Annotated in this window: 32 protein-coding genes and 2 pseudogenes; 17 read left to right on the top strand and 17 right to left on the bottom strand. The window is 68.3% G+C overall.

What is annotated here, in order from left to right; all coding sequences use genetic code 11:
* Positions 1-595 (bottom strand): IPT/TIG domain-containing protein (locus tag ACFQ87_RS32520; RefSeq protein WP_380614431.1); only part of this gene is annotated, 595 nt, incomplete at its 3' end.
* 2,372 nt (positions 596-2,967) lie between these two features.
* Positions 2,968-3,720 carry an IPT/TIG domain-containing protein gene (locus tag ACFQ87_RS32515; protein ID WP_380614432.1) on the bottom strand — a complete coding sequence of 251 codons (753 nt, stop codon included), beginning with the start codon at positions 3,718-3,720 and terminating at the stop codon, positions 2,968-2,970.
* Positions 3,721-5,400: 1,680 nt separating this feature from the next.
* Between ACFQ87_RS32515 and ACFQ87_RS32510 the strand changes: the two genes are divergently transcribed.
* The 3 genes from ACFQ87_RS32510 (at position 5,401) to ACFQ87_RS32500 (ending at position 8,367) form a co-directional block, all read left to right on the top strand.
* Positions 5,401-6,786, top strand: a complete 1,386-nt coding sequence (locus tag ACFQ87_RS32510; protein ID WP_380614433.1) for an IS21 family transposase — start codon at positions 5,401-5,403, stop codon at positions 6,784-6,786.
* Positions 6,787-7,124: 338 nt separating this feature from the next.
* Positions 7,125-7,595, top strand: a complete 471-nt coding sequence (locus tag ACFQ87_RS32505) for a hypothetical protein (protein WP_380614434.1) — start codon at positions 7,125-7,127, stop codon at positions 7,593-7,595.
* Positions 7,596-8,235: 640 nt separating this feature from the next.
* Positions 8,236-8,367: a hypothetical protein gene (locus ACFQ87_RS32500; RefSeq protein ID WP_380614435.1), complete on the top strand. Its 132-nt coding sequence runs from the start codon at positions 8,236-8,238 to the stop codon at positions 8,365-8,367.
* A 156-nt stretch (positions 8,368-8,523) separates the two neighbouring features.
* Here the strand turns inward: ACFQ87_RS32500 and ACFQ87_RS32495 are convergent, their stop codons facing one another.
* Entirely contained in the window at positions 8,524-8,835 is a 312-nt protein-coding gene (locus ACFQ87_RS32495) for a hypothetical protein (RefSeq protein ID WP_380614436.1), read from the bottom strand.
* Positions 8,836-9,041: 206 nt separating this feature from the next.
* Positions 9,042-9,716: an ATP-binding protein gene (locus ACFQ87_RS32490; RefSeq protein WP_380614437.1), complete on the bottom strand. Its 675-nt coding sequence runs from the start codon at positions 9,714-9,716 to the stop codon at positions 9,042-9,044.
* A gap of 5,261 nt (positions 9,717-14,977) precedes the next feature.
* On the opposite strand from ACFQ87_RS32490, the gene ACFQ87_RS32485 reads away from it, so the two are divergent.
* Both ACFQ87_RS32485 and ACFQ87_RS32480 read left to right on the top strand, forming a co-directional pair.
* The gene (locus tag ACFQ87_RS32485; RefSeq protein ID WP_380614438.1) at positions 14,978-15,127 is read left to right on the top strand and encodes a hypothetical protein; all 150 of its coding nucleotides are present in this window, start codon (positions 14,978-14,980) and stop codon (positions 15,125-15,127) included.
* Positions 15,128-15,175: 48 nt separating this feature from the next.
* Positions 15,176-15,886 carry a DUF2637 domain-containing protein gene (locus tag ACFQ87_RS32480; RefSeq protein WP_380614439.1) on the top strand — a complete coding sequence of 237 codons (711 nt, stop codon included), beginning with the start codon at positions 15,176-15,178 and terminating at the stop codon, positions 15,884-15,886.
* A gap of 110 nt (positions 15,887-15,996) precedes the next feature.
* Here ACFQ87_RS32480 and ACFQ87_RS32475 read toward each other — a convergent pair whose 3' ends face one another.
* Positions 15,997-16,299 carry a hypothetical protein gene (locus tag ACFQ87_RS32475; RefSeq protein WP_380614440.1) on the bottom strand — a complete coding sequence of 101 codons (303 nt, stop codon included), beginning with the start codon at positions 16,297-16,299 and terminating at the stop codon, positions 15,997-15,999.
* Positions 16,296-17,087, bottom strand: coding sequence for a hypothetical protein (locus ACFQ87_RS32470; RefSeq protein WP_380614441.1), 792 nt, complete (start codon positions 17,085-17,087; stop codon positions 16,296-16,298). The genes ACFQ87_RS32475 and ACFQ87_RS32470 overlap by 4 nt, the downstream gene beginning before the upstream one ends.
* Before the next feature lie 130 nt (positions 17,088-17,217).
* On the opposite strand from ACFQ87_RS32470, the gene ACFQ87_RS32465 reads away from it, so the two are divergent.
* The 3 genes and pseudogenes from ACFQ87_RS32465 to ACFQ87_RS32455 all read left to right on the top strand — a co-directional run bounded on the left by ACFQ87_RS32465 (position 17,218) and on the right by ACFQ87_RS32455 (position 19,881).
* Positions 17,218-17,655, top strand: coding sequence for a hypothetical protein (locus ACFQ87_RS32465; protein ID WP_380614442.1), 438 nt, complete (start codon positions 17,218-17,220; stop codon positions 17,653-17,655).
* Between the two features lie 766 nt (positions 17,656-18,421).
* A pseudogene (locus ACFQ87_RS32460) lies at positions 18,422-19,030 on the top strand (alpha/beta hydrolase); the annotation flags it as partial.
* A gap of 38 nt (positions 19,031-19,068) precedes the next feature.
* Positions 19,069-19,881, top strand: a complete 813-nt coding sequence (locus ACFQ87_RS32455; RefSeq protein ID WP_380614443.1) for a spermidine synthase — start codon at positions 19,069-19,071, stop codon at positions 19,879-19,881.
* A 108-nt stretch (positions 19,882-19,989) separates the two neighbouring features.
* On the opposite strand, the gene ACFQ87_RS32450 is transcribed toward ACFQ87_RS32455, so the two are convergent.
* The 3 genes from ACFQ87_RS32450 to ACFQ87_RS32440 form a co-directional block, all read right to left on the bottom strand.
* Positions 19,990-20,394: a hypothetical protein gene (locus tag ACFQ87_RS32450; RefSeq protein WP_380614444.1), complete on the bottom strand. Its 405-nt coding sequence runs from the start codon at positions 20,392-20,394 to the stop codon at positions 19,990-19,992.
* Positions 20,395-20,678: 284 nt separating this feature from the next.
* Complete coding sequence (locus ACFQ87_RS32445) at positions 20,679-20,924, bottom strand: ArsR/SmtB family transcription factor (protein ID WP_380614449.1); 246 nt, start codon at positions 20,922-20,924, stop codon at positions 20,679-20,681.
* A 250-nt stretch (positions 20,925-21,174) separates the two neighbouring features.
* The gene (locus ACFQ87_RS32440) at positions 21,175-21,591 is read right to left on the bottom strand and encodes a hypothetical protein (protein WP_380614445.1); all 417 of its coding nucleotides are present in this window, start codon (positions 21,589-21,591) and stop codon (positions 21,175-21,177) included.
* 138 nt (positions 21,592-21,729) lie between these two features.
* On the opposite strand from ACFQ87_RS32440, the gene ACFQ87_RS32435 reads away from it, so the two are divergent.
* From ACFQ87_RS32435 to ACFQ87_RS32425, 3 genes are all read left to right on the top strand, one after another.
* A complete protein-coding gene (locus ACFQ87_RS32435; protein ID WP_380614445.1) occupies positions 21,730-22,146 on the top strand; it encodes a hypothetical protein in 417 nt (138 codons plus the stop codon).
* A 118-nt stretch (positions 22,147-22,264) separates the two neighbouring features.
* The gene (locus ACFQ87_RS32430) at positions 22,265-22,642 is read left to right on the top strand and encodes an ArsR/SmtB family transcription factor (protein ID WP_380614447.1); all 378 of its coding nucleotides are present in this window, start codon (positions 22,265-22,267) and stop codon (positions 22,640-22,642) included.
* 284 nt (positions 22,643-22,926) lie between these two features.
* Positions 22,927-23,331 carry a hypothetical protein gene (locus ACFQ87_RS32425; protein ID WP_380614444.1) on the top strand — a complete coding sequence of 135 codons (405 nt, stop codon included), beginning with the start codon at positions 22,927-22,929 and terminating at the stop codon, positions 23,329-23,331.
* Positions 23,332-23,439: 108 nt separating this feature from the next.
* On the opposite strand, the gene ACFQ87_RS32420 is transcribed toward ACFQ87_RS32425, so the two are convergent.
* The 3 genes and pseudogenes from ACFQ87_RS32420 to ACFQ87_RS32410 all read right to left on the bottom strand — a co-directional run bounded on the left by ACFQ87_RS32420 (position 23,440) and on the right by ACFQ87_RS32410 (position 26,103).
* Positions 23,440-24,252, bottom strand: a complete 813-nt coding sequence (locus ACFQ87_RS32420; RefSeq protein WP_380614443.1) for a spermidine synthase — start codon at positions 24,250-24,252, stop codon at positions 23,440-23,442.
* Positions 24,253-24,290: 38 nt separating this feature from the next.
* A pseudogene (locus ACFQ87_RS32415) lies at positions 24,291-24,878 on the bottom strand (alpha/beta hydrolase); the annotation flags it as partial.
* Between the two features lie 787 nt (positions 24,879-25,665).
* Positions 25,666-26,103 (bottom strand): hypothetical protein, encoded by a 438-nt coding sequence (locus tag ACFQ87_RS32410; RefSeq protein ID WP_380614442.1) that lies wholly within the window; start codon positions 26,101-26,103, stop codon positions 25,666-25,668.
* A gap of 130 nt (positions 26,104-26,233) precedes the next feature.
* Here ACFQ87_RS32410 and ACFQ87_RS32405 point away from each other — a divergent pair, with 130 nt between their 5' ends.
* Together ACFQ87_RS32405 and ACFQ87_RS32400 are read left to right on the top strand one after the other, a co-directional pair.
* Positions 26,234-27,025: a hypothetical protein gene (locus ACFQ87_RS32405; RefSeq protein ID WP_380614441.1), complete on the top strand. Its 792-nt coding sequence runs from the start codon at positions 26,234-26,236 to the stop codon at positions 27,023-27,025.
* The gene (locus ACFQ87_RS32400) at positions 27,022-27,324 is read left to right on the top strand and encodes a hypothetical protein (protein WP_380614440.1); all 303 of its coding nucleotides are present in this window, start codon (positions 27,022-27,024) and stop codon (positions 27,322-27,324) included. Before ACFQ87_RS32405 ends, ACFQ87_RS32400 begins: the two co-directional genes overlap by 4 nt.
* Positions 27,325-27,434: 110 nt before the next feature.
* Here the strand turns inward: ACFQ87_RS32400 and ACFQ87_RS32395 are convergent, their stop codons facing one another.
* A complete protein-coding gene (locus ACFQ87_RS32395) occupies positions 27,435-28,145 on the bottom strand; it encodes a DUF2637 domain-containing protein (protein ID WP_380614439.1) in 711 nt (236 codons plus the stop codon).
* A gap of 48 nt (positions 28,146-28,193) precedes the next feature.
* Positions 28,194-28,343, bottom strand: a complete 150-nt coding sequence (locus ACFQ87_RS32390) for a hypothetical protein (RefSeq protein ID WP_380614438.1) — start codon at positions 28,341-28,343, stop codon at positions 28,194-28,196.
* Positions 28,344-33,604: 5,261 nt separating this feature from the next.
* Here ACFQ87_RS32390 and ACFQ87_RS32385 point away from each other — a divergent pair.
* The gene (locus ACFQ87_RS32385; protein ID WP_380614437.1) at positions 33,605-34,279 is read left to right on the top strand and encodes an ATP-binding protein; all 675 of its coding nucleotides are present in this window, start codon (positions 33,605-33,607) and stop codon (positions 34,277-34,279) included.
* A 206-nt stretch (positions 34,280-34,485) separates the two neighbouring features.
* Positions 34,486-34,797: a hypothetical protein gene (locus tag ACFQ87_RS32380; RefSeq protein WP_380614436.1), complete on the top strand. Its 312-nt coding sequence runs from the start codon at positions 34,486-34,488 to the stop codon at positions 34,795-34,797.
* A 156-nt stretch (positions 34,798-34,953) separates the two neighbouring features.
* Here the strand turns inward: ACFQ87_RS32380 and ACFQ87_RS32375 are convergent, their stop codons facing one another.
* The 3 genes from ACFQ87_RS32375 to ACFQ87_RS32365 all read right to left on the bottom strand — a co-directional run bounded on the left by ACFQ87_RS32375 (position 34,954) and on the right by ACFQ87_RS32365 (position 37,920).
* Positions 34,954-35,085, bottom strand: a complete 132-nt coding sequence (locus tag ACFQ87_RS32375; RefSeq protein WP_380614435.1) for a hypothetical protein — start codon at positions 35,083-35,085, stop codon at positions 34,954-34,956.
* Positions 35,086-35,725: 640 nt separating this feature from the next.
* On the bottom strand, positions 35,726-36,196 hold the full coding sequence (locus ACFQ87_RS32370) for a hypothetical protein (protein ID WP_380614434.1): 471 nt from the start codon (positions 36,194-36,196) through the stop codon (positions 35,726-35,728).
* Between the two features lie 338 nt (positions 36,197-36,534).
* On the bottom strand, positions 36,535-37,920 hold the full coding sequence (locus ACFQ87_RS32365; RefSeq protein ID WP_380614433.1) for an IS21 family transposase: 1,386 nt from the start codon (positions 37,918-37,920) through the stop codon (positions 36,535-36,537).
* 1,680 nt (positions 37,921-39,600) lie between these two features.
* Between ACFQ87_RS32365 and ACFQ87_RS32360 the strand changes: the two genes are divergently transcribed.
* Positions 39,601-40,353: an IPT/TIG domain-containing protein gene (locus ACFQ87_RS32360; RefSeq protein WP_380614432.1), complete on the top strand. Its 753-nt coding sequence runs from the start codon at positions 39,601-39,603 to the stop codon at positions 40,351-40,353.
* 2,372 nt (positions 40,354-42,725) lie between these two features.
* The coding region (locus ACFQ87_RS32355; RefSeq protein WP_380614431.1) for an IPT/TIG domain-containing protein at positions 42,726-43,320 on the top strand (595 nt) is incomplete at its 3' end.

Here is a 43,320-nt window from a genome sequence, read left to right as displayed (position 1 = left end):
CCGTCGCCCCCGTGAACCCGCTGCCCGTCAGCGTCACCACCGACCCCGCCGCCCCCGACACCGGACTGACCGAAGCAATCACCGGAGCGGCGACCATGTACGTGAACGCGACACCGTTGCTGGTGCCGCCGGGGGTGGTCACCGTCACCTGCACCGTGCCCGAGCCCACCGGCACCGTCGCAGTGATCCGCGTGTCCGACAGCACCAAGAACGCCGTAACGGCGACGGCACCGAACCGCACCGCCGTCGCCCCCGTGAACCCGCTGCCCGTCAGCGTCACCACCGACCCCGCCGCCCCCGACACCGGACTGACCGAGGCAATCACCGGAGCGGCGACCATGTACGTGAACGCGACACCGTTACTGGTCGCCCCCCACCACGACGCCACCACGGTCACCTGCACCGTGCCCGAGCCCGCCGGTACCGTCGCGGTGATCTGTGAGTCCGAGACCACCGTGAACGACGAGGCGGCGACGGCATCGAACTGCACCGCCGTCGCCCCCGTGAACCCGCTGCCCGTCAGCGTCACCACCGACCCCGCCGCCCCCGACACCGGACTGACCGAAGCAAGCACCGGAATGTTGTGATCAACCATGACTTACCCCCATGGGTTGTACAGTCTCCGAGTCGAAGGATGTCGTGCGTGTGCAAGGCGCCTGCAGCGTCGGCTATTTGCGCAGGGACGCGACGGGCGCCGAGACGGGGAGCCCCGGTCGACGGAGGGAACATCGACCGGGGCTCGTCAGGGGTGGTGAGCCGCTGGGCTGTGGGACAGCCCCGCCCGAACCGGGGCTTGTGTCGACTCCCGACCGCCGTGTCGAGCGCGAGCGTGGGCCGTCGGTCATCGGAGTCCGGGCGGCGAGACGCAGGTGAGTGCGCTCGCTGGGTCCTACCAGTGGTGGGTGTGCTGGGCATCGGCGGTCCCGGGTACGGTGACGACCATCGGCCCGGCGTCCGAGACGTCCGCGAGCGACGCGGGCGCATCCCGGTCAGATTCGGAGAGGTCGCCGGATTCATTCCGGGAAACCTCACCGGCGGGCCTCGGAATCGGGCCCGAGCGGCCGGCCCGACAGCGCCTGTCCGACCGACGCTTTCGTTGTCCGGCCCGTAGGCGGTCTAGGTACGACATGGTCTGACGCCATGACATGTAGCCGGCAATGTCGTTGATCGACGTGGGCTGACACGAAAGGGCCTGTTCGTTCCTGTGAAGGAGTTCACGGCCGTTTGCCCGGGTCGCTGGAGCCGGGAGGCCCGTCTGTGCGGCCGAAACGCCGTCCTCGGCCGATCCGCCCTCGGCGCCGCCTGTGTTTACCACGGACGGACTCGCTCGAGCGCATCCTGCAGGAGTCCCGCTCGGAAACCTGGTCGTAGGCGGCTGCGGTCACGCTTTCCGTCGTCGACGGTTCGCGCACGGATTGACTCCCTGCCAACACCGTGGGTACGTACCACCCCAGCAGAAGCCCCCAGCAGCACAGCGCTGAGGTCGTCGTTCGACGGTACGAGGGAGAGGAGCCGGCAGACCACCCGGTCGCCGCACGGGCCAGCACGCTTCGGAACCTTTGGATTGCTTGCATGACGCCTCCTGGCGTATGTAAGCCGCCGCATCTGCCGGCACCGCTGAGACGGCGCCGGCAGATGGATCCAGATCCTCCACGGGGGTGCCCATCGCGAGCCGCACGTCACCGCCGCCTGATGCACAGCGGGCGCCGGCTGCACGTTCCCCCGGGAGGGATGGGCGGCCCGCCGGTTGGATACAGAAAAGTAATCCAGAGCAGTGAAATCGGTGACAAGCCTTCCGACCAGATTTTCACCCGCTTGGCGCAGTGTCCGGCCATCTCCCGCAATCCGGAAAAATGGCCTGTGCCATAGCGTGCGACCGACGCTGATCAGCGAAAACAGACCTTTCTGCGCGGGATTTGCGTGCTTATTCCTCACCCGGCAAGATCGCGACTTCCCTGCCCGCGGTCCAAGAGACGGAGCGGCCACGGATGGACGAATTCCCCACCTTCTGCCGTTCGGAATTGCTCATCCCGGCCGGGACGCACCGCGCGAAGCGTCCAGCCGGGGCCCGGCGGCTGGGCACGATCGAGGCCTCCCACCGGAGTGGACGCCCTCTCCGCTCTCGGGGAAGTGAAGTTCTGGAGTCGCGCCCCACGTGGCGCACGGCGATCCGCGGCCTGGGCGGTCCGCGCGCTGTTTCACGGTCCGGCCGGGTCGATCAGTCTCACGGCCCTGTCAGAGTCCTCAGCAGCCCGGTACCGGCCGAGTCACCGACCTACGCGTGCGACCACGGCGAGCAGCGGTCTCCGGGCCGTTGACGTGGCTGTACCCGGCTTTCGCCGCAGTCTCCGCAGGCCGACCCAGGACAGCCCCTCGGTCCCATCCAAGTCGCGACCGCCATAAGCCGGTTCACCGACGGGCCCTGCCACACCAACGGTGGTCGCTGCCGCAGTGAGGACCCGCAGCCCTGTCGCCCGGCGGTGCGGGCCTAAGCCGGCGGCCTTGTGCGCGTCCCCGTCCCCGCTCTCCTTCACCCGCACGGCACGGACCGTCTTGACGCTCTGGGAATCCAGCGCGCGGGCGCCCGGCTCGGGGATCACGCCCGATCTCGCGCCAAGCGCCTCGGAGGGCCGTTGAGCTTGGCGAACGTCCCCGTCCTTCGGCCAGGCGGCGAAGTATCCGTAGACGCTCTCCCACGGAGCGACGTCGTGCGGGAGGTAGCACCGGGGACGCCGGTGCGGTCGTCGTACCGGATCGCTTCCATGATGCGACGAAGGTCGTACCCGGCGATCGCGTCGCTCGTGTCGCGCGATCAGGCGGCCACCCCGTTCTTCCGGGCCGGCCGAGGAATCGGGCGCCGGGTGCGGTGGGACGGGATCTGCCCGGACGAGACCGATTGACGGTCCCGCCCGGGCAGACGGCCTCGTCGGCCACGCGGTTCAGGTGGTCAGTCGCCTGACTCCTGACTCAGATCCCCGGGCTCGCGAGGTACTGGAACGGGGTCGCGGCGGTCACGCTGCCGGCCGTGTTGGTGACCGTGATGTTGGCGGGCCCGGGGGCACCGTCGAGGGTGGGCGGCGCGACGGCGGTGATGGTGGTGTCGCTGATGACCACGAACGGGGCCGACTGGCCGCCGAAGGTGACCGACTGGGTGCTGCTCAGGGAGGTGCCGGTGATGGTCACCGCGGTGCCGCCGGAGGCCGGGCCCGAGCCGGGGGTGAACGCAGTCACGGTGGGCACGTCCACGTAGGTGTAGGTGAAGCCGTTGTTGGTTCCGCCCGCGGTGGTCACGCTCACCCCGACCGATCCGACCGCCGCGCCCGCGGGCACGGTGACGGTGATCACACCGTCGCTGACGACGGTCGGCGTGGCGGTGTTGGTACCGAAGTGCACGGCGGTAGCGGTCGACAGCCCCGAGCCGGTGATGGTGATGACGTTGCCACCCGCCAGCGGCCCGGAGGTGTCGCTGAGCGCGGCCTTGAACGGCGCGCCGACGTAGTAGAAGTTCAGCGGGTTGCTGCTACCGCCCGGGGTGGTCACGACCACCTGGACCACTCCGCTGCCGGAGGGCGAGGTGACGGTGACCGAGGTGGCCGTGTTGGCGGTGATGGTGGCCAGCTTGGCGCCGAAGTGCACGGCCGTGGCTCCAGCGAGGTTGCTGCCGGTGATGGTCACCGTGGTTCCGCCGCCGGTCGATCCCTGGTTGGGGGAGATGGGCACGACTGCCTCCTTGAACGAGGTGAGGTGAACCGCGCACCGTGCGTGCTCAGGAAGGGTCACAGGCCACGCACGGTGCGGGTCGGACCAGGCCCCGGCGAGGGCGAAAAGACGGCCGAGGCGGTGAACCGGGCGCCGGCGGCCGGTCCACGGGTGTGGCCGGGCCGCTTTCCGGGCGTGAGGGCGAGACGGTCCTGGATGACTGTCGCCGGTCGCGGTGGCGGGCGGATCGTTCACGCCCCTGCCAGGAGAGCCCACGGCGCCACCGGTAGTGACCGGCCATACGGCAGGCCGACGCCCCACTCCCCCGGAGAGGATGGGCGACCCACCGGATTGGACGCTCCCAGTAACCCATTAAGGTGACAAGCGGGCAAGGTACTTGACGTCACATCACCCGATTGGCGGCACGTGTCGGCTGGCAGTGTGGCCCGTCTCCGGCGACCGCTCTCACCTCTCTCCGGTGGAGCCAGGGCACCCTCCCGGTCGGTTGAACAAGGCCCGGGCCGCCGTCCGCGGCGACGACCAGGTCCCGGCCGCCCGCCGCCCGTACTTCACCGCCACCCCGCGCACGGCCTCGGAGCTGCTGCCCGGCGCCGAGCGCCCGGAGCGGCTGTGGGCGCAGGCTGGCCGGCACCGACCGGCTGCGCGAGCGCCGAGCCGCGTTCGCCGAGGCCGTCGGCCGCGCCCGCCGATAGCGGACCTCGCCCGAATACAGCTGCGCGAGAGTGTGGTCGAGCCGTACGCGGGCGATGCGCAGCCGGCGACCAGGACACTGACCGTCGTGCGCGTGATGCGAGATGACCGCGCGGCAGGACCTCCGCTCCGAGGGTGCGGACGCCCACCTGCTGAAGGACGTCCTGGTGGCTGTGCCGTCGGCGGCGGGGTCCCCAGTCGAGTTGGAAATCTCGCGCAGCCGACGTTCCGAGCCTCCGGCTCCTGGCTCCTCGTCCGCGTACGTGGCCGCGATCGCCGCCGGCATGGACACGGGTGGTTCGGGTCCCGTCGGCACGGGCGGCGCTGGTGCCCGAGCACGCGGATCTCCACCCGGGAGCGCAGGGCGCGCTCCTCCTGGCCGGACCGGCGGGGCTGTCCGAGGGTTGCCCCCTGGCGGCCGCGTGCGCTTCTGGTGTGCGGCGCGGAACCGTACGAAGTGTCAACCGTCGCTGACACCGGGCGTGGTCAGCGCCGAGCATGGGAGCAGACGGGGGGCGCGCGGGTGAGCATGCACACCGGCATATGCCAGCGACATTCACTGAGCGGCGGTACCGGCAGGGCGGCCGTCGGGGATCCGTGCCCATGCGAACCCCGGCACGCTGAGCACAGTTTTGTGACGTGCGGCCTGACGCATGTTTGGCCTGAAATTCCGGGGAGAACCGCGATTGCTCTCGCGCCCACAGAGGTCTATGCCAGTCGTCTTCCATTGCATACTTGTGAAAATTGTTAAGAACTCAACGGCTGAGATCCGGCCACTGTTTGGCCGATCTCCGCGTGCGACTTGACATGGGGCGCATGGGGTCTTTGCCAATTGATGGCCGGGTGATTCGCTCACTCAAATTGCACAGCAATCGGTGATGTCTTGCAGAAACCTTTCTTCTCCCACTCGCGGGATTCGTGTATATTTCCTGGCTTCCCATGGGCCCCACGAGGGGGCTGTAAGTCATATCGAAGCTAGCTAGGAGTGGAATGCTGACCGGAGAGGAATACATCAACATCTGCGCCCTCCGATCCCGAGGGTTGTCGATCGCCGCAATCGCCCGTCTCCTCGGCCGCGACCGCAAGACCGTTAGCTCCTATCTGAGCGGGAAGCGCACAGTCGGAGTCCGCAGCTCCGGCAGGGACGAGTTCGAGCGGTTCATCCCCTACTGCCGCCGGCGGTTGCAGGACGATGCCCACTTTCAGGCATCCATGCTGTTCGCCGAACTCATCGATCTCGGCTACACCGGCGGCTACTCGACCTTCACCCGCGCTCTGCGGACCCATCAGCTGCGTCCCCGGTGCCCGCTGTGCCGGCGCCCCCCTCGCACCCGTCCCGGCCGGCCGGACAACGGGGAGGAAGTGCACTTCCGCTGGTTCGTCCTCTCCGACCCCCCGACGGACTGGGGCAGCACTCATGCGTGCATCCTGGTGGGACGCCTGACCCACTCCCAGCGCTGGAGCGCGGTGCTCGCAGAGCAGATCGATCTCGGCCATCTGGTCGACTCCGTCGACCGGATCCTGCGCCAGTTCGGCGGAACCGGCTGGCGTTGGTGCTTCGACCGGACGCAGCCGATCCCCTGCCCGGGAGGCGGCAAATTGACCACGGCGCTGGGCAAGGTTGCGAAGCACTACGGTGTTGTCGCGGATCTCAGTCCGGCGCGGCAGGACGCCGGCGACCAGGCGATCGGGCAAGCACTCGTCCTGTGGTGGCAGACCATCGGTGCGGACACCAGCCTGCTGGAGGCGCAGGAGAGCCTCGGCAGGCTGGCCAGGCTCATGGACGCTCGCCGGGCCGCGGCGAGCAGCGGCCACGACGGGTACACCGTGCCCGCCGCGCCGGTCCTGCTCGACCTTCCCCACGACCCGTACCCTGCCAAGGTCAGCGTGGCTCGCGAGGTCTCGGCCAACAGCATGGTGTCCTACCGGGGCAACCTCTACGCGGTTCCACGGCATCTGCACGGTCACACCGTGGAAGTGCGCCGAAGGCTCGGTGATCCCCTTCTGGCGATCGCGACTCCTCGTGGAAGGGTGATCGTTCATCATTCATTGGCGCCCGACGGTGCCAGCCTGTCGGTCATCGGCCACCGGCACGGGATCGGCCTCGAACGCCCGCTCCCGGTATCGAGGCCGGCCTGCCACAGCAAGATGTACAGCCCGCCGTCCGCCGAAGCGCTCGCGGCGGCCGAAGCGCTCCGGCAGGACGCCTGTCAGGAGGACGGATTAGAGTCCGGTCAACAGGCTGACGGTTCGCCGGGGCGCCCCGGCCGATCCTGGTGGTGGACGGGGGTTCTCGATCGGATCCTGAAAGAACCGACCGAGGGCAACGGACCCGTCGGTTCAGAGACCGTGATCCACCTCGCAATGCATCGATAACATGATCCGATGCCCTACCGGCGAAGCCACACCAACCTGGCGAGGCACCTGAACCGGACATCACCCCGTCCTGCGTGTGGTCGGCGGCGGCTGACCCGAGCCGGGTAATTTCACAGACCAGCGACAAGTGAAACGCCGGAAATCGCTAACCGAATTCCCCATCCCGCCCTTCCAGGCCATGGATGCCGGTCTTCCCTATAGTGACTCGGATGGAGTAGCGCCAACTTGTATGAAGACTACTGAATTCGCCTTCGATTGCCGGAACGTCAATTCTTCGCATCGCTCTGCCGGTCTGAGCGCCCTGCCGCCCGCCCTTGGCGGTGAATTACGTTCCGTTCATGCTGGCGTCCCACCAGCATGAACGCTTCTTCTCGGAGGGGATTCGGATGACCCGTTCTCGCCTTGCCGCCGGCGTCGTCGTCGTAGCCGTCGCATCCGGCGTCGCCCTCGCCATCGCCCCCGCGGCGCGGGCCGCGGAAGCTCCCAGGCTCCAGGTGTCGACGTGTGCCGCCGATCTCACGGCCGCGCTCGACAGCAACGCGGCCGCCATCGACGCCGACTCCGTCGGCGACCCCGCCGACGCTCGCACCTACAACCTCCGCACCCTCGTCATCCTGGCCGGAGCGGGGCTCACCTGCTTCTGCCAGCCGGCCCAGGTCCACGCGGACATCATCGCCGCAGCGACCGACGGCATCCATGCGGCGATGTCCAACGCGATCGGCGATTCCGCCGCTGCGCTGAACAGTGAGGACGCCGTGGCGGCCGAGTTGACGGACGCCCTGGAGGTTGTCCGGTATGCCGAGGTGTGAGGTCTCACGGTACGCGGTGCTCGTTGTCGACCTGCTCGGGTGTGGGCCCGCACCACCGGATCCGACGGCAACCCCTGGTTCACCGAGAACTCCGCGAGCCGGATCGGAACGGTAACGCCCTGACAGAGCCGGCAGTGTGAGCAGACACCCAGTGGACGGGCGCCGATCGATCGGTGCGGGCGCCAGCGGCGCCCGCAGCCGGGCTGGTGCCGGGGCCAACGCGAGGGCGTCGGCACCAAGCCACCCGTCCCGCCAGGCGCGTAGTGCCTACCGGGGAACCGGCCTACGAGGCAGGCCCGCGCTGACCCGCACGGTGTTCTCCCCAAATCCCCGGGTACGCCGAGCGCGTTCTCCAGGTGGCACGCCAAGACGCCGACATCCTGCTCGCCTCCCAGGGCGTCGCACCCCTGGGCAGCCTCCCGTGGAACCGCTCGCGTTCCTCGAGACCGGGCCGCCACCGGTGTTCGTCGGCTTCGGCGGCAGCGTGCTCGACGACGCCGAGTGACTCATCAAGATCACCACCGCGGCACTGCGCCGGGTCCACCGCTGGGCCGGCACACCGCCGCAGGAGCGCGATCAGGAGTCCCGGCGGTCCCGGTGTCCTTCGTGCGCTTCAGTTCCACAGCCACGTTCGGGCCGGATGACTCGTCTCATCGGGGTCAGCCCCGCGGTCGTCGCCCTGCGCGGGCTGTCGGCCCGCTCCCCGGCGGACGCCGTCACCAGCGCACTCGCCAACCCCGCGTACCGCCGCAACGCGCACATGGCACAGTGACCGGCAAGGAAGGACGGCGCGAGAGCGGTGACCTCCGCGGTCGCGCGTGGTCGAGGAGGCGCGATGACACCCCCGAAGCAGTCGGGCCGGACGACCAGCCACGGACGGCAACACCCTCCGGGCGAAGCCCCTCACACCTGATTCCGGACAAGCCTGTCACCGCTGGAGCAAATGGTGCAGATCCCGCTGTTTCGCGCAGTCTGCGAACATGGCATTTTCGCTCAGACCCGTGAGCAGATCGAGGACAGCGGCAAGCGGCTGATATTCCGCGCGGATGGCCGGGCGCTCACCACTGGCCTTCAAATGCTCCCAAAGCGCGTGGAAGTAGTCCTCGAGCTCCAGACGCGCGTCGAACTGCGCGCTGAGCCGTTCGGGATCGAGGCGACGCAGGGCGTCGCGGTCGAGCTGCGTCACGGAGTTGATGATGCTGTTGAGGACTTCACGGCTCTCGGTGCTTGAGCTGGGCATGGGTTCTCCTCACGATGTGCGCGGTGGATGATTGAAGTTCGACGCTCGATCTGCCGTCCGGCCTGGTCGGATCGCGGGCGCCCGCACGCCGGTGGACGCAACCGGTGGCGGGTGGTGTCAGGGAGCACCGCGTCGCGCCCCGGAGCACCGCCTGCCGGCCGGGCACCGGCAACTGCGGCGCGTGGCCGGCGACCGCCCCTGAACAGTCACCACGCGGCAGTGCTCCGACCGGACAGCGGGACGGCAGCCCACACCGAGCAGCCGCCGTCCGTGTTCAGCCGCATCCCCCACTCCTGCGAGTAGCCCGCAACGAGCGCCAGGCCTCTGCCGTGGTCCTCGTCCGGCGTGGCGCGGTGCAGCCGCGGCACCGTGGAAGTCCTTCCCTGATCACGGACCTCCAGCAGGAGCCGGTCCGCGGTCCGGCGCAACCAACCGGTGATGTGTGCACTGTTGGAGTGCTCGAGGGCATTGGTGACCAGTTCGGAGATCACGAGCAAGGCCGCGTCCCGGGCATGGCCGGCCCGAACGTCCTCGGCGTCCAGCCACAGCCCTGCCAGCCGCCGGGAGATCGGTACCGCGCGACCGAGAGATGGCAGCCTGAAGGTCAGCGGACGGCCCCTGACCCAGTGGCTCAGGACATCCTCGGTGAGAACTCCCGTCGGCCGTCCATTGATCTCTGCGGTGGTCAGTGGAATCTCCTCCTCGGTGAGCGGCGGGGTCGCTTCTCGGCTCACGAGCCGAAGCGGCTGCCGGTACGACTGCTCGCGGCTTCGCGGCTCAGGCCGCGCCCGGTGCATGAGGACCATTCCCTCCGGCGAGCAGGCGCCGGGCTGGTCGAAGTAAATCAGAAATAGATTATCCGCGGGGAGCGACTGTTCCAAAAAAAGGGGGCGTGTTTACGTAATGCAGGCGCCTAGTGTGAAGGTAAGAAGAGTTGTTCGTGCCACTGGGCATCCGGCGGAATGAACTTGGCTTGTATCGTTCACTCGAGTCCGGGTTTCGCTGCGAATGGCGGACGGCCAGGGCCATTGATCCTGGTCTTCGATGGACTATTCGGGCAAGTTTTCTTGCAGGTGTCCGAGGGTGGCCGGCGACTCGCTCATGGAATTCCGCACCGACCTGGCCGAAATCAGCCGTTCCGCTTGTGCGCGTTATGGCCGGGACGGCGTCCGGCCCGCGACCGCCTTCCGGGCCGGTCCCTCCCAAACGGCTGGCCGACGAGGAGGAGCCGGGGGCCGTGCGGCCAGTCGGCCGGACGTTGCGTCGACGGGGCGCCCAGCGGACTGCTCGCGCCGTGGGCTTCGACCAGCCCGATTGCGGGATCGACCGTCCTGATTCACCGCCGAGCTCCGGATGACCGCGTGAACCACGGTCACCGTTGAGAATCGCCTCGCTCAGGCGCCTCAGGATGACGACTCCGCGGCCTTCGCCGCGGACGACGTCGTCCGCTGCGGCATCGAAGGTCCTCAGCGACCGGTCGGGGACGGCATGTGCATCCTCGAGAACGATTTCGCCGTCCGGTCGCTGACTGTCAGTGTGATCCCGGAGCGCCGGCGCGGCGCCTTACTCGCGTCCGCCGCGTGCCTGACAGGCAGCCGGATGCCGAGGGCGGAACCCGGCCAGCAGCCTACGCATGCCCGCGTCTGCCCGCCCGGAGAGAGAGCCGCTGCCGGCTGTTGCGGAGGCGGCATGTGAGCCGCTGTGGGCCGGTGCGAAAAGAATCGCACCGGCCCGCGGATCCAATTCCTCAACCGGGGGATGGCGACACGCCTCTTCAATGATGAGACGCTAGCCAGAAGCGCTGGTAGACACGGCAGCTGCTTATCCCCGGAGAGGATGGGTGACCCCACCCGGTTCGGATGCATCTAGTTACCCATCGAGCCGGAATAGCCGCAATCCCCTGACCGGTCGATTCACCCGTATGGTCGAGCGTACCGGAAATACAAACGCCTGTGTGACCGGACCGGAAGCCCCTCCTGCCAGGCAATTTTCATATCCTGGACTGCTCGCTCGGAAAATTGGACGGCATGTTCGATGCGGCTTGGTAGATGGTTGCCGATAGGCGGTGATCGGCATCGTGGCCGATGGCTCGCAGGGTTCTCACTGCGCGGTTCGTCGATCAATCACGATGTCGGCTCTCGGCCCGCCGGCCGATCTGCCCGCGACGACTTCGGAGTCGCTCCTCGACGCGATCCTCCGGGTCGAGCGCACCGGACCTTTCCTGATGCCCCGGGGAAATTCTCGGGCACGAGCTGACATAGCCCGGGTCGGGTCGCGGACTCTTCTGGTCACAAGTGGGTTCCGTAATATTAACACTGACGTGAACAGCCGAGTCTTTGATCGCCCTGGAAACCGCGACCTCAAGCTCGGACAGCACCGGAGCGGGCAGCGGATGTGCAGGAGGATTTCATCCTCAGTAAGTGCTGCCAATACCCCTTCCGGGCGCCAATGGATCGGCGCAGCGATGCCCGTTGGCGGTGAACGGACTGAGTTCCAGACAAACGCGGGCGGCCTACCATTCGTGGCACACCCGGGACGGCGCCCGCGACGGGCCTGCAATCGGCGATGTCCAGGGCGGACTCCCACGGCAGGCTCCGGCCTCCGGTCCGGTCGCGGGGACGCCCGCGCGGGTCCCCGCGCCCGGTCGGCCCTTGGCACCAGGGGGGCAGCCGGCGGACCACCGGGAAGGCAGACATGACGAGGGGTGCCACGGTGGCGTCTCGCAGGTCCCGATCTCGCAGGTTCCGGTCGCGCTGGGGCGACCACGCGGGTCTTCCCCGCATCAGGTCGGCCCTCCCGCCGTGGAGCAGGAACAGACGCCGCGACGGCCTCCAGCGGCACGTCGCGGAGCCCGGTGCCGTGCCCGCGCGCCTGGTCGGCTCTTCCTCGACCGGTGCCCTCCTGACGGGCGGCCTCGGTGATGCCCTGGCGAGGCTGACCGGCAAAGGCGGTGCGGGCCGCCGCCAGATCCTCGCCGGCCCGGGCGCGGGCTTGTTCCCGCTCAAGTCGGCGAGCGGCAAGCCGCCGGCGAAGGACGGTTCCCTCCGACTCTTCGCCCTCTGTCGCCATCCGGTCCGAGAGTCCGCTCGGGGCGGCTGTTGGCGTACTCCGTCGGTGAACGGGCACGGGCCGCGCCGCGGGCGGGTCTCCCGGGGGCGGCGCGTCCCGCTGGTGACCGGATAGCTCCCACTGCTCCCGAAGCCGACGGCAGGCGGCAGCGGCGGCGGCGGGACCGCAGGATCGGCAGGTTTCCGGGTCCTCGGCGTCGCGGACGACCAGCGGCCCGCGGCAGAGTGCGCACTCGGGGCTTCGGACCGGCCTGCTCCCTGTGACCGTCTCGCTTGCCCGGTCGACGACCCTGATCAGCCAGGGAAGCGGGGAGACCACCGAAGACCACGGCACAGCGCCGACCGGCTCCCTGCGGCGCGCGAACTCCCACGCCGACTCGAGAGCTTCGAGAATCACGGCGCCATGGACCTCAGGGGATGCGCTGTAGTCGGCGAATGTTGCGACAATGTGCTGAGCGAGGAGGTCGAGCTGTCGCTCGGTCAGCCGGTCCACCAGCTGCCTCGGCAGGCGCCCAAGAGCCGACGACGCGGCTTGCTGTCCCCATCGCCTCTGCTCGTTGGTCATCGACTGGATCATCTTCTGGTCGGTTCGCCGTCTGCCGTGCCCTGCCGGGCCTGCTTCGCCCCCCGTGGCTCCCACCGCGCGTCCTCGCGCGCGCGGGCGCACGGTTTCCGGTTCGCGCGACGAACAACCACCCACGACGGCCGGCATGTTCAGCACGTCATGTTGGGGGGATCGTGTTTCTGTCACCGGACCGGGGGGGCTCAGTGTCACCGAACCGGGGGGGCCGGCTGTCACCGAACCGGGGGCCTCCCGGCACACGCCGGGCGAGGCGCCGCGATGGGAGTCCGGTCCGGAGCCGAAGACCTCGACACCGCCGCCTGCGGGCCCGTCCGCGGACTGCAGCGCGGGAACGGGCCCGCTCGGGAGAGACTCGCTCTGCCCGCTCGGTACGCGGACGGGCATGGGGTGGACGACGTATCTGTATCCCCTCTTCTCGCCCTGTCTTCTGCTCACCCAGCCCTGGACCAGGAGTTCGGCCACCGCTTCGCGGGCCGTGTCCTCCTTTATCCTGCACTCGCGTGCGATTCGCGCGACGGGAGTCGACTCGGTGAACCGCTGCCGCAGGGAGAGCAACGCATAAACCTTGAACCGAGTACCGGCCAGATGCGCCCGGGCATATGAGCCGACGCACACGGCCAGCTCATCGTCGGCCAGTGGGCGAACACACCGGTTCATGGTTCGGGTCGCAGGATTTCGAGACACGCGAACCAGATTCTTGGCCTTCGCCTTGGCGATTAGGCGGTTCACACCACCCCGGGACAGCCCCAGCTGTCTCCCGATCGTCTCGTCAGCGGCGAAGCACAATCCTGACTTCCAGCCGTAGTCCTGAACTAGCGTCACTACCCGGATCAGGTCACCGGTCAAGTCCCTGTCACTGAGCCACGCCGCCGGGAACCGGGTAGCGGGCAGGCGAGCCTGCCCGGCCGCACGCGCCTGCCCGGGAACCCAGGAGGGTTCCGTGTGCACGGCGCCCGAGAATCGCGGACTCACGGAGCACCGCCGAAAGTGCGACGCTCGCTCACTTCCCTGGCCGGTCCGGCCGGCCGCCCCAAAGCCGTCGAGGCGACTTTTCCTGCGGTCGGCTCCATTTGAGCGGTGACCACTCGTGCTCGAGAGCCCGTTTGGGGAGGTCCTTGGAGGTTTCGCTCATTGCGGACTCCGTGCCCTCCTCCTAGACGGATGGAGCGACGACCCGGGACACGGGCAGGGGCTAGTTGGCAGATTTTGATTCTGTGATGCAAAATGGCATTGCCTACTTACGGACGTGTGAGGAGGCAACAGCCCGTCAGGACACCGGTTCTCGCAGGATCCCAGGTGTGCAGACGGGCCGAGGCAGCGGTGGATTCCGTCGTCGACTCGGGCATGTGCTCAGTGACGGCGGAAGCAAAGCGTTCAGACGCCGAGGCATGTGCTTGGCGCAAAGACGGTGAAGGTCCGGTGGTGCGGACCGAGCCGTCTCGTTGCTGCTAGGTCATGTCAAGACCTCCCCGTAGGGGAGCAGGGGTGGTTGAAGAAGGCCGAACGAACAATGAGAAGCGATCATGAGCGGTCGCTTCTGCCAAGCGCGGTTTCGCGTCCAGATGCCTGAGGGGTGATCTGGAACAGCGATGTCGCGTCGACTGCCCCTGGAGCCGTCCGGACCTGCCAGAGTCCGGGCGGCTGATCCATGACTGGGCCATGGCTTGACCAAGAGTACCCGGTCCATCACAGAGTGTGAATACTCTCGTACACGACTCATCTTTGGAGCCCACTGCAACTGCTTGCGGGAAAGTTCGTTCGAATCGGCCGACGGGCGGCTCGAACGCTCCCGTTCCCGTCGCCGGGGAAGGTTTCGGGCGGGACGGTCGAAACCCGCGGTCAGCCGAGGATTCCGCGGTCGCGATGGGGCGCGGCCACCAGTCGTCCACGGGCTGGCCCGGAGGCTGCCGGTTGATCACCAAGTGGGCGCAGCCGCGTCGATCGCCACCACGGCTCAAGCCGACGGCCATGGTGCGGTATCAAACGGTCCTGTCATTGGTCATCCAAATGAGACACACGACTGACCTGCCGCTCAGACAACCTGAGCTTCCGTAAATCGGCCGGCTGAAGGACAGAGGTCGCAACGGGTGCATCCGCCCGGAGCCTGGCGACCTGCGGCTCCGCGCGCCGGCGCGCCGTGCTGGGGAGAATCGCAGAGTATCTGGCACTCTTCGCGGCCACCACGCCTGGAAAGTGGGGAAGCCGAGCGAGCGGAGATGGTAGCGCTCGCTTCGATCGCTCCCCTTCAAAGCCAGCCGCAGGACTGCCGCCCGCCTGAACGAGGAGCTCGGTGACCTGCGTAAAAGCTCTGAGCGCGGGCGACATGAGCATATTTCAGGACACCCGGATGCCGTACATTTCTCGGTGATTAGCCCATCGTTGTCGGGGCATGAGTCCAACAGCCAAGCCGCCTCTTCCATTGCTGCTGGAGCGAGACAGGATCTGTAGTGCCGGTGATAACTGGCTATTCGTTCCGGGTCGGAGGAATGCCGTGGGTGATCTGGAAGTTGGTTATCTCGTAAAGAATGGCGAACGCGTGGCGCTGACGCATTGCTCACGCCAGCTGGCCGAACTCTTCCGCGTCCTGCGTCGGCTCGAGTTTGAATTCTCGATGCGGCTGTACCGATCAGAGAAAGACTGATTGAGGCCGCCAGCCGAGAGCCGCAATAACGCGAACAGGAGGGATGCTTTGTACGAGTCAACGAACACCGCGTTCAACCCCTACTGCACAGCCGGATTCATCCCCGATGACGGAGTGATACACAACCACGCCCTCTGGCCGCCCGCCGGGCAGCTGTCCGCCGACCTGTCTTACCCGGTCGTCGATGGCTGGGCCGATCCAGGCCTGCAGTCGTACCCTTCGGATGGGGAAGCGCTCGAAGGGGGAGCCGGCCTGCAGGCCATGGGCTTCCGCCCCCAGCTAATCGCTGACCGCCGGGAGCGTCACGCACGCCCGGCGCGCCGCCGGTCCGACATCGTGGGATCCGTCATCGGATTCCTGACTGCAACGATCGTCACCGCGGTGTGCATCCTCGGATGGATAATCTCCTATCACCCTCTGCAGGACGTGGCCCTTTCCCAGCTGCCGAGGGATCTGTCCCGGTACTGGCCGGTCGTCGTCTACGGGCCGTGGATAGCCGCTTCCCTCTCCGTTCTGCGGGCCGCTCTGGGAGGACACAAGGTGGCGAATTCCTGGACGGTCATCCTGGTGTTCGCAGGTATCGCCAGTCTCCTGTGTATCGTCGACACGCCCAGCACAATGCCTGAGGCCGTGGTCGCGGGCCTTCCGCCGGTGACAGCTGTGGTGTCCTTGCAGCAGATGGTGCGCCAGCTGCTTGTAACCCGACAAATGCGCCAGGAACATCCTCGGCAGAAACCCTCACACCGGGCATCTCGCTAGCGCGTCAACATCACAGCTTGCTCGCTTCCGGCGGTCAGGCCCCCACCTGACAACCACACGGAAACCTCAGTAGTCGGTGGCAGTAGTTACTGTAAGCAGTCCTCACCGTCCTACACAGTGGAACCAGTGGGATTGGGCGGTGGCTGGACCACCAGCGCATCGAGGGCCTGTTGGGCGCGGCCCAGTTTGTCCTTACCTGCGCGGCGTAGACCCGCCTTGGCGTACTTCTCGACCATGGTGGTGGACTTCCAATCCTCGGTGATGACCATGATCTCGGCTGGGCTGTAGCCTTGGGCCGCGAGGTCGGCCGGAACGCTGGCGCGCAGACCGTGGCTGGTGGCCTCTTTCGCGTCGAAGGCGGGGGTTCGCGAGACCATCCGCTTGAAGGCGCGGTTCACCGCGTGGCCGGTCATGTCGGTTCCGGAGGCGGGGACAGACATGAGCTGGCCCCATCGGGTGATGCCACGAAGTAGTGGCAACTGCGTTTCCCCTTGGTCGAGTTCGGCGAGCAGTGAATGTAGGTGCGCACGACGATGATCGCTACCGGGTCGCGGATGACGTACTCGCGGCCGGTGGACCAGTGGTCGTTTTTGCTGGTGCGCTTGCCGATGACCATCTGCTCGGTGCCGTCCCCGAGGTGTTCGAAGGCGATGGAGTCGATGCGGTAGGCGGCCTGTTCGGAGCGGCGGGCCCGGGTGCGGTAGCCGAGGTGCAGGATCGTCAGGTCGCGCCACCGGGCGAGCGGGCCGCCGGCGGTCGTGCCCTGCTGGAAATGAGCGATGCGGGCGGCGTCGACGGGCGGGCTCGACTTCGGGGTGCGCCGGGCACGGGCGTGCTCGCCGGCCTGCTTGCGGATCAGTTCGGCGGTCGCCTTCTTCGGCGGCCAGTTCTTGTACCCCGCACGGGCGTTGGCATCGCGGATCGCGGCCATCGCCAGCCGAAGGGAGCTCACCGGCGCACCTGTGCCGTCGCGCCCGTCGCGCCCGTCGCGGCGCCGTAGGTGGGAGATGTAGGACACCATGTTCGCCTCGCTGGTGCGCGGTCCCGGATGGCGGCTGTTGTCGGCGCACCAGCGGGCGAAGTAGCGCCACTGTTCGGCGTAGGTCTGGCTGGTGCGGGCCGGCCGGGCGGAAGCCAGGTCGTCGGCCGCGTCCTCAGTCAACGTCTCGTTCGGGTCGACCCGGTCGAGCTCGAACGGCACGAGTACCTGACTGTCGTCGATGCAACACAGAGACTGATGCAGAATTGGCGCCTGTAGCGCTTCTCCTTGTCTTCAACGCGTCTGCTGTGGTTATTTGTGTTCAGGCGACTGAGCTGCAAAGGTGTGCGCCATGAAGATCACGATCACCGTGGAGAACCCGACCCCCGAGGCGCTCGAGAAGCTGCTCGCTCTCGCTGCCATGCCCGCCGCCGTCGTAACCGCGGAGCCCGACGACCACTGGACGCCGAAGCGGGCCCGCTCGTACTACGACCGCCTGCCGCCCCGCGCACAGCAGATCCTGCTCCAGGTCGTCCACGGCGAAGGCGAGTGCGCCGCAGAGGAGTTGAAGGCAAATGGCCGAAACCTTCGGGGATCTACCGGCGCGTTCCGCCGGGTGCTCTCGGAGGGCAAGCGGACCGGCCTCTGGCCCGACGCGCTTCCGGTGCCGCTGGTCTCCCACATTGTCGGAGGGCAGCTCAAGAAGCTCGAGATGCCAGGGCGCGGCACAGGGCAGTACGCACTCACGGCCTTCGAAGAGGGCCTGCGTGATCTGCGGACTGGCGGCTGACCAGGCGATCCGCGCGACTTCTGCGGGTGGGGTGCGACGACCGGGCGACTGACGCATATCCGAGAGCTCGGTCAGTACGGCAAACTGCCCGCCGGCCCGGCCGCCGGGCAGGCGAGAGTGTGTGGGTAAGACCCTTTCCAAGAGGCCGAGTTGGGGCAAGGGGGTCAGGAAACGCGTACCGCCACGCCGTACAAGCCGAGCCCGTTCTCGGCCGCGGCGCGCCACAGCCGCAGCGTGCCGCCAAGGACAGACTCCTCTCGGGGTGGGGGTAGTGCAGGAGGAGGAGGTTGCCGCACCAGCCCGGGAGGAGGGCGCGGGCCGGGCCGATGGCAGGGAAGAACGATGCGACCGCGTATTCCTTCGATTTGCCGAGGCGAAGATGCCCTCGTCCGGCTGATCCCTCCACACGTCGTCGATCACGCAGAAGTTCGGATCGACGATGCCGTCGCACATGTCGTCAACGTTGATCCCTGGTGCAGTGAGTTGCCGGAACAACTCAAACGCCGCCTCGTCGGCCACTGCGTTCCATGAACCTCTTTACCAGGTGCGGTAGTTGGGCGACCGATCCTGCTGCTACTGATCCCATCGCTGCTGGGCAAATGGCTTGGACCGATCCGTCTCCATCGCGGGCAGCAACCGGGAGCCAGATCGGAGATGACGGATTCGGCGTGGCTGTTGATTGTCCAAGCACTGGTGAAGCCCATGTACTGGACGCCAGTACCCGCCGCCGCGGCCGGATGACGAGGGCGCGGTCTGCGCGACCCTGGTGCCGGGGGCCGAGCGGGCCGTGTTGTACATCCACGGGTACAACGACTACTTCTTCCAGACCAATCTGGCCGACCACTACGCCGCGCTCGGGTTCTCGTTCTACGCCCTGGACCTGCGCAGTTACGGGCGTTCCCTCCGCTCGCACCAGTCGCCGAACTTCGTTCGCGACCTGGCCGAGTACGATGAGGAGATCGACGAGGCGGTCCGGATCATCCGGAAGGTGGACGGGCACCGGCAGCTGCTGCTGAACGGGCACTCCGCCGGTGGTCTGGTCGGCGCGCTGTGGGCGGGGCGTCGGGCCGGGCAGGGGGTGGTGGACGGGGTGTTCCTGAACAGTCCGTTCCTGTCGATGCCCGCCGGGGCCGCCGTGCGCACCGCGGGCGGGCCGGTGGTGACGGCGCTCGGGCGGCTGACGCCGACCCGGGTCCTGCCGTCCTCGCTGAACCCGCACTACACCCACAGCCTGCACAAGGACCACAAGGGCGAGTGGGACTTCGACCTCCGGCTCAAGCCCGCCGAGGGCTTCCCGCTGTACGCAGGCTGGCTGGCCGCGATCCACCAGGGGCACCGGCAGGTGCGGCAGGGGCTGGGGATCGATGTGCCGGTGCTGCTGATGGCCTCGACGAGGTCGATCTCCACCACCAAGTGGCACAACGCCCTGCACCACGCCGACGCCGTGCTGCGCGCCGACGACATCGCCGCGCAGGCGCCGCGGCTGGGCCGGCACGCGACCTCGCCGACCCGACGCACCTGGAGTTCGAGTACACCCGCAGGCTCGGCCACCTCGCCGACGCCCTCGCCCCCACCGGCCGTCCGCTGGACGTGCTGCACCTGGGCGGCGGAGCGCTCACCATGCCGCGCTACCTGGCCACCACCCGGCCGGGCTCGCGGAAGCGGGTGGTGGAGGTGGACGGGCCGCTGCTCGAGCTGGTCGCGGAACACCTGCCCTGGCAGGGCCCCGGCGTGGACATCACCGCGACGGTCGGCGACGCCCGGGCGGCCCTGGCCGCCGTCCCGGCCGCATCGCAGGACCTGGTGATCGCGGACGTGTTCCACGGCTCCCGCACCCCGGCGCACCTGACCTCGGTGGAGTTCCTGTGGCTGGCCGCGAGCGCGCTGCGCCCCGGCGGCTGCTACGCCGCCAACCTGGCGGACGGCCCGCCGCTGGCCTTCGCCAAGGCCCAGGCGGCGACGGTGCGGGCGGTGTTCCCGTACGTCTGCCTGGTGGCGGAGGCCCCGGTGCCGCGCGGGCGCCGGTACGGCAACATCCTGCTGGCCGGTTCGACGGCGCCGCTGCCGGTGGCGGAGCTGACCCGCCTGCTGGCGGGTGACATCTTCCCGGCCCGGCTCACCGAGGGCGAGGAGCTGGCGGCCCTGGTCGGCCGGAGCGCCCCGGTCACGGACGCGTCCGCCGCCGACTCCCCGCCGCCACCGGACGGCGCCTTCAGCGTCGGTTGAGGCCCCGCCGCCGACGTGGTGGTGCAGCCGGGGAGCCGGCCCGGACAGCTCGTCCGAGCCGGCTCCCCACTGTCGTGCGACCTGTCACCTGTGACGGCAGGCCTGGCGTCAGAGCCAGGCGCCGTTCTGCACCGTCTTCACGTACGCGCCGTTCTTCATGGCGATGGCCATCCCGCCCCACATGCCGGGGGTGTAGGCGGACGAGGCGCCCCAGGTGTTGTCGTACTGGCCTACTGGCCGACACTGGATGTCCTGGGTGTAGACGTTGCCCAGGGAGTTGTACTGGAGCCAGACACAGATCTGGTCGACGGCGCCGCCACAGTTGTTACCGCCGCCCTGGACCCATACCTTGCCGTCGAGGCTGTGGTAGGGCTGGCCGACGTAGAGGTCGCACGACGCCAGGGACGGCGACTGGGACGCGGCCGGGGCGGCGACGGCCGTACCGGCCGTGCCGAGCCCCGCGATGACGACTGCGGCCGCGCCAGCAGCGGCGAACTTCCGCATACCGAACATGGTTTTCTCCCCGAGTTTGGCGGGGGCCACGTGAGCCCCACGAGATGCCTCATTGATCGTGCTTCTCGCGAGTTCTCGTCGTCAACGTCGGTAAAAGGAACGTGAGTTGTCGGTTCCAGCTGAAAGGGAATCGGACCCGCCGCTTCCATGGCCGTGGGCCGGAGAATCCGGCACCGCGCGGGCACGAACATGCCAGGATCGCGGCGACGGGGTCGAAAGTTCGATCCGAATCGGCCAAACAATTGGCCGACGCGCGGTGGCCGCCGCGGCCTCGTTCTCCCGGCTCAGGCCGCGCTGTCGACGTTGTCCAGCACCGCGCGGAGGAGCCCCGGGAACCGCTCGTCGAACTCGTCGCTGCGCAGCCGGGCGCTCTGCTGCTGCCCCTGGTGGGTGCGGAGGATCAGGCCGCACTCGCGCAGCACCCGGAAGTGGTGCGAGGCGTTCGACTTGCTGATTCCCAGGGCGTTGTAGATCACCGAGCACTCGGTCTCGCCCTGGCGGGCCAGCAGGTCGACGATCCGCAGTCGCAGCGGATCGCTGAGAGGACGTTCGGCTGGCTCATGCGCTCTCGCCGCCTCGCCCGCGACTTCGAGACCCGCGCCGACAGGGCCCAGGCCGTGTCCGCGATCGTACCGGCGCAGTCCGCCAGCACGTCGTCGCAGTCATGGTGCCCGGCCGCGCGGTCGAGGATTTGCCTTGCCAGGCCGCGCGCGTGAGTGGTCTCACCTGACGGCTGACCCCCGCAGGCGCGGGGAGCCGTCCTGCCGGGTGGGTGCGCGGTCAGCCGTTGGCGGAGGTGCCGGGGCTGTCGCCGCGTTTGACACAGGGGGCCAGGACAGTCAGGTCCAGGGTGTCTGGCGCCGTTTCGCGGTCACCGACCACGAGCGAGGCGGTGAACTTGTTCGCGTCGTTGGACAGGTCCAGTCGCTTGTCGTCGCTTCGTTCGACGGAGAAGCCGTCCTGCTTCAGCCGCTGCTGCACCGCCTCGAAGACGCCCTGGACCTTCGGCCCGGGGATCCCGCGCAGTTTGTAGGAGATGTACGGCATGTACCGCGATGGCGAGTTGGCCGGCCCGGACTCGCACTCGTCCTTGTCTACCAGTGGGTCGGGGATCTTCACGGTGTCCTTGTCCGGGAGCACCGCGAGCGCGGCGGAATCGTAGGCCTTGACCTTCTCCTCGGCCTGTCCGAGGTTCATCGACGGGGGGAGAGGGCGAGGATGCCCGCGGGCAGCAGGCCCAGGACGGCGGCGCGAACGGACCGGCCGCGGCCGGTCCGTTCGCGCCGCCGTCCTGGGCCTGCTGCCCGCGGGCATCCTCGCCCTCTCCCCCCGTCGATGAACCTCGGACAGGCCGAGGAGAAGGTCAAGGCCTACGATTCCGCCGCGCTCGCGGTGCTCCCGGACAAGGACACCGTGAAGATCCCCGACCCACTGGTAGACAAGGACGAGTGCGAGTCCGGGCCGGCCAACTCGCCATCGCGGTACATGCCGTACATCTCCTACAAACTGCGCGGGATCCCCGGGCCGAAGGTCCAGGGCGTCTTCGAGGCGGTGCAGCAGCGGCTGAAGCAGGACGGCTTCTCCGTCGAACGAAGCGACGACAAGCGACTGGACCTGTCCAACGACGCGAACAAGTTCACCGCCTCGCTCGTGGTCGGTGACCGCGAAACGGCGCCAGACACCCTGGACCTGACTGTCCTGGCCCCCTGTGTCAAACGCGGCGACAGCCCCGGCACCTCCGCCAACGGCTGACCGCGCACCCACCCGGCAGGACGGCTCCCCGCGCCTGCGGGGGTCAGCCGTCAGGTGAGACCACTCACGCGCGCGGCCTGGCAAGGCAAATCCTCGACCGCGCGGCCGGGCACCATGACTGCGACGACGTGCTGGCGGACTGCGCCGGTACGATCGCGGACACGGCCTGGGCCCTGTCGGCGCGGGTCTCGAAGTCGCGGGCGAGGCGGCGAGAGCGCATGAGCCAGCCGAACGTCCTCTCAGCGATCCGCTGCGACTGCGGATCGTCGACCTGCTGGCCCGCCAGGGCGAGACCGAGTGCTCGGTGATCTACAACGCCCTGGGAATCAGCAAGTCGAACGCCTCGCACCACTTCCGGGTGCTGCGCGAGTGCGGCCTGATCCTCCGCACCCACCAGGGGCAGCAGCAGAGCGCCCGGCTGCGCAGCGACGAGTTCGACGAGCGGTTCCCGGGGCTCCTCCGCGCGGTGCTGGACAACGTCGACAGCGCGGCCTGAGCCGGGAGAACGAGGCCGCGGCGGCCACCGCGCGTCGGCCAATTGTTTGGCCGATTCGGATCGAACTTTCGACCCCGTCGCCGCGATCCTGGCATGTTCGTGCCCGCGCGGTGCCGGATTCTCCGGCCCACGGCCATGGAAGCGGCGGGTCCGATTCCCTTTCAGCTGGAACCGACAACTCACGTTCCTTTTACCGACGTTGACGACGAGAACTCGCGAGAAGCACGATCAATGAGGCATCTCGTGGGGCTCACGTGGCCCCCGCCAAACTCGGGGAGAAAACCATGTTCGGTATGCGGAAGTTCGCCGCTGCTGGCGCGGCCGCAGTCGTCATCGCGGGGCTCGGCACGGCCGGTACGGCCGTCGCCGCCCCGGCCGCGTCCCAGTCGCCGTCCCTGGCGTCGTGCGACCTCTACGTCGGCCAGCCCTACCACAGCCTCGACGGCAAGGTATGGGTCCAGGGCGGCGGTAACAACTGTGGCGGCGCCGTCGACCAGATCTGTGTCTGGCTCCAGTACAACTCCCTGGGCAACGTCTACACCCAGGACATCCAGTGTCGGCCAGTAGGCCAGTACGACAACACCTGGGGCGCCTCGTCCGCCTACACCCCCGGCATGTGGGGCGGGATGGCCATCGCCATGAAGAACGGCGCGTACGTGAAGACGGTGCAGAACGGCGCCTGGCTCTGACGCCAGGCCTGCCGTCACAGGTGACAGGTCGCACGACAGTGGGGAGCCGGCTCGGACGAGCTGTCCGGGCCGGCTCCCCGGCTGCACCACCACGTCGGCGGCGGGGCCTCAACCGACGCTGAAGGCGCCGTCCGGTGGCGGCGGGGAGTCGGCGGCGGACGCGTCCGTGACCGGGGCGCTCCGGCCGACCAGGGCCGCCAGCTCCTCGCCCTCGGTGAGCCGGGCCGGGAAGATGTCACCCGCCAGCAGGCGGGTCAGCTCCGCCACCGGCAGCGGCGCCGTCGAACCGGCCAGCAGGATGTTGCCGTACCGGCGCCCGCGCGGCACCGGGGCCTCCGCCACCAGGCAGACGTACGGGAACACCGCCCGCACCGTCGCCGCCTGGGCCTTGGCGAAGGCCAGCGGCGGGCCGTCCGCCAGGTTGGCGGCGTAGCAGCCGCCGGGGCGCAGCGCGCTCGCGGCCAGCCACAGGAACTCCACCGAGGTCAGGTGCGCCGGGGTGCGGGAGCCGTGGAACACGTCCGCGATCACCAGGTCCTGCGATGCGGCCGGGACGGCGGCCAGGGCCGCCCGGGCGTCGCCGACCGTCGCGGTGATGTCCACGCCGGGGCCCTGCCAGGGCAGGTGTTCCGCGACCAGCTCGAGCAGCGGCCCGTCCACCTCCACCACCCGCTTCCGCGAGCCCGGCCGGGTGGTGGCCAGGTAGCGCGGCATGGTGAGCGCTCCGCCGCCCAGGTGCAGCACGTCCAGCGGACGGCCGGTGGGGGCGAGGGCGTCGGCGAGGTGGCCGAGCCTGCGGGTGTACTCGAACTCCAGGTGCGTCGGGTCGGCGAGGTCGCGTGCCGGCCCAGCCGCGGCGCCTGCGCGGCGATGTCGTCGGCGCGCAGCACGGCGTCGGCGTGGTGCAGGGCGTTGTGCCACTTGGTGGTGGAGATCGACCTCGTCGAGGCCATCAGCAGCACCGGCACATCGATCCCCAGCCCCTGCCGCACCTGCCGGTGCCCCTGGTGGATCGCGGCCAGCCAGCCTGCGTACAGCGGGAAGCCCTCGGCGGGCTTGAGCCGGAGGTCGAAGTCCCACTCGCCCTTGTGGTCCTTGTGCAGGCTGTGGGTGTAGTGCGGGTTCAGCGAGGACGGCAGGACCCGGGTCGGCGTCAGCCGCCCGAGCGCCGTCACCACCGGCCCGCCCGCGGTGCGCACGGCGGCCCCGGCGGGCATCGACAGGAACGGACTGTTCAGGAACACCCCGTCCACCACCCCCTGCCCGGCCCGACGCCCCGCCCACAGCGCGCCGACCAGACCACCGGCGGAGTGCCCGTTCAGCAGCAGCTGCCGGTGCCCGTCCACCTTCCGGATGATCCGGACCGCCTCGTCGATCTCCTCATCGTACTCGGCCAGGTCGCGAACGAAGTTCGGCGACTGGTGCGAGCGGAGGGAACGCCCGTAACTGCGCAGGTCCAGGGCGTAGAACGAGAACCCGAGCGCGGCGTAGTGGTCGGCCAGATTGGTCTGGAAGAAGTAGTCGTTGTACCCGTGGATGTACAACACGGCCCGCTCGGCCCCCGGCACCAGGGTCGCGCAGACCGCGCCCTCGTCATCCGGCCGCGGCGGCGGGTACTGGCGTCCAGTACATGGGCTTCACCAGTGCTTGGACAATCAACAGCCACGCCGAATCCGTCATCTCCGATCTGGCTCCCGGTTGCTGCCCGCGATGGAGACGGATCGGTCCAAGCCATTTGCCCAGCAGCGATGGGATCAGTAGCAGCAGGATCGGTCGCCCAACTACCGCACCTGGTAAAGAGGTTCATGGAACGCAGTGGCCGACGAGGCGGCGTTTGAGTTGTTCCGGCAACTCACTGCACCAGGGATCAACGTTGACGACATGTGCGACGGCATCGTCGATCCGAACTTCTGCGTGATCGACGACGTGTGGAGGGATCAGCCGGACGAGGGCATCTTCGCCTCGGCAAATCGAAGGAATACGCGGTCGCATCGTTCTTCCCTGCCATCGGCCCGGCCCGCGCCCTCCTCCCGGGCTGGTGCGGCAACCTCCTCCTCCTGCACTACCCCCACCCCGAGAGGAGTCTGTCCTTGGCGGCACGCTGCGGCTGTGGCGCGCCGCGGCCGAGAACGGGCTCGGCTTGTACGGCGTGGCGGTACGCGTTTCCTGACCCCCTTGCCCCAACTCGGCCTCTTGGAAAGGGTCTTACCCACACACTCTCGCCTGCCCGGCGGCCGGGCCGGCGGGCAGTTTGCCGTACTGACCGAGCTCTCGGATATGCGTCAGTCGCCCGGTCGTCGCACCCCACCCGCAGAAGTCGCGCGGATCGCCTGGTCAGCCGCCAGTCCGCAGATCACGCAGGCCCTCTTCGAAGGCCGTGAGTGCGTACTGCCCTGTGCCGCGCCCTGGCATCTCGAGCTTCTTGAGCTGCCCTCCGACAATGTGGGAGACCAGCGGCACCGGAAGCGCGTCGGGCCAGAGGCCGGTCCGCTTGCCCTCCGAGAGCACCCGGCGGAACGCGCCGGTAGATCCCCGAAGGTTTCGGCCATTTGCCTTCAACTCCTCTGCGGCGCACTCGCCTTCGCCGTGGACGACCTGGAGCAGGATCTGCTGTGCGCGGGGCGGCAGGCGGTCGTAGTACGAGCGGGCCCGCTTCGGCGTCCAGTGGTCGTCGGGCTCCGCGGTTACGACGGCGGCGGGCATGGCAGCGAGAGCGAGCAGCTTCTCGAGCGCCTCGGGGGTCGGGTTCTCCACGGTGATCGTGATCTTCATGGCGCACACCTTTGCAGCTCAGTCGCCTGAACACAAATAACCACAGCAGACGCGTTGAAGACAAGGAGAAGCGCTACAGGCGCCAATTCTGCATCAGTCTCTGTGTTGCATCGACGACAGTCAGGTACTCGTGCCGTTCGAGCTCGACCGGGTCGACCCGAACGAGACGTTGACTGAGGACGCGGCCGACGACCTGGCTTCCGCCCGGCCGGCCCGCACCAGCCAGACCTACGCCGAACAGTGGCGCTACTTCGCCCGCTGGTGCGCCGACAACAGCCGCCATCCGGGACCGCGCACCAGCGAGGCGAACATGGTGTCCTACATCTCCCACCTACGGCGCCGCGACGGGCGCGACGGGCGCGACGGCACAGGTGCGCCGGTGAGCTCCCTTCGGCTGGCGATGGCCGCGATCCGCGATGCCAACGCCCGTGCGGGGTACAAGAACTGGCCGCCGAAGAAGGCGACCGCCGAACTGATCCGCAAGCAGGCCGGCGAGCACGCCCGTGCCCGGCGCACCCCGAAGTCGAGCCCGCCCGTCGACGCCGCCCGCATCGCTCATTTCCAGCAGGGCACGACCGCCGGCGGCCCGCTCGCCCGGTGGCGCGACCTGACGATCCTGCACCTCGGCTACCGCACCCGGGCCCGCCGCTCCGAACAGGCCGCCTACCGCATCGACTCCATCGCCTTCGAACACCTCGGGGACGGCACCGAGCAGATGGTCATCGGCAAGCGCACCAGCAAAAACGACCACTGGTCCACCGGCCGCGAGTACGTCATCCGCGACCCGGTAGCGATCATCGTCGTGCGCACCTACATTCACTGCTCGCCGAACTCGACCAAGGGGAAACGCAGTTGCCACTACTTCGTGGCATCACCCGATGGGGCCAGCTCATGTCTGTCCCCGCCTCCGGAACCGACATGACCGGCCACGCGGTGAACCGCGCCTTCAAGCGGATGGTCTCGCGAACCCCCGCCTTCGACGCGAAAGAGGCCACCAGCCACGGTCTGCGCGCCAGCGTTCCGGCCGACCTCGCGGCCCAAGGCTACAGCCCAGCCGAGATCATGGTCATCACCGAGGATTGGAAGTCCACCACCATGGTCGAGAAGTACGCCAAGGCGGGTCTACGCCGCGCAGGTAAGGACAAACTGGGCCGCGCCCAACAGGCCCTCGATGCGCTGGTGGTCCAGCCACCGCCCAATCCCACTGGTTCCACTGTGTAGGACGGTGAGGACTGCTTACAGTAACTACTGCCACCGACTACTGAGGTTTCCGTGTGGTTGTCAGGTGGGGGCCTGACCGCCGGAAGCGAGCAAGCTGTGATGTTGACGCGCTAGCGAGATGCCCGGTGTGAGGGTTTCTGCCGAGGATGTTCCTGGCGCATTTGTCGGGTTACAAGCAGCTGGCGCACCATCTGCTGCAAGGACACCACAGCTGTCACCGGCGGAAGGCCCGCGACCACGGCCTCAGGCATTGTGCTGGGCGTGTCGACGATACACAGGAGACTGGCGATACCTGCGAACACCAGGATGACCGTCCAGGAATTCGCCACCTTGTGTCCTCCCAGAGCGGCCCGCAGAACGGAGAGGGAAGCGGCTATCCACGGCCCGTAGACGACGACCGGCCAGTACCGGGACAGATCCCTCGGCAGCTGGGAAAGGGCCACGTCCTGCAGAGGGTGATAGGAGATTATCCATCCGAGGATGCACACCGCGGTGACGATCGTTGCAGTCAGGAATCCGATGACGGATCCCACGATGTCGGACCGGCGGCGCGCCGGGCGTGCGTGACGCTCCCGGCGGTCAGCGATTAGCTGGGGGCGGAAGCCCATGGCCTGCAGGCCGGCTCCCCCTTCGAGCGCTTCCCCATCCGAAGGGTACGACTGCAGGCCTGGATCGGCCCAGCCATCGACGACCGGGTAAGACAGGTCGGCGGACAGCTGCCCGGCGGGCGGCCAGAGGGCGTGGTTGTGTATCACTCCGTCATCGGGGATGAATCCGGCTGTGCAGTAGGGGTTGAACGCGGTGTTCGTTGACTCGTACAAAGCATCCCTCCTGTTCGCGTTATTGCGGCTCTCGGCTGGCGGCCTCAATCAGTCTTTCTCTGATCGGTACAGCCGCATCGAGAATTCAAACTCGAGCCGACGCAGGACGCGGAAGAGTTCGGCCAGCTGGCGTGAGCAATGCGTCAGCGCCACGCGTTCGCCATTCTTTACGAGATAACCAACTTCCAGATCACCCACGGCATTCCTCCGACCCGGAACGAATAGCCAGTTATCACCGGCACTACAGATCCTGTCTCGCTCCAGCAGCAATGGAAGAGGCGGCTTGGCTGTTGGACTCATGCCCCGACAACGATGGGCTAATCACCGAGAAATGTACGGCATCCGGGTGTCCTGAAATATGCTCATGTCGCCCGCGCTCAGAGCTTTTACGCAGGTCACCGAGCTCCTCGTTCAGGCGGGCGGCAGTCCTGCGGCTGGCTTTGAAGGGGAGCGATCGAAGCGAGCGCTACCATCTCCGCTCGCTCGGCTTCCCCACTTTCCAGGCGTGGTGGCCGCGAAGAGTGCCAGATACTCTGCGATTCTCCCCAGCACGGCGCGCCGGCGCGCGGAGCCGCAGGTCGCCAGGCTCCGGGCGGATGCACCCGTTGCGACCTCTGTCCTTCAGCCGGCCGATTTACGGAAGCTCAGGTTGTCTGAGCGGCAGGTCAGTCGTGTGTCTCATTTGGATGACCAATGACAGGACCGTTTGATACCGCACCATGGCCGTCGGCTTGAGCCGTGGTGGCGATCGACGCGGCTGCGCCCACTTGGTGATCAACCGGCAGCCTCCGGGCCAGCCCGTGGACGACTGGTGGCCGCGCCCCATCGCGACCGCGGAATCCTCGGCTGACCGCGGGTTTCGACCGTCCCGCCCGAAACCTTCCCCGGCGACGGGAACGGGAGCGTTCGAGCCGCCCGTCGGCCGATTCGAACGAACTTTCCCGCAAGCAGTTGCAGTGGGCTCCAAAGATGAGTCGTGTACGAGAGTATTCACACTCTGTGATGGACCGGGTACTCTTGGTCAAGCCATGGCCCAGTCATGGATCAGCCGCCCGGACTCTGGCAGGTCCGGACGGCTCCAGGGGCAGTCGACGCGACATCGCTGTTCCAGATCACCCCTCAGGCATCTGGACGCGAAACCGCGCTTGGCAGAAGCGACCGCTCATGATCGCTTCTCATTGTTCGTTCGGCCTTCTTCAACCACCCCTGCTCCCCTACGGGGAGGTCTTGACATGACCTAGCAGCAACGAGACGGCTCGGTCCGCACCACCGGACCTTCACCGTCTTTGCGCCAAGCACATGCCTCGGCGTCTGAACGCTTTGCTTCCGCCGTCACTGAGCACATGCCCGAGTCGACGACGGAATCCACCGCTGCCTCGGCCCGTCTGCACACCTGGGATCCTGCGAGAACCGGTGTCCTGACGGGCTGTTGCCTCCTCACACGTCCGTAAGTAGGCAATGCCATTTTGCATCACAGAATCAAAATCTGCCAACTAGCCCCTGCCCGTGTCCCGGGTCGTCGCTCCATCCGTCTAGGAGGAGGGCACGGAGTCCGCAATGAGCGAAACCTCCAAGGACCTCCCCAAACGGGCTCTCGAGCACGAGTGGTCACCGCTCAAATGGAGCCGACCGCAGGAAAAGTCGCCTCGACGGCTTTGGGGCGGCCGGCCGGACCGGCCAGGGAAGTGAGCGAGCGTCGCACTTTCGGCGGTGCTCCGTGAGTCCGCGATTCTCGGGCGCCGTGCACACGGAACCCTCCTGGGTTCCCGGGCAGGCGCGTGCGGCCGGGCAGGCTCGCCTGCCCGCTACCCGGTTCCCGGCGGCGTGGCTCAGTGACAGGGACTTGACCGGTGACCTGATCCGGGTAGTGACGCTAGTTCAGGACTACGGCTGGAAGTCAGGATTGTGCTTCGCCGCTGACGAGACGATCGGGAGACAGCTGGGGCTGTCCCGGGGTGGTGTGAACCGCCTAATCGCCAAGGCGAAGGCCAAGAATCTGGTTCGCGTGTCTCGAAATCCTGCGACCCGAACCATGAACCGGTGTGTTCGCCCACTGGCCGACGATGAGCTGGCCGTGTGCGTCGGCTCATATGCCCGGGCGCATCTGGCCGGTACTCGGTTCAAGGTTTATGCGTTGCTCTCCCTGCGGCAGCGGTTCACCGAGTCGACTCCCGTCGCGCGAATCGCACGCGAGTGCAGGATAAAGGAGGACACGGCCCGCGAAGCGGTGGCCGAACTCCTGGTCCAGGGCTGGGTGAGCAGAAGACAGGGCGAGAAGAGGGGATACAGATACGTCGTCCACCCCATGCCCGTCCGCGTACCGAGCGGGCAGAGCGAGTCTCTCCCGAGCGGGCCCGTTCCCGCGCTGCAGTCCGCGGACGGGCCCGCAGGCGGCGGTGTCGAGGTCTTCGGCTCCGGACCGGACTCCCATCGCGGCGCCTCGCCCGGCGTGTGCCGGGAGGCCCCCGGTTCGGTGACAGCCGGCCCCCCCGGTTCGGTGACACTGAGCCCCCCCGGTCCGGTGACAGAAACACGATCCCCCCAACATGACGTGCTGAACATGCCGGCCGTCGTGGGTGGTTGTTCGTCGCGCGAACCGGAAACCGTGCGCCCGCGCGCGCGAGGACGCGCGGTGGGAGCCACGGGGGGCGAAGCAGGCCCGGCAGGGCACGGCAGACGGCGAACCGACCAGAAGATGATCCAGTCGATGACCAACGAGCAGAGGCGATGGGGACAGCAAGCCGCGTCGTCGGCTCTTGGGCGCCTGCCGAGGCAGCTGGTGGACCGGCTGACCGAGCGACAGCTCGACCTCCTCGCTCAGCACATTGTCGCAACATTCGCCGACTACAGCGCATCCCCTGAGGTCCATGGCGCCGTGATTCTCGAAGCTCTCGAGTCGGCGTGGGAGTTCGCGCGCCGCAGGGAGCCGGTCGGCGCTGTGCCGTGGTCTTCGGTGGTCTCCCCGCTTCCCTGGCTGATCAGGGTCGTCGACCGGGCAAGCGAGACGGTCACAGGGAGCAGGCCGGTCCGAAGCCCCGAGTGCGCACTCTGCCGCGGGCCGCTGGTCGTCCGCGACGCCGAGGACCCGGAAACCTGCCGATCCTGCGGTCCCGCCGCCGCCGCTGCCGCCTGCCGTCGGCTTCGGGAGCAGTGGGAGCTATCCGGTCACCAGCGGGACGCGCCGCCCCCGGGAGACCCGCCCGCGGCGCGGCCCGTGCCCGTTCACCGACGGAGTACGCCAACAGCCGCCCCGAGCGGACTCTCGGACCGGATGGCGACAGAGGGCGAAGAGTCGGAGGGAACCGTCCTTCGCCGGCGGCTTGCCGCTCGCCGACTTGAGCGGGAACAAGCCCGCGCCCGGGCCGGCGAGGATCTGGCGGCGGCCCGCACCGCCTTTGCCGGTCAGCCTCGCCAGGGCATCACCGAGGCCGCCCGTCAGGAGGGCACCGGTCGAGGAAGAGCCGACCAGGCGCGCGGGCACGGCACCGGGCTCCGCGACGTGCCGCTGGAGGCCGTCGCGGCGTCTGTTCCTGCTCCACGGCGGGAGGGCCGACCTGATGCGGGGAAGACCCGCGTGGTCGCCCCAGCGCGACCGGAACCTGCGAGATCGGGACCTGCGAGACGCCACCGTGGCACCCCTCGTCATGTCTGCCTTCCCGGTGGTCCGCCGGCTGCCCCCCTGGTGCCAAGGGCCGACCGGGCGCGGGGACCCGCGCGGGCGTCCCCGCGACCGGACCGGAGGCCGGAGCCTGCCGTGGGAGTCCGCCCTGGACATCGCCGATTGCAGGCCCGTCGCGGGCGCCGTCCCGGGTGTGCCACGAATGGTAGGCCGCCCGCGTTTGTCTGGAACTCAGTCCGTTCACCGCCAACGGGCATCGCTGCGCCGATCCATTGGCGCCCGGAAGGGGTATTGGCAGCACTTACTGAGGATGAAATCCTCCTGCACATCCGCTGCCCGCTCCGGTGCTGTCCGAGCTTGAGGTCGCGGTTTCCAGGGCGATCAAAGACTCGGCTGTTCACGTCAGTGTTAATATTACGGAACCCACTTGTGACCAGAAGAGTCCGCGACCCGACCCGGGCTATGTCAGCTCGTGCCCGAGAATTTCCCCGGGGCATCAGGAAAGGTCCGGTGCGCTCGACCCGGAGGATCGCGTCGAGGAGCGACTCCGAAGTCGTCGCGGGCAGATCGGCCGGCGGGCCGAGAGCCGACATCGTGATTGATCGACGAACCGCGCAGTGAGAACCCTGCGAGCCATCGGCCACGATGCCGATCACCGCCTATCGGCAACCATCTACCAAGCCGCATCGAACATGCCGTCCAATTTTCCGAGCGAGCAGTCCAGGATATGAAAATTGCCTGGCAGGAGGGGCTTCCGGTCCGGTCACACAGGCGTTTGTATTTCCGGTACGCTCGACCATACGGGTGAATCGACCGGTCAGGGGATTGCGGCTATTCCGGCTCGATGGGTAACTAGATGCATCCGAACCGGGTGGGGTCACCCATCCTCTCCGGGGATAAGCAGCTGCCGTGTCTACCAGCGCTTCTGGCTAGCGTCTCATCATTGAAGAGGCGTGTCGCCATCCCCCGGTTGAGGAATTGGATCCGCGGGCCGGTGCGATTCTTTTCGCACCGGCCCACAGCGGCTCACATGCCGCCTCCGCAACAGCCGGCAGCGGCTCTCTCTCCGGGCGGGCAGACGCGGGCATGCGTAGGCTGCTGGCCGGGTTCCGCCCTCGGCATCCGGCTGCCTGTCAGGCACGCGGCGGACGCGAGTAAGGCGCCGCGCCGGCGCTCCGGGATCACACTGACAGTCAGCGACCGGACGGCGAAATCGTTCTCGAGGATGCACATGCCGTCCCCGACCGGTCGCTGAGGACCTTCGATGCCGCAGCGGACGACGTCGTCCGCGGCGAAGGCCGCGGAGTCGTCATCCTGAGGCGCCTGAGCGAGGCGATTCTCAACGGTGACCGTGGTTCACGCGGTCATCCGGAGCTCGGCGGTGAATCAGGACGGTCGATCCCGCAATCGGGCTGGTCGAAGCCCACGGCGCGAGCAGTCCGCTGGGCGCCCCGTCGACGCAACGTCCGGCCGACTGGCCGCACGGCCCCCGGCTCCTCCTCGTCGGCCAGCCGTTTGGGAGGGACCGGCCCGGAAGGCGGTCGCGGGCCGGACGCCGTCCCGGCCATAACGCGCACAAGCGGAACGGCTGATTTCGGCCAGGTCGGTGCGGAATTCCATGAGCGAGTCGCCGGCCACCCTCGGACACCTGCAAGAAAACTTGCCCGAATAGTCCATCGAAGACCAGGATCAATGGCCCTGGCCGTCCGCCATTCGCAGCGAAACCCGGACTCGAGTGAACGATACAAGCCAAGTTCATTCCGCCGGATGCCCAGTGGCACGAACAACTCTTCTTACCTTCACACTAGGCGCCTGCATTACGTAAACACGCCCCCTTTTTTTGGAACAGTCGCTCCCCGCGGATAATCTATTTCTGATTTACTTCGACCAGCCCGGCGCCTGCTCGCCGGAGGGAATGGTCCTCATGCACCGGGCGCGGCCTGAGCCGCGAAGCCGCGAGCAGTCGTACCGGCAGCCGCTTCGGCTCGTGAGCCGAGAAGCGACCCCGCCGCTCACCGAGGAGGAGATTCCACTGACCACCGCAGAGATCAATGGACGGCCGACGGGAGTTCTCACCGAGGATGTCCTGAGCCACTGGGTCAGGGGCCGTCCGCTGACCTTCAGGCTGCCATCTCTCGGTCGCGCGGTACCGATCTCCCGGCGGCTGGCAGGGCTGTGGCTGGACGCCGAGGACGTTCGGGCCGGCCATGCCCGGGACGCGGCCTTGCTCGTGATCTCCGAACTGGTCACCAATGCCCTCGAGCACTCCAACAGTGCACACATCACCGGTTGGTTGCGCCGGACCGCGGACCGGCTCCTGCTGGAGGTCCGTGATCAGGGAAGGACTTCCACGGTGCCGCGGCTGCACCGCGCCACGCCGGACGAGGACCACGGCAGAGGCCTGGCGCTCGTTGCGGGCTACTCGCAGGAGTGGGGGATGCGGCTGAACACGGACGGCGGCTGCTCGGTGTGGGCTGCCGTCCCGCTGTCCGGTCGGAGCACTGCCGCGTGGTGACTGTTCAGGGGCGGTCGCCGGCCACGCGCCGCAGTTGCCGGTGCCCGGCCGGCAGGCGGTGCTCCGGGGCGCGACGCGGTGCTCCCTGACACCACCCGCCACCGGTTGCGTCCACCGGCGTGCGGGCGCCCGCGATCCGACCAGGCCGGACGGCAGATCGAGCGTCGAACTTCAATCATCCACCGCGCACATCGTGAGGAGAACCCATGCCCAGCTCAAGCACCGAGAGCCGTGAAGTCCTCAACAGCATCATCAACTCCGTGACGCAGCTCGACCGCGACGCCCTGCGTCGCCTCGATCCCGAACGGCTCAGCGCGCAGTTCGACGCGCGTCTGGAGCTCGAGGACTACTTCCACGCGCTTTGGGAGCATTTGAAGGCCAGTGGTGAGCGCCCGGCCATCCGCGCGGAATATCAGCCGCTTGCCGCTGTCCTCGATCTGCTCACGGGTCTGAGCGAAAATGCCATGTTCGCAGACTGCGCGAAACAGCGGGATCTGCACCATTTGCTCCAGCGGTGACAGGCTTGTCCGGAATCAGGTGTGAGGGGCTTCGCCCGGAGGGTGTTGCCGTCCGTGGCTGGTCGTCCGGCCCGACTGCTTCGGGGGTGTCATCGCGCCTCCTCGACCACGCGCGACCGCGGAGGTCACCGCTCTCGCGCCGTCCTTCCTTGCCGGTCACTGTGCCATGTGCGCGTTGCGGCGGTACGCGGGGTTGGCGAGTGCGCTGGTGACGGCGTCCGCCGGGGAGCGGGCCGACAGCCCGCGCAGGGCGACGACCGCGGGGCTGACCCCGATGAGACGAGTCATCCGGCCCGAACGTGGCTGTGGAACTGAAGCGCACGAAGGACACCGGGACCGCCGGGACTCCTGATCGCGCTCCTGCGGCGGTGTGCCGGCCCAGCGGTGGACCCGGCGCAGTGCCGCGGTGGTGATCTTGATGAGTCACTCGGCGTCGTCGAGCACGCTGCCGCCGAAGCCGACGAACACCGGTGGCGGCCCGGTCTCGAGGAACGCGAGCGGTTCCACGGGAGGCTGCCCAGGGGTGCGACGCCCTGGGAGGCGAGCAGGATGTCGGCGTCTTGGCGTGCCACCTGGAGAACGCGCTCGGCGTACCCGGGGATTTGGGGAGAACACCGTGCGGGTCAGCGCGGGCCTGCCTCGTAGGCCGGTTCCCCGGTAGGCACTACGCGCCTGGCGGGACGGGTGGCTTGGTGCCGACGCCCTCGCGTTGGCCCCGGCACCAGCCCGGCTGCGGGCGCCGCTGGCGCCCGCACCGATCGATCGGCGCCCGTCCACTGGGTGTCTGCTCACACTGCCGGCTCTGTCAGGGCGTTACCGTTCCGATCCGGCTCGCGGAGTTCTCGGTGAACCAGGGGTTGCCGTCGGATCCGGTGGTGCGGGCCCACACCCGAGCAGGTCGACAACGAGCACCGCGTACCGTGAGACCTCACACCTCGGCATACCGGACAACCTCCAGGGCGTCCGTCAACTCGGCCGCCACGGCGTCCTCACTGTTCAGCGCAGCGGCGGAATCGCCGATCGCGTTGGACATCGCCGCATGGATGCCGTCGGTCGCTGCGGCGATGATGTCCGCGTGGACCTGGGCCGGCTGGCAGAAGCAGGTGAGCCCCGCTCCGGCCAGGATGACGAGGGTGCGGAGGTTGTAGGTGCGAGCGTCGGCGGGGTCGCCGACGGAGTCGGCGTCGATGGCGGCCGCGTTGCTGTCGAGCGCGGCCGTGAGATCGGCGGCACACGTCGACACCTGGAGCCTGGGAGCTTCCGCGGCCCGCGCCGCGGGGGCGATGGCGAGGGCGACGCCGGATGCGACGGCTACGACGACGACGCCGGCGGCAAGGCGAGAACGGGTCATCCGAATCCCCTCCGAGAAGAAGCGTTCATGCTGGTGGGACGCCAGCATGAACGGAACGTAATTCACCGCCAAGGGCGGGCGGCAGGGCGCTCAGACCGGCAGAGCGATGCGAAGAATTGACGTTCCGGCAATCGAAGGCGAATTCAGTAGTCTTCATACAAGTTGGCGCTACTCCATCCGAGTCACTATAGGGAAGACCGGCATCCATGGCCTGGAAGGGCGGGATGGGGAATTCGGTTAGCGATTTCCGGCGTTTCACTTGTCGCTGGTCTGTGAAATTACCCGGCTCGGGTCAGCCGCCGCCGACCACACGCAGGACGGGGTGATGTCCGGTTCAGGTGCCTCGCCAGGTTGGTGTGGCTTCGCCGGTAGGGCATCGGATCATGTTATCGATGCATTGCGAGGTGGATCACGGTCTCTGAACCGACGGGTCCGTTGCCCTCGGTCGGTTCTTTCAGGATCCGATCGAGAACCCCCGTCCACCACCAGGATCGGCCGGGGCGCCCCGGCGAACCGTCAGCCTGTTGACCGGACTCTAATCCGTCCTCCTGACAGGCGTCCTGCCGGAGCGCTTCGGCCGCCGCGAGCGCTTCGGCGGACGGCGGGCTGTACATCTTGCTGTGGCAGGCCGGCCTCGATACCGGGAGCGGGCGTTCGAGGCCGATCCCGTGCCGGTGGCCGATGACCGACAGGCTGGCACCGTCGGGCGCCAATGAATGATGAACGATCACCCTTCCACGAGGAGTCGCGATCGCCAGAAGGGGATCACCGAGCCTTCGGCGCACTTCCACGGTGTGACCGTGCAGATGCCGTGGAACCGCGTAGAGGTTGCCCCGGTAGGACACCATGCTGTTGGCCGAGACCTCGCGAGCCACGCTGACCTTGGCAGGGTACGGGTCGTGGGGAAGGTCGAGCAGGACCGGCGCGGCGGGCACGGTGTACCCGTCGTGGCCGCTGCTCGCCGCGGCCCGGCGAGCGTCCATGAGCCTGGCCAGCCTGCCGAGGCTCTCCTGCGCCTCCAGCAGGCTGGTGTCCGCACCGATGGTCTGCCACCACAGGACGAGTGCTTGCCCGATCGCCTGGTCGCCGGCGTCCTGCCGCGCCGGACTGAGATCCGCGACAACACCGTAGTGCTTCGCAACCTTGCCCAGCGCCGTGGTCAATTTGCCGCCTCCCGGGCAGGGGATCGGCTGCGTCCGGTCGAAGCACCAACGCCAGCCGGTTCCGCCGAACTGGCGCAGGATCCGGTCGACGGAGTCGACCAGATGGCCGAGATCGATCTGCTCTGCGAGCACCGCGCTCCAGCGCTGGGAGTGGGTCAGGCGTCCCACCAGGATGCACGCATGAGTGCTGCCCCAGTCCGTCGGGGGGTCGGAGAGGACGAACCAGCGGAAGTGCACTTCCTCCCCGTTGTCCGGCCGGCCGGGACGGGTGCGAGGGGGGCGCCGGCACAGCGGGCACCGGGGACGCAGCTGATGGGTCCGCAGAGCGCGGGTGAAGGTCGAGTAGCCGCCGGTGTAGCCGAGATCGATGAGTTCGGCGAACAGCATGGATGCCTGAAAGTGGGCATCGTCCTGCAACCGCCGGCGGCAGTAGGGGATGAACCGCTCGAACTCGTCCCTGCCGGAGCTGCGGACTCCGACTGTGCGCTTCCCGCTCAGATAGGAGCTAACGGTCTTGCGGTCGCGGCCGAGGAGACGGGCGATTGCGGCGATCGACAACCCTCGGGATCGGAGGGCGCAGATGTTGATGTATTCCTCTCCGGTCAGCATTCCACTCCTAGCTAGCTTCGATATGACTTACAGCCCCCTCGTGGGGCCCATGGGAAGCCAGGAAATATACACGAATCCCGCGAGTGGGAGAAGAAAGGTTTCTGCAAGACATCACCGATTGCTGTGCAATTTGAGTGAGCGAATCACCCGGCCATCAATTGGCAAAGACCCCATGCGCCCCATGTCAAGTCGCACGCGGAGATCGGCCAAACAGTGGCCGGATCTCAGCCGTTGAGTTCTTAACAATTTTCACAAGTATGCAATGGAAGACGACTGGCATAGACCTCTGTGGGCGCGAGAGCAATCGCGGTTCTCCCCGGAATTTCAGGCCAAACATGCGTCAGGCCGCACGTCACAAAACTGTGCTCAGCGTGCCGGGGTTCGCATGGGCACGGATCCCCGACGGCCGCCCTGCCGGTACCGCCGCTCAGTGAATGTCGCTGGCATATGCCGGTGTGCATGCTCACCCGCGCGCCCCCCGTCTGCTCCCATGCTCGGCGCTGACCACGCCCGGTGTCAGCGACGGTTGACACTTCGTACGGTTCCGCGCCGCACACCAGAAGCGCACGCGGCCGCCAGGGGGCAACCCTCGGACAGCCCCGCCGGTCCGGCCAGGAGGAGCGCGCCCTGCGCTCCCGGGTGGAGATCCGCGTGCTCGGGCACCAGCGCCGCCCGTGCCGACGGGACCCGAACCACCCGTGTCCATGCCGGCGGCGATCGCGGCCACGTACGCGGACGAGGAGCCAGGAGCCGGAGGCTCGGAACGTCGGCTGCGCGAGATTTCCAACTCGACTGGGGACCCCGCCGCCGACGGCACAGCCACCAGGACGTCCTTCAGCAGGTGGGCGTCCGCACCCTCGGAGCGGAGGTCCTGCCGCGCGGTCATCTCGCATCACGCGCACGACGGTCAGTGTCCTGGTCGCCGGCTGCGCATCGCCCGCGTACGGCTCGACCACACTCTCGCGCAGCTGTATTCGGGCGAGGTCCGCTATCGGCGGGCGCGGCCGACGGCCTCGGCGAACGCGGCTCGGCGCTCGCGCAGCCGGTCGGTGCCGGCCAGCCTGCGCCCACAGCCGCTCCGGGCGCTCGGCGCCGGGCAGCAGCTCCGAGGCCGTGCGCGGGGTGGCGGTGAAGTACGGGCGGCGGGCGGCCGGGACCTGGTCGTCGCCGCGGACGGCGGCCCGGGCCTTGTTCAACCGACCGGGAGGGTGCCCTGGCTCCACCGGAGAGAGGTGAGAGCGGTCGCCGGAGACGGGCCACACTGCCAGCCGACACGTGCCGCCAATCGGGTGATGTGACGTCAAGTACCTTGCCCGCTTGTCACCTTAATGGGTTACTGGGAGCGTCCAATCCGGTGGGTCGCCCATCCTCTCCGGGGGAGTGGGGCGTCGGCCTGCCGTATGGCCGGTCACTACCGGTGGCGCCGTGGGCTCTCCTGGCAGGGGCGTGAACGATCCGCCCGCCACCGCGACCGGCGACAGTCATCCAGGACCGTCTCGCCCTCACGCCCGGAAAGCGGCCCGGCCACACCCGTGGACCGGCCGCCGGCGCCCGGTTCACCGCCTCGGCCGTCTTTTCGCCCTCGCCGGGGCCTGGTCCGACCCGCACCGTGCGTGGCCTGTGACCCTTCCTGAGCACGCACGGTGCGCGGTTCACCTCACCTCGTTCAAGGAGGCAGTCGTGCCCATCTCCCCCAACCAGGGATCGACCGGCGGCGGAACCACGGTGACCATCACCGGCAGCAACCTCGCTGGAGCCACGGCCGTGCACTTCGGCGCCAAGCTGGCCACCATCACCGCCAACACGGCCACCTCGGTCACCGTCACCTCGCCCTCCGGCAGCGGAGTGGTCCAGGTGGTCGTGACCACCCCGGGCGGTAGCAGCAACCCGCTGAACTTCTACTACGTCGGCGCGCCGTTCAAGGCCGCGCTCAGCGACACCTCCGGGCCGCTGGCGGGTGGCAACGTCATCACCATCACCGGCTCGGGGCTGTCGACCGCTACCGCCGTGCACTTCGGTACCAACACCGCCACGCCGACCGTCGTCAGCGACGGTGTGATCACCGTCACCGTGCCCGCGGGCGCGGCGGTCGGATCGGTCGGGGTGAGCGTGACCACCGCGGGCGGAACCAACAACGGCTTCACCTACACCTACGTGGACGTGCCCACCGTGACTGCGTTCACCCCCGGCTCGGGCCCGGCCTCCGGCGGCACCGCGGTGACCATCACCGGCACCTCCCTGAGCAGCACCCAGTCGGTCACCTTCGGCGGCCAGTCGGCCCCGTTCGTGGTCATCAGCGACACCACCATCACCGCCGTCGCGCCGCCCACCCTCGACGGTGCCCCCGGGCCCGCCAACATCACGGTCACCAACACGGCCGGCAGCGTGACCGCCGCGACCCCGTTCCAGTACCTCGCGAGCCCGGGGATCTGAGTCAGGAGTCAGGCGACTGACCACCTGAACCGCGTGGCCGACGAGGCCGTCTGCCCGGGCGGGACCGTCAATCGGTCTCGTCCGGGCAGATCCCGTCCCACCGCACCCGGCGCCCGATTCCTCGGCCGGCCCGGAAGAACGGGGTGGCCGCCTGATCGCGCGACACGAGCGACGCGATCGCCGGGTACGACCTTCGTCGCATCATGGAAGCGATCCGGTACGACGACCGCACCGGCGTCCCCGGTGCTACCTCCCGCACGACGTCGCTCCGTGGGAGAGCGTCTACGGATACTTCGCCGCCTGGCCGAAGGACGGGGACGTTCGCCAAGCTCAACGGCCCTCCGAGGCGCTTGGCGCGAGATCGGGCGTGATCCCCGAGCCGGGCGCCCGCGCGCTGGATTCCCAGAGCGTCAAGACGGTCCGTGCCGTGCGGGTGAAGGAGAGCGGGGACGGGGACGCGCACAAGGCCGCCGGCTTAGGCCCGCACCGCCGGGCGACAGGGCTGCGGGTCCTCACTGCGGCAGCGACCACCGTTGGTGTGGCAGGGCCCGTCGGTGAACCGGCTTATGGCGGTCGCGACTTGGATGGGACCGAGGGGCTGTCCTGGGTCGGCCTGCGGAGACTGCGGCGAAAGCCGGGTACAGCCACGTCAACGGCCCGGAGACCGCTGCTCGCCGTGGTCGCACGCGTAGGTCGGTGACTCGGCCGGTACCGGGCTGCTGAGGACTCTGACAGGGCCGTGAGACTGATCGACCCGGCCGGACCGTGAAACAGCGCGCGGACCGCCCAGGCCGCGGATCGCCGTGCGCCACGTGGGGCGCGACTCCAGAACTTCACTTCCCCGAGAGCGGAGAGGGCGTCCACTCCGGTGGGAGGCCTCGATCGTGCCCAGCCGCCGGGCCCCGGCTGGACGCTTCGCGCGGTGCGTCCCGGCCGGGATGAGCAATTCCGAACGGCAGAAGGTGGGGAATTCGTCCATCCGTGGCCGCTCCGTCTCTTGGACCGCGGGCAGGGAAGTCGCGATCTTGCCGGGTGAGGAATAAGCACGCAAATCCCGCGCAGAAAGGTCTGTTTTCGCTGATCAGCGTCGGTCGCACGCTATGGCACAGGCCATTTTTCCGGATTGCGGGAGATGGCCGGACACTGCGCCAAGCGGGTGAAAATCTGGTCGGAAGGCTTGTCACCGATTTCACTGCTCTGGATTACTTTTCTGTATCCAACCGGCGGGCCGCCCATCCCTCCCGGGGGAACGTGCAGCCGGCGCCCGCTGTGCATCAGGCGGCGGTGACGTGCGGCTCGCGATGGGCACCCCCGTGGAGGATCTGGATCCATCTGCCGGCGCCGTCTCAGCGGTGCCGGCAGATGCGGCGGCTTACATACGCCAGGAGGCGTCATGCAAGCAATCCAAAGGTTCCGAAGCGTGCTGGCCCGTGCGGCGACCGGGTGGTCTGCCGGCTCCTCTCCCTCGTACCGTCGAACGACGACCTCAGCGCTGTGCTGCTGGGGGCTTCTGCTGGGGTGGTACGTACCCACGGTGTTGGCAGGGAGTCAATCCGTGCGCGAACCGTCGACGACGGAAAGCGTGACCGCAGCCGCCTACGACCAGGTTTCCGAGCGGGACTCCTGCAGGATGCGCTCGAGCGAGTCCGTCCGTGGTAAACACAGGCGGCGCCGAGGGCGGATCGGCCGAGGACGGCGTTTCGGCCGCACAGACGGGCCTCCCGGCTCCAGCGACCCGGGCAAACGGCCGTGAACTCCTTCACAGGAACGAACAGGCCCTTTCGTGTCAGCCCACGTCGATCAACGACATTGCCGGCTACATGTCATGGCGTCAGACCATGTCGTACCTAGACCGCCTACGGGCCGGACAACGAAAGCGTCGGTCGGACAGGCGCTGTCGGGCCGGCCGCTCGGGCCCGATTCCGAGGCCCGCCGGTGAGGTTTCCCGGAATGAATCCGGCGACCTCTCCGAATCTGACCGGGATGCGCCCGCGTCGCTCGCGGACGTCTCGGACGCCGGGCCGATGGTCGTCACCGTACCCGGGACCGCCGATGCCCAGCACACCCACCACTGGTAGGACCCAGCGAGCGCACTCACCTGCGTCTCGCCGCCCGGACTCCGATGACCGACGGCCCACGCTCGCGCTCGACACGGCGGTCGGGAGTCGACACAAGCCCCGGTTCGGGCGGGGCTGTCCCACAGCCCAGCGGCTCACCACCCCTGACGAGCCCCGGTCGATGTTCCCTCCGTCGACCGGGGCTCCCCGTCTCGGCGCCCGTCGCGTCCCTGCGCAAATAGCCGACGCTGCAGGCGCCTTGCACACGCACGACATCCTTCGACTCGGAGACTGTACAACCCATGGGGGTAAGTCATGGTTGATCACAACATTCCGGTGCTTGCTTCGGTCAGTCCGGTGTCGGGGGCGGCGGGGTCGGTGGTGACGCTGACGGGCAGCGGGTTCACGGGGGCGACGGCGGTGCAGTTCGATGCCGTCGCCGCCTCGTCGTTCACGGTGGTCTCGGACTCACAGATCACCGCGACGGTACCGGCGGGCTCGGGCACGGTGCAGGTGACCGTGGTGGCGTCGTGGTGGGGGGCGACCAGTAACGGTGTCGCGTTCACGTACATGGTCGCCGCTCCGGTGATTGCCTCGGTCAGTCCGGTGTCGGGGGCGGCGGGGTCGGTGGTGACGCTGACGGGCAGCGGGTTCACGGGGGCGACGGCGGTGCGGTTCGGTGCCGTCGCCGTTACGGCGTTCTTGGTGCTGTCGGACACGCGGATCACTGCGACGGTGCCGGTGGGCTCGGGCACGGTGCAGGTGACGGTGACCACCCCCGGCGGCACCAGCAACGGTGTCGCGTTCACGTACATGGTCGCCGCTCCGGTGATTGCTTCGGTCAGTCCGGTGTCGGGGGCGGCGGGGTCGGTGGTGACGCTGACGGGCAGCGGGTTCACGGGGGCGACGG

This window comes from Kitasatospora sp. NPDC056531 (genome assembly GCF_042794375.1).
Lineage (GTDB): Bacteria > Actinomycetota > Actinomycetes > Streptomycetales > Streptomycetaceae > Kitasatospora.
This window is presented reverse-complemented; position numbering and strand designations above follow the sequence as displayed.

Bases quoted from the DNA above. Each gene is read 5' to 3' on its own strand.
- ACFQ87_RS32510 (WP_380614433.1), top strand. From the start codon at position 5,401: ATGCTGACCGGAGAGGAATACATCAACATCTGCGCCCTCCGATCCCGA.
- ACFQ87_RS32505 (WP_380614434.1), top strand. From the start codon at position 7,125: ATGCTGGCGTCCCACCAGCATGAACGCTTCTTCTCGGAGGGGATTCGG.
- ACFQ87_RS32500 (WP_380614435.1), top strand. From the start codon at position 8,236: ATGACTCGTCTCATCGGGGTCAGCCCCGCGGTCGTCGCCCTGCGCGGG.
- ACFQ87_RS32495 (WP_380614436.1), bottom strand. From the start codon at position 8,835: ATGCCCAGCTCAAGCACCGAGAGCCGTGAAGTCCTCAACAGCATCATC.
- ACFQ87_RS32475 (WP_380614440.1), bottom strand. From the start codon at position 16,299: ATGACCGGCCACGCGGTGAACCGCGCCTTCAAGCGGATGGTCTCGCGA.
- ACFQ87_RS32465 (WP_380614442.1), top strand. From the start codon at position 17,218: ATGAAGATCACGATCACCGTGGAGAACCCGACCCCCGAGGCGCTCGAG.
- ACFQ87_RS32450 (WP_380614444.1), bottom strand. From the start codon at position 20,394: ATGTTCGGTATGCGGAAGTTCGCCGCTGCTGGCGCGGCCGCAGTCGTC.
- ACFQ87_RS32440 (WP_380614445.1), bottom strand. From the start codon at position 21,591: ATGAACCTCGGACAGGCCGAGGAGAAGGTCAAGGCCTACGATTCCGCC.
- ACFQ87_RS32435 (WP_380614445.1), top strand. From the start codon at position 21,730: ATGAACCTCGGACAGGCCGAGGAGAAGGTCAAGGCCTACGATTCCGCC.
- ACFQ87_RS32425 (WP_380614444.1), top strand. From the start codon at position 22,927: ATGTTCGGTATGCGGAAGTTCGCCGCTGCTGGCGCGGCCGCAGTCGTC.
- ACFQ87_RS32410 (WP_380614442.1), bottom strand. From the start codon at position 26,103: ATGAAGATCACGATCACCGTGGAGAACCCGACCCCCGAGGCGCTCGAG.
- ACFQ87_RS32400 (WP_380614440.1), top strand. From the start codon at position 27,022: ATGACCGGCCACGCGGTGAACCGCGCCTTCAAGCGGATGGTCTCGCGA.
- ACFQ87_RS32380 (WP_380614436.1), top strand. From the start codon at position 34,486: ATGCCCAGCTCAAGCACCGAGAGCCGTGAAGTCCTCAACAGCATCATC.
- ACFQ87_RS32375 (WP_380614435.1), bottom strand. From the start codon at position 35,085: ATGACTCGTCTCATCGGGGTCAGCCCCGCGGTCGTCGCCCTGCGCGGG.
- ACFQ87_RS32370 (WP_380614434.1), bottom strand. From the start codon at position 36,196: ATGCTGGCGTCCCACCAGCATGAACGCTTCTTCTCGGAGGGGATTCGG.
- ACFQ87_RS32365 (WP_380614433.1), bottom strand. From the start codon at position 37,920: ATGCTGACCGGAGAGGAATACATCAACATCTGCGCCCTCCGATCCCGA.